This window comes from Bacillus sp. 196mf (assembly GCF_003217275.1).
In the GTDB taxonomy this organism is placed as follows: Bacteria; Bacillota; Bacilli; order Bacillales; family Bacillaceae_G; genus Bacillus_A; species Bacillus_A thuringiensis_S.
Genome location: NZ_QJTG01000015.1, coordinates 1 through 57,671, shown reverse-complemented (window position 1 = coordinate 57,671; position 57,671 = coordinate 1). Strand labels below are relative to the sequence as shown.

Below are 57,671 nucleotides of genomic sequence, written 5' to 3'. Positions count from 1 at the left end.
TTAAGTTTCTTTTTATTAAACGCTTTAAATGGATTATGTAGGTCGTTTTTTGAGCCAACATCAAGAGCATTATTATCAGATTTAACAAAGCCTGAGTATCGGTTACTCGTCTATAATTTACGATACGGTGCAATAAATGTTGGAGTTGCAATTGGACCAATTGTTGGATTACAGATTGGAAGTGCAAAATCAACAATTCCTTTTTTAGTAGCAGCTGGGGTATATATTCTATATACAGCTATATTAGCGTTCCAATTTAAGAAGTATCCAATGGAAAAAAAGAAATTGAGTAAAGAAAAACCTGTTACAATGCTAAATGCAATACGTATATTGCGAAAAGATATAGTATTTTTAGTTGCTTTAGTCGGTATTATTTTGAGTAATTGCGGTTTTTCACATTTAACGACGACAGTATCTCAATATTTTGCAAATGCACATATATTTGAGGATGGGGTGAAGCTATTCTCATATATGCTCGCTTTAAATGCAATTGTTGTAGTGATGATCCAATACCCTGTTATTCAAATGTGCAAAAAGTATACACCGTTAACATCAATTATGGTTGGGACTTTATTTGTGAGCGGGGGATTATTTGGCTTTGGAATAGTAGAATCTATGCTAGGTGCTGCCGTTTGTACAATTATTTTTACAATTGGAGAAGTCTTAATGTTTTCGATGACGGATGTATTTATTGATGATATTGCTGTTGCGCATCTAAAAGGAACATACTTCGGTGCGATGGGCTTTTCGGGAATTGGAGCAGTAATAGGTCCGTGGTTCGGAGGAGTACTTCTCGATTACTACGGGTACCAAAATGGGTTTGCGGTATTTTCAGCACTAGCTATATTTTCAACTGTGGCATTTCCTGTGCTTTTAGTTACAAAAGGTTTATCGAAAAAAAGATATGATAGAAATTCTAATATAGAAATGCATGCGAAATAACATAAGCCCCAGTAACCAACTGGGGCTTAGTTTGAATTATATTAACTCTTAATTTGAAAAAAGAACTTTTTTTTCATGCTTATCAGCAACTTCATTTTTGGAAATATGAATGGCTAAAAATCCGTTTTCTAAGCAGGCTAGCATCTTTTTATAAATGATAGTAGTAGGTAAAGGGATTGTTCGTTGTAAGGAAATGTTTTTATGAAGTATGCATATAGCTAGGCCTGTCTCTAACTTTTTAATGAGTACATTTTGTTCCGTGACATTTTGTACATCTGTTTCCAAAATATATTCTTCTTCGGTTTCGCAAAGATCGATGTGAATTTGATTTGGAAAGCTAAAGTTACTATAAGAATCGGAACAAAATTGATCCATCCATTCTTCGAAACCATCAACATGAAAAAGACAATTCTTCTTTTTCTTGCCCATGTAAGACACCCTCCGTAAAATATCAATTCATATCATGTTATGCATGAATGAATTAGGGGTGAAGAATAAATGGAAAAATATAAACATTGTATGTGGAAAAGATAGCTAGTGTGCACTTTTTGTTTTACATATCATGATGCGCATGATGTTTTTGGCGTGAATGGTTACGGTTTTTTACTTTATGAGATCCGCTTAATGGTTCAGGTTGTCCTTTTTTTTCTTTCGCTTCACGATTGTTTTTTCCCATTGTATATGACACCTCCTCTTTCTTTTTAGAATGAGAGAAGTTGACGATTTTATACGAGAATGTTTTTAGAAAAAAAGGTAAAGATAAAGGGGACTAACAATTATAGAAAGGGGATTATATAATGCCATATCATAAAGATAAGCAACAAGCCTTTCAAGCGGCACAGCAAGGAGTTACACAAGCAGAAAATGCATTTAATAATATTGTGAAAAATGACCCTAACTACGGTCATGATTTAAAAGAGTTACGCCAAGAGGTCCAGGAAGCATATGAACAAATTCAAAATGCACTAGAGGTAGCTTCAGAAACACAACGTCCACAACTTGAGCAATATGAAAATAATCTCCAAAATATAATGCGAAATGTAGATCAATTAGAAAAGTAAATGAGGTTGTTGTTTATTCGACAACCTTGCTGCTTTAGTGAACGTTATGCTAAAACAGAAAATTTTTCTATTAGTTTTTTCTTTGCTATGTGCAGTACATATATTTCAAGTGGAAAAAGTGGAAGCGAAAATGTTGCTCAGAAAAGAGTTAGAACCAACTGGTTATGTAACATGGGAAGTACCTAATAATGAAAAAATTATTGCAATTACATTTGATGATGGGCCAGATCCAACGTATACACCACAAGTTTTAGATTTATTACGTCAATATAAGGCGGAAGCGACATTTTTTATGATTGGATTTCGAGTTCAGCGTAATCCATATTTAGTGAAGCAAGTGTTAAAAGAGGGACATGAAATTGGAAATCATACGATGAATCATTTGTACGCAAGTAATTCGTCAGATGAAAAATTAGAAAATGATATTTTAGATGGAAAGAAATTTTTTGAAAAATGGGTGAAAGAACCTTTGCTATTCCGTCCTCCTGGCGGATATATTAACGATGCTGTATTTAAAACAGCGAAAGAGGCTGGCTATCAAACCGTTCTATGGTCGTGGCATCAAGACCCGCGTGATTGGGCAAATCCAGGGGTTGAATCCATTGTAAATCATGTAGTGAAAAATGCTAAAAGTGGCGATATTGTATTGTTACATGATGGAGGGAATGATCGTAGTCAAACGGTAGCAGCGCTAGCAAAAATTTTACCTGAGCTGAAAAAACAGGGCTATCGATTTGTAACGGTTTCGGAATTACTACGTTATAAACATTAGAAGAAATCCCAAAAGGAAAATAGACCTTTTGGGATTTTTCTTTACTGGTTCTTTTTACGTTTCTTATTATTTTGTCGCTCTGCTGGAGTTAAAGGCTCGTTTGCAAATTCTTCATTGTAACCAGTTCCTTGTCCTTGTGCAGATGCAGCATTCATTCCTGAAATAGTATGATTTGCTTTTCTTTTACCCATTTTATTTCACCCCTATAACATTTTTTGTATGTTGAATGATGAGCAGTTCATAGTATGTATGAACTGTAAGTAAACCGCTGATAGAGCACTTTACTTTATGATAATAGTATTCATAAGGAGCATGAAAGCTATTCAAATTTAGAAACATAAAGAAAACTTATGATAATCTATAAGTTTCTTATTATTTACTTATTTAGAAAGTTGTAATAAGATATTATCGTAAGGTATTGAAAAGTTTGTCTACATTTTATATTCAGACAACTTAGTCACGTTTAACAGGGGGGAAACATAATGGTCAAACATAATCCATTTCAATCACGTGCAACTTTTGAAGTAGATGGAAAAACGTATCATTATTATGATTTGAAAGCGCTTGAAAATGCAGGGGTTGGCAACGTATCTCAATTACCATATTCCGTGAAAGTTTTACTTGAATCAGTACTTCGTCAAGTAGACGGACGTGTAATCACAGAAGAGCATGTTACAAATTTAGCGAAATGGGGAACGAAAGATGTGCAAGATATCGATGTTCCATTTAAACCATCTCGTGTAATTTTACAAGATTTCACTGGTGTTCCAGCTGTTGTTGATTTGGCTTCGCTTCGTAAAGCAATGGCAGACATGGGTGGGGATCCTGACAAAATTAATCCTGAAATTACTGTAGACCTTGTAATTGACCACTCTGTACAGGTTGATAGAGCGGGTACGGCAGACGCGCTTGCATTCAACATGGACTTAGAGTTTAAACGTAATGAAGAACGTTATAAATTTTTAAGCTGGGCACAAAAATCATTTGATAACTACCGTGCAGTTCCACCAGCTACAGGCATTGTACACCAAGTAAACCTTGAATATTTAGCACCAGTTGTTCATGCTGTGAAAAATGCTGAAGGTGACTTAGTTGCATACCCAGATTCATTAGTTGGAACAGACTCGCATACAACAATGATTAACGGTATCGGCGTTCTTGGATGGGGCGTTGGTGGTATTGAAGCAGAAGCAGGAATGCTTGGACAGCCTTCATACTTCCCAGTACCTGAAGTAATCGGTGTGAAATTAACTGGCACACTTCCAAGTGGTACTACAGCAACAGACGTTGCATTAAAAGTAACACAAGTATTACGTCAAAAAGGTGTAGTTGGTAAATTTGTTGAGTTCTTCGGTAATGGACTAAAGAGCATGCCTTTAGCTGACCGTGCAACAATTTCAAATATGGCACCAGAATACGGCGCAACTTGTGGATTCTTCCCAATCGATGATATTTCATTAGAATACTTACGTTTAACAGGTAGAGATGAAGAGCAAATTCGTATTGTTGAAGAATACTGTAAAGCGAACGGTTTATTCTATACAGCAGACAGTAAAGATCCAATCTACACTGATCTTGTTGAAATTGATTTAAATACAATCGAATCTAACCTTTCTGGACCGAAACGCCCACAAGATTTAATTCCACTTTCAGATATGAAAGATGCGTTCCACAAAGCTGTTTTAGCACCAGTTGGAACACAAGGACTTGGATTTAATGAGCAAGAGTTCGATAAAGAAGTGAAGGTTACATTAGAAGATAAAGAAGTAACGATGAAAACAGGTGCAATTGCAATCGCTGCAATTACAAGCTGTACAAATACATCAAACCCATACGTATTAATCGGGGCAGGTCTAGTTGCGAAGAAAGCAATTGAAAAAGGACTTGTAGTACCTGAGTACGTAAAAACATCATTAGCACCAGGATCTAAAGTTGTTACTGAGTACTTAGATAAATCAGGTTTAACAACATATTTAGACCAATTAGGTTTCCAAACAGTTGGTTACGGCTGTACGACTTGTATCGGTAACTCTGGTCCATTAGCGCCAGAATTAGAAGAAGCAATCGCAGCAAACGACTTACTAGTAACATCTGTTTTATCTGGTAACCGTAACTTTGAAGGTCGTATTCATCCTCTTGTAAAAGCAAACTACTTAGCATCACCACCACTTGTTGTGGCATATGCACTTGCAGGTACTGTTGATATTGACCTGAAAAATGATGAAATCGGTAAAGATGCAAATGGCAATGCTGTTTACTTCAACGATATTTGGCCATCAGCTAAAGAAATTGAAGATGTAGTTCAAAGTGTTGTTACATCTGAACTGTTCAAGAAAGAATATGCACAAGTATTTAACAGCAATGAGCGTTGGAATGAAATCCAAACTTCAAACGAAGCTTTATATACTTGGGATAATGATTCAACATACATTCAAAACCCACCATTCTTTGAAGGTTTATCTAAAGAGCCAGGTGAAGTTGAAACGTTATCAGGTTTACGCATAGTTGGTAAATTTGGTGATTCTGTAACGACAGACCACATTTCACCAGCAGGTTCAATTGGTAAGCACACACCAGCTGGACGCTACTTATTAGAAAACGGCGTACAACCAGTTGACTTTAACTCTTACGGTTCTCGTCGTGGTAACCATGAAGTTATGATGCGTGGTACATTTGCAAACATCCGTATTAAAAACCAAATCGCACCAGGAACAGAAGGTGGATATACAACATATTGGCCAACTGGTGAAGTAACATCAATCTATGATGCTGCTATGAAATATAAAGAAGATGGAACAGGTCTTCTAGTTGTTGCTGGTAAAGATTACGGTATGGGAAGTTCTCGTGACTGGGCTGCGAAAGGTACTAACTTATTAGGTATTAAAGCAGTAATCGCAGAAAGCTTCGAACGTATTCACCGCAGTAACTTAGTGTTAATGGGTGTATTACCACTTCAATTTAAAGATGGCGAAAGTGCTGAAACGTTAGGTCTTGTTGGTAACGAGTCATTTGAAATTCAAATTGACAAAACAGTTAGACCGCGCGATCTTGTAAAAGTAGTTGCAACTGATTTAGATGGCAACGAAAAACAATTTGAAGTAGTAGCTCGTTTCGATAGTGAAGTAGAAATTGACTACTACCGTCACGGTGGTATTCTGCAAATGGTTCTTCGTGAGAAAATCGAAGAGTCAAAAGTGTCAAACTAAATAATTGAAATGAAAAATAAGGAAGCTAACAATAGTTAGCTTCCTTATTTTATGGAAAGGGATGAAACCATATGGTTTCATCCCTTTCTTTTTACTACGAAAAGTGGAGGGAACGTCATGAAAGAATATAAAAGAATATTGTGGCCGTTACGAAAAGAGAAAATATTAGTAATGGCAGCTGTATGTAGTGGGATAATTGCTGCTATTTTAAATTTATCACGCCTAATTTTCATGGGATTAATTGTAGACAATCTTATTCAAAGGGAGCTAAAAGGTGCGTATTTATATATAGCTTTGTTTGCGGGTATTCGCTTTTTAATGTGGACGAACAATCTTTTATTTGATTATATAAGCTCAAAAGCCAGTCAACGTATATTACAAACGAAACGTATAGAATTATTGCGTCACTATTTCTCATTACCGTTTGAAGAGAGTGAGAAGATTAAGCAAGGGGAGTTAGAAACTTTGGTCGTATCTGATATTCCGAACTGGGTCAGATTATATGGTTCTATATTAATAGAGTATATACACGCTATTGCCCAATTTATTGGAGCTTTCATAGCACTACAACATATAGATATACAGTTTATATTGTGGGTAACTCCGTTTTTATTTTTCAGTGCAATTGTTCCAATACTGATGGGAGAAAAGGTAAGGGATATTGCAAGCATTGCTCAAAAAAATCAATCGAGTGTTGTAGAGATGGTGTCACAGTTTGTAAAGGGTATACAAGATTTACGTAGTGTACAAAAAGAAAAATGGGCCATTCGCTTATTTAAAGGAGTAACGGCACAATCTTATAAATCGGAAGTAAAGAAGACGATGATGCAACATTGCATTGGAGTAGTTGGAACAGTGATTGAAACAGGAGCATATATCGTTGTTCTCATTGTAGGCGCACAAAAAATAATGAAAGGGGAAATGGAAGTTGGTTCACTTGTTGCAGTGTTAGCTACAATTGAAATGCTCTTTTTCCCAGTCCGTTACGTGGGCGATTTATTAATGATGACACAAGTTGCAGTCGCTTCGGCAAATAGAGTTTTTTCCTTTTTAGATAAAAGAGTGGCAGATAGTAATGTAGAAAGAGCGATGGGGATGATAATAACAAATGTTTCATTTCAGGAGAGTGAAGAAGAGAAATGTAGAATTAATAATATTGATTTGCAAATTAATCCTGGTGAATTCGTTATCATTGTCGGAGAAAGTGGTGCAGGAAAAACAACACTTTTAAAATTAATGACAGGTTTGTATAAACCATCTAACGGTAGTGTTGTTTATTATGGTCAAAAGGCTCGAATGACTACAGTGTGGCAAGAACCTCGTTTCTTTCGGACGACAGTAAAAGAGAATATGTATTTCCGGGAGGAGTATTTAGAAAACGAATTAGAAAAAAATATTGACCTTATAAATATGAAGCCGATAATTAGAGATTTACCTAAGGGGATTCAAACTGTACTACATAAAAGTGGAGAAGAGCTTTCGGGAGGAGAAAGAAAACGTCTTGCATTATTACGAGCGATTGGTTCAAATCCGAATCTTATTATTTTAGATGAACCGACTGCGGGGTTAGATCCGAGTAATCAAGAAACTGTTTGGAATATGATTGAAGGACTAGGAAGAGATGTAACGAGAATTGTGGCAACACATGATGTAGAGAAAGTGATACTAGCGGATCATGTTGTCATAATGAGAGAAGGAAGTATTGTTGCATGTGGAAGTCCTGAAAAATTAATAAATAGTCATTCATTTTGAAAGAGATGTGAATAAAGATAAGAGCAGTGCCCTTATCTTTATTCAATATCATTTATTTGATATTGGATAGATTCTGAATGATTTAGATCTACGTTAAAAGTAGCAGTCATAAGGAAAGTTGCAATTCCAAGGATTAAGAAAAGGACGAATGAGACTAGAGAAATGTAAAGACAAATACGCCCTACTTTCTTTTTTTCAAGATCGTTACTAAAGAGTGAAATGATCCATGTAATAATACCGATTGGGTATAAAAGAAAACTAAGAATATATAATGTTATTTTTTCGAATGAATTCATAAAAAATCCCCCTTTTGTTGAAGTTTATATAACTACGAAAGTAAAAAGGTGAATGGGCCCATAAGAAGATAAACAACACTTCATCTGTTTTTCTAATTATATGATAAAAAGGAAAAGATTACACTTCAAATGAGAATATTCTAATTATTTCGACTCTGAATATTTCCAAGCTTGTCCGTATAAGCTAAAATAAGGTATATAGTATTTGAGTAATTAAGTTATAAGAAGATAAATACGTTAGGGTGATATAACATGTGGCGGAAGCTTACGATTATTGTAGTGTTACTTTGTTTAGCGGGATATGCAGCTTATGAACAGTTTGGTAAAAAAGAGCAGATGGTACAAGGGGAGCAAGAACAAAGTGAAGCTGCTATGAAAGAGATGATTGCAAGTAATGGTATTGAAATAGGGAAGAGTGCGCCAGACTTCGAATTAACGAAGTTAGATGGAACGAATGTAAAGCTATCAGATTTAAAAGGAAAGAAAGTGATTTTAAACTTTTGGGCAACGTGGTGTGGACCTTGCCAACAAGAAATGCCGGATATGGAGGCTTTCTATAAAGAACATAAAGAAAACGTAGAAATTTTAGCAATCAACTATACGCCTTCAGAAAAAGGTGGGGGGGAAGAAAAGGTAAGCAATTTTGCTAAAGAAAAAGGAATTACTTTTCCTATTTTATTGGACAAGAACATTGATGTGACAACAGCGTATAAAGTAATTACGATTCCAACTTCGTATTTTATAGATACAAAAGGTGTCATTCAAGATAAGTTTATTGGGCCGATGACGCAAAAAGAGATGGAGAAAAGGGTTGCTAAATTAAAATAATGGTGAAAAGGTAGAGGTGGAGAGTTCCCATTTCTGCCTTTTCTTTTTCAAGTAGTAATAACTTCATGATATGATGTAAGAAATATAATCGTTTAGAGATAAAGGAGTGTATGGAGTGGGGAATGTATCCTTACCGTTAGATTATGTTGTAATTGATTTTGAAACAACAGGATTTAACCCTTATAATGATAAAATTATTCAAGTTGCAGCGGTGAAATATCGTAATCATGAACTCGTAGATCAATTTGTTTCATACGTGAATCCAGAGCGACCAATTCCGGACCGAATAACGAGTTTAACCGGTATTACCAATTATCGTGTTTCAGATGCACCGACGATTGAAGAGGTATTACCTTTATTTTTAGCATTTTTACATACAAATGTTATTGTGGCCCATAATGCTTCTTTTGATATGCGCTTTTTGAAAAGTAATGTAAATATGCTAGGGCTACCTGAACCTAAAAATAAAGTAATTGATACTGTATTTTTAGCGAAGAAATACATGAAGCATGCGCCTAATCATAAACTTGAAACGTTAAAGCGAATGCTTGGAATTCGTTTAAGCTCTCATAATGCATTTGACGATTGCATTACGTGTGCTGCTGTTTATCAAAAGTGTGCAGCTATTGAAGAAGAAGGACAGAGAAAAGTAAATAAGGTCTCACTTGATGAAATCGTAGTATACGAAGCGGTGAAAGAAATGCTTGCACGTAATAAACGTAATGTAGAATGGCTACGTTGTATGAACGTAGGAAGTTATTTAGATATAAAAGCTTTTTATCCAGTTATGAGAGTAAAGGTAAAAGGGCGAAAGAAATATGTATTAACAGAGATATTAGAAGAAGATGTGAAAGAAATATGTACAAGTTTAAAATGTGAACCGGCGTTAAAAAGTGAAGTTGGTAATACGAGAATTATGCTTAATAGCTTAGAGGATGTTATGAAATTAGAAAGTTATATTTTAGAGCAGTATGATTTTGTATTACAGGCGCTTCATGATTATAAAGAAAATGAAATGAATGCAGATGAAAAGTTGAAAGAGTATTTAAATATTATGGTATGAAAAACTCCGTGTGCAATATATTGTACACGGAGTTTTTTTAGGAGTACCAAAACATAAAATTTTCTTACAAATCTGATTAAAGAGTTTTTCGTTTGCTCATACTATGTAATAAGAAAGTGAAGGAGAGAGGGTGAACAACATGAGAAGAAGTCGCCGTAAATCGTTTGAAGAACTTGTAAATGAAAATAAACAACAATTATTAAGCGATCGTGATGCAATTGATCGCATTGAAGAGCGCATCGAAAAACGTTATGAAATGAAACTTTTTAAGCAAGCTGAATAATTCTTAACGCTAGTACGATACTAGTGTTAAGGAGGCGATAGTAATGGGTAATCCGAAAAAAAATTCAAAAGACTTTGCACCAAATCATATTGGAACACAATCGAAAAAAGCTGGTGGAAATAAAGGAAAGCAAATGCAAGATCAAACAGGTAAACAACCGATTGTTGATAACGGTTAAAAAGGAGAATGTTATCATTCTTCTTTTTTGTGAGGAAATGAAAGATGAGTTTTTAGCAGTAATATGAAAAAAAGGGCTGACTTTTGTCAGCCTTTTTTCGTAATCGTAAAATTTTCAACGAGTAAACGCCAATTTTGCGGGAATGGTAAACCGATTTTCCAGTAACTAATACCGCCTATACCTTGTTCTTTCATTAAATTGAATTTACTTTGAACAGACCGTGAATCTTCAAACCAAACTTCGTGTTGCACGCCGTTTTCATCAAAGTAATTAAAATGAGGAGCTTGGGCTGTGAAATCATAACGAATAGGAACATTATATTTACGAGCTAGTGCAACAGCTGCGACAGAGCTAATTGCTTTTGCGGGTGGATTTCCTTGTTTAAATGGAAGCTTCCAATCAAACCCGTATAAATTTTGCCCCATCATAATTTTTTGTGGAGGCATTTGAGATTTTGCATATTGAAGTACTTCTTTCACTGGACCGATAGGAGAAATCGCCATCGGTGGACCGCCTTGCCATCCCCAGTCATATGTCATAATGACGACGAAATCAACAATTTGCCCTTGCGCTTTATAATCGTGAGCTTCGAAAAATTTTCCCTTTTGATTTGAACTTGTTTTCGGTACGAGAGTTGTGCTCAATGTGTACCCGCTAGGTAAGCGTGTTTTTACATTTCGTAAAAAGCGATTATACGCCTCGCGGTCTTCAGGTGCTACACTCTCGAAATCGAAATGAATGTCTCGCATGCCATATTTTTGAGCTGTTTGCAAAATGTTAGTAATGAATTTGTTTTGAATCGTTGCGTCGCGTAAAATAACTGATGTTAGATCGGCACTGAAATTACCATTTTCAATATTTGTAATAACGAGCATAGGGATTGTTTTACCTTGCGTTGCAATATTAGCAATTTTAGCTGTTTCAGTAGGTTCTTTTAATGTGCCATCTCTTTTTGCCTCAAAACTAAAATAGGCTAAGTATGTTAAAAATGGATTGATGGCGCGTGTCGCATTAACTAAACTCTCTTTAATCGGTATAGTTGAAGGTTGTAAATAAGCGATGGATTCTACAGCTCGTTTTGTGCCTTTTGGTACATATAATTGTTGTCCGACATGGAGAATAGATTTTAAAGATAAATTATTAACTTTAGCTAAACTAGCGAGGGGGACATTATATGTTTGAGAAATTCGATATAGGCTGTCACCAGGCTGTACATAATAATTATTTCCTTTCGTATTAACGATAAGTGCCTGACCAACAACGAGCGTTTCAGCTGGATTTAGTCCATTGTCTTTTACTATTTCGTCAGGTGTTGATCCATATTTTGATGCCAAGCTATATACGCTATCACCACTACGAACAGTTACAATTTGAATCATATGCTGGCTCCTTTCAGTAAAAGATTCACTGTTTTTATTTTATTTTTGATGTCACTGTATTATGATTAAATGTATGCAAGGTAGCAGAAGTGAAAGAAGGCGAATACATATGTTTGTAGCAGAACATGAAGTTGAAATCCGTTATGCGGAAACAGATCAAATGGGTGTTGTTTACCATTCAAACTACTTAGTGTGGCTTGAGTTAGGTCGCACGAAACTTATACAAGATTTAGGTTTTTCATATGTTGAAATGGAGAAAGAAGGAATTATTTCTCCTGTGTTAGATTTACAAATTTCATATCGTAAAGCGATGCGTTATGGAGAAAAGGCAATCGTAAAAACATGGGTAGATACTGTGAGCCCGCTTCGCGTTGTATATGGATATGAAATATATAATGGTGATGGTGATCTTTGTATTACTGCAAGTACGACGAATATTTGTGCGAAAAAAGAAGGATTCCGCCCTGTATCATTTAAAAAGTTATATCCTGAGTGGTATGCGAAATATGAGGAAATTAAGAAAAAATAAAAAAGCGTGGCAGAAGCCGCGCTTTTTTATTTTTCATAATTAAATTGTGGGAAGTCGTCACCTTCATTAAGTGTAACAGATAAATTATGTCCATCGAAGAACCATTCATCATCGCCTTCAATAAAGAAGTTAATACCTTCTTCTTGAATTTGAACAGCAGGGTGTGCAGGATCATCTTTACGAATACCTAAAGAAAGTCCTTTTTGCACAGTACTGCAACCACCGTATTGTACGAAAAAGCGTAGTGTTTCATTTGATTGTAAGTTTAATTCAGTTTTATACCATTGTGCTGCTTCTTTTGTTACGGAAAGATTCATGTATAGTTCCTCCAAGTTATGTTGCTTTTTCTTTAGTATAAAAAATAACGCAAAAAGACGCTATTAATATGCTTCACGTTTTCTTTTTGCGTTATGTGGGTTACGATCTTATTTTTGCTTTTTTGAAAAGTTTGCTTTTGGTTCAGTTTTATTTATAATTCGTCCGATATTTGCACGGTGTTTATAAATAACCATACCTGCTAATAAACACATCGCAATAATGAAGATTTTATCCCCGCTAACAATGGATGCAATAACAGCAACAACTGCTGTTACCATAGAAGAAAGTGATACGTATCTTGTTGTAAATAAAAGGGTGAAAAATACAACAGCCAATATTGCAAAAACAACTGGTGAATAGCATAATAGCACCCCAGCAGAAGTTGCAACTGCTTTACCACCACGGAATTTCGCGAAGATCGGGTAGACATGTCCAAGAACAGCCGCTAACCCGAACCATAGTGGGTGAATATCTAATCCGAAAATCATTGGTAGACTTGTTGCTAATGTCCCTTTTAAAATGTCAGCAATTGTAACGGTAAAACCTGCTTTTTTCCCTAATGTACGGAATGTGTTTGTTCCGCCTAGATTACCGCTCCCGTGCTCACGAATATCGATTCCGTAGCCAATTTTTCCAACAACTAGTGCAAATGGAATCGAGCCAAGCAAGTAGGCAACGATAAATAAAAGATATGTAGTAACCATAAGTTCAGTCTCCTTTATTCAAATGTGTTGATAAAGGGTAAAAAGAGTTTTTCCCGTATATTGTACCATACATTTGTAAAGAGCACATTTCTTTTTTGTAAATGAAAAATTCATTATTTCGTGAAAAAAATTTCACAGTAATGTTACATTTCTCACAGAAACAGCAAGACTATATGTAGTAACATTTTAATCAAAAGACAACAACATATTGGTGGAGGGTTATAAATGTTACAAAATAATACACGTGGAGAAGAATTAATGAAAGTGTTCGAGACGATAGTCTACGGCAATGAACAAGATTTAATGCAAGAAAATGCAAATGTAGACGGCCGCTCTCCAATGGGTGTAATGGGAACGTTCGCATCTGAGAGTGCAAAATATTATGCTGTTGAGAATTTATTGTCAGATCAAGTGAAAAAAGCGATAAATGAAAATATATTATATCCACATGATTTAGATTTTTATGCGACAGGAACGACGACTTGTTCGCAAATTCCGTTAGCGCAAATGCTTGCTAACGGTTTTCATACTGGACATGGACATATGAGACAACCACAAGACATTAAAAGTGCATTGGCTCTTTCGTCTATTATTTTTCAAGCGAATCAAAATATGCAGCATGGCGGTCAATCGTTTGCACTCTTTGATATTGATTTAGCACCTTATGTACGAAAAACAATTGAGAGACATAAAAAACGATTACAATCATATCCGCTTACGAAAGAACAAATAGAAGAATTTGCATGGAAAGAAACGGAAAATGATACGTATCAAGCGTGTGAGGCTTTCGTTCATAATTCGAATAGTATGCATAGTAGGGGCGGAGGACAAGTCCCGTTTATTTCTATTAATTACGGAACAGATACATCAAAAGAAGGAAGAATGTTAATTAAACAACTATTAAAAGCAACACAAGCTGGACTTGGTAAAGGAGAGACACCAATTTTTCCGATTCAAATTTTCAAGATGAAAAAAGGTGTGAATTTTGAAGAAAGTGATCCGAATTACGATTTATTTGAATTAGCATTAGAGACAACTGCAGAGCGATTATTCCCTAACTTTTCATTTTTAGATGCTCCGTTTAATGCAGTGCATTATGATGGAAGACCAGAAAGTGAAGTATGTTACATGGGATGTCGTACCCGTGTTATGTCTAATATACATGGAGAAGAAACAGCGATTGGTAGAGGGAATTTATCATTTACGTCTATCAATTTAGTGAAATTAGCGTTAATTAGTGGTTCAAAAGAAGCATTTTTTGAAGCGCTAAACTACTATTTAGATTTAGGAATTAAGCAGTTATTAGAAAGATTTGCGTATCAATGTACGAAGCGAGCAAGAGATTTTCAGTTTTTATATTCACAAGGTGTATGGCGTGGTGGAGAAGCATTGCAGCCTGAAGACTCCGTAGCTTCGATTTTAAAACAAGGGACGTTAAGTGTTGGTTTTATCGGTCTTGCGGAATGTTTAGTAGCTTTAACAGGAAAGCATCATGGGGAAGATGAAGAATCATGGAAACTTGGGTATGAAATTATTTCCTTTATGAGAGATAGAATGGATAAAGCGACAGAAGAACATCAACTGAATTTCTCGATAATTGCAACTCCAGCAGAAGGATTATCAGGAAAGTTTGTGAAAAAAGATAGAGAAGAATTTGGCGTAATTAGCGGTATAACGAACCATAATTACTATACGAATTCATTCCATATTCCAGTTTATTATAACATTCAAGCGATAAATAAAATCCGTTTAGAAGGCCCGTTCCATGCTCTCTGTAATGGAGGACACATTACGTATATTGAACTGGACGGAGCAGCGATGCATAACAAAAAGGCATTAAAACAAATTGTACAAGCCATGGCAGAACATGGCGTTGGATACGGTTCAATTAATCATCCTGTTGACCGTTGTAAGTGCTGTAGTTATCACGGGGTTATTGGAAATGAATGTCCAAGTTGCGGGAATGAAGATGAGGCTAATATAGAAAGAATTCGCCGCATAACAGGCTATCTTGTAGGGGATATGTCGAAGTGGAATAGTGCGAAACGTAGTGAAGAGATAGATCGGGTGAAACATAAATGAAAGTGATGAATATTATTCATGATAGTGTAGTAGATGGAGAAGGATTGCGGACAGTCGTGTTTTTTGCGGGCTGTCCGCATCGTTGTGTCGGTTGCCACAATCCGAAATCGTGGAATATTTGCAACGGAACGGAAATGACAGTAGAAGAAATTGTGAAAGAGATTGCAAGTAATCCATTAACTGATGTAACATTTTCAGGTGGAGATCCATTTTTTCAAGCTGCTGAAGTGAAAAAGGTAGCAAAAATCGTGAAAGATTTGAAAAAAAACCTATGGATGTATACAGGTTATACGTTAGAAGAGATACAGAGTTCTCAAAATAATGATATGATAGAGTTGTTACATTATGGGGATGTTTTAGTCGATGGAAGGTTTGAAATTGAGAAAAAAGATTTAACACTTCCATTTCGCGGAAGCTCCAATCAACGTATTATTCGATTGAAAGAGTAAAAAGGCGGGATAGATTATATGAATAAAACAGTATTGCTTGTTGAAGATGAAAGAAGATTACGTGAAATTGTTAGTGATTATTTTCGTAATGAAGGCTTTGAAGTAATCGAAGCAGAAGATGGGAAAAAAGCGTTAGAGTTATTTGCAGAGCATGAAATTGATTTAATTATGTTAGATATTATGTTACCGGAAATAGATGGATGGTCTGTTTGTAGACGAATTAGAAAAGAATCAGCAGTACCAATTATTATGTTGACAGCGCGTTCGGATGAGGATGATACATTGCTAGGTTTCGAATTAGGTGCAGACGAGTATGTAACGAAACCATTTAGCCCGAAAGTATTAGTAGCTCGTGCAAAGACGTTATTGAAACGTGCGGATGGTGCGGTAGGAGTAGCGGAAGAAAATGCTATGTCTTTAGCTGGAATAGAAGTGAATCGTCTATCTAGAACTGTTTTAGTAGATGGAGAAGAAATTATATTGACACATAAAGAATTTGAACTTCTTGTGTATTTAATGGAGAACAAAGGAATTGTGTTATCACGTCAACATTTATTAGACCAGTTATGGGGATATGACTATTACGGTGATGACCGAACGGTTGATACCCATATTAAAAAACTTCGAAATAAGTTAGGAGATAAAGCGAAGCATATCGGTACTGTTATTCGAGTTGGTTATAAATTTGAAGAATAATCTAGAACGATTTGTGTAATTTAGCCTAGGAAAATGGCGATTTTATACTCTCTTTTGAAGGTAGAATGTACAAAAAATACTTTTCTTGTCTACAATGTTAGATAGGAGTATTTTTTTAATTGGATTTCACGATGAGTTCACAAGAAGGACACAAAACGTGACTATACTGAAAATACGAATTCACCAGAGAGGGGAAATAAAACATGGGATATTACGACGGACCAAATTTAAATGAAGAGCATAGTGAAACGAGAGAAGTGAGAAAATCAGGTAGTAAAAAAGGCTATTTCTTCACAGGTTTAGTGGGAGCTGTAGTCGGAGCGGTTTCGATTAGTTTTGCAGCACCATATATGCCATGGGCTCAAAATAATGGAGCACCAGTATCATCATTTAGTTCGGATTCAAAAGTAGAAGGTACTGTAGTTCCTGTTGTAAATAAAGCGAAAAATGAAACTGATTTACCTGGTATGATTGAAGGAGCGAAAGACGTTGTTGTAGGTGTTATTAATATGCAGCAAAGTGTTGATCCATTTGCAATGCAACCGACAGGTCAAGAACAACAAGCTGGTTCAGGATCAGGTGTTATTTATAAAAAAGCAGGAAATAAAGCATATATTGTAACAAACAACCACGTAGTAGATGGTGCAAATAAACTTGCTGTAAAACTAAGTGATGGTAAAAAGGTAGATGCAAAGTTAGTAGGGAAAGATCCTTGGTTAGATTTAGCTGTTGTTGAAATTGACGGCTCTAATGTGAATAAAGTTGCAACTTTAGGTGACTCAAGTAAAATCCGTGCGGGTGAAAAAGCAATTGCAATCGGTAACCCACTAGGATTTGATGGAAGTGTAACGGAAGGCATTATTAGTAGTAAAGAACGTGAAATTCCAGTTGATATTGATGGCGATAAACGACCAGATTGGCAAGCACAAGTTATTCAAACAGATGCAGCGATTAACCCAGGTAATAGCGGTGGTGCATTATTTAACCAAAATGGTGAAATAATTGGGATTAATTCAAGTAAAATTGCACAGCAAGAAGTTGAAGGAATTGGATTTGCTATTCCAATTAATATCGCAAAGCCAGTTATTGAATCACTTGAAAAAGACGGAGTAGTAAAACGTCCAGCTCTTGGAGTAGGTGTCGTTTCGTTAGAAGATGTGCAAGCTTATGCAGTCAATCAATTGAAAGTACCGAAAGAAGTAACAAACGGTGTTGTATTAGGTAAAATTTACCCAATATCACCGGCAGAAAAAGCTGGTTTAGAGCAATATGATATTGTAGTAGCATTAGATGATCAAAAAGTAGAAAACTCACTTCAATTCCGTAAATATTTATATGAAAAGAAAAAAGTAGGCGAGAAAGTAGAAGTTACATTCTACCGTAACGGTCAAAAAATGACGAAATCGGCTACTTTAGCAGATAATTCAGCTACAAAGAATCAATAATCGAAATAAAAGAAAGTCTCTTTCATATTGAAAGAGACTTTCTTTATCGGCTATACTAAAGGAATAGGAGGGATTAATTATGACAATTGAAAACCCAACTCGTACGGAAATTGGTGAAGTGTTAAAGAGAAGCAAAACAATTGCGGTTGTTGGATTATCAGATAAGCCAGAACGTACATCGTATATGGTTTCAAAAGCAATGCAAGATGCTGGATACCGTATTATTCCAGTTAATCCAACAGTAGATGAGGTGCTTGGAGAAAAGGCAGTTTCTTCACTAAAGGATATTAAGGAACACGTTGACATAGTAAATGTATTTCGTCGCTCAGAGTTTTTAATGGATGTTGCAAAAGAATTTGTAGAGATTGATGCAGATGTTTTTTGGGCACAATTAGGAGTACAAGATGAAGATACATATAAACTTTTAAAAGAAAAAGACTATACTGTAATAATGGATCGTTGTATTAAAGTAGAACATGCGATGACAAAATAGTATAGATTTAAAAGTAGAAAGATTGATTCAGCTCTCATTATAGATAAGTAGGGCCGATGAACGAGGTGTTCATCATGAGATTTTTTAAAGGCTGTTTTTGGGGATTGTTATTTGTAATCCCATTTTGGATCTTGATCATTTGGATCATAATAAAGGTTTGGAATGTGTAATCTTGGAATACATATCCATTTCTCGTTGACAAACGATTATTTTTCTGAAATAGTAGCCTAGAGGAATCCTTGTGAGAAAACAAGGATTTTTCTATTGAAGATGGTATATAAAAGAGATAAGATAACTTGCCAAAACTATAGTCGAGGCGTTATTCTATAATAGAAACATATGTTCTGATTTTGGATTAGGAAAGGGGCAAGGAGTTTGGCGAAGCATCAGTTCCAATATAATGAAGATGCGATTCAAGTGTTAGAAGGACTTGAAGCCGTTCGAAAACGCCCGGGTATGTATATCGGGAGTACGGATAGCCGTGGATTGCATCATTTAGTATATGAAATAGTAGATAACTCCGTTGACGAAGCGTTAGCGGGATTTGGCGACGAAATTTCAGTCGTAATACATAAAGATAATAGTATTAGCGTTATAGATAAAGGGCGAGGAATGCCTACGGGAATGCATAAACTTGGGAAACCTACACCTGAAGTTATTTTAACTGTACTTCATGCAGGTGGTAAGTTTGGTCAAGGTGGCTATAAAACGAGTGGTGGTTTACACGGTGTTGGGGCATCAGTTGTAAACGCTTTGTCAGAATGGTTAGTAGTAACAATTAAACGTGATGGTAACATTTATGAACAACGCTTTGAAAATGGTGGCGTTCCTGCAACGACGTTAGAGAAAATCGGGAAAACAAAAGAGTCTGGTACGACAATGCACTTCAAACCAGATACAACGATTTTCAGCACGACAAATTACAATTATGAAACATTATGTGAGAGATTACGTGAATCTGCATTCTTATTAAAAGGAATGAAAATCTCGATAAAAGACGAACGTAATGATTTAGAAGATATATTTCATTATGAAACAGGAATCGAAGCTTTCGTTTCATATTTAAACGAAGAAAAAGATTCAATTCACCCGGTTGTATATTTCACTGGTGAACAAAACGGGATTGAAGCAGAACTAGCATTCCAGTTTAATGATGGTTACTCAGAAAATATTCTTTCGTTTGTAAATAACGTACGTACAAAAGATGGTGGAACACACGAAGCTGGATTTAAAACAGCAATGACGCGTGTGTTCAATGAGTATGCTCGTAAAGTTTCATTATTAAAAGAAAAAGATAAAAATTTAGAAGGTACAGATATTCGTGAAGGTGTAGCGGCTATCGTTTCTGTACGTGTACCAGAAGAAGTACTTCAGTTTGAAGGACAAACGAAGGGGAAACTTGGTACAAGTGAAGCTCGTTCTTCTATTGATGCCATTGTATCAGAGCATTTAGCTTACTTTTTAGAGGAAAACCCGGATGTAGCTACACTTCTTGTGAGAAAGGCAGTTAAAGCAGCGCAAGCACGTGAGGCTGCTCGTAAAGCGAGAGAAGAAGCACGTAGTGGTAAGAAGAAGAAAAAATCAGAAGGTACGTTAAGCGGGAAGTTAACACCTGCACAATCACGTAATCCTCAGAAAAACGAATTGTATTTAGTAGAGGGTGACTCTGCTGGTGGTTCAGCGAAACAAGGACGAGACCGTCGTTTCCAGGCCGTATTACCATTACGTGGTAAAGTAATTAATACAGAGAAAGCAAAGCTTGCTGATATCTTTAAAAATGAAGAGATTAATACAATCATTTATGCGATTGGCGGCGGTGTAGGAAATGAATTTGATGTTGAAGATATTAACTACGATAAAGTTGTAATTATGACCGATGCCGATACGGATGGAGCTCATATTCAAGTATTGTTATTAACGTTCTTCTACAGATATATGAAGCCACTTATCGAAGCGGGTAAAGTGTTTATCGCACTCCCTCCTTTATACAAAGTAAGTAAAGGAAAAGGTAAGAGTGAAGTAATTGAATACGCTTGGTCAGATGAGGAATTAGACGGTGTAACGAAAAAAGTTGGAAAAGGCTATATGTTACAACGTTATAAAGGGCTTGGTGAAATGAATGCGGATCAATTATGGGAAACAACAATGAATCCTGAAACGCGTACATTAATTCGCGTGAAAATTGATGATGCAGCAAGAGCAGAGCGTCGCGTTACAACATTAATGGGCGATAAAGTAGAACCGCGCCGTAAATGGATTGAACGTAATGTACAGTTTGGTATGCAAGAAGAAGGAAATATTTTAGAAAATGAAATGATTATGGAGACGGAGGTGGAATAACATGCAAGCAGAGAAGTTTCATGACCTCCCGCTTGAAGACGTGTTAGGTGATCGCTTTGCACGTTATAGTAAATATATTATTCAAGATCGTGCACTTCCAGATGCACGTGATGGCTTAAAGCCAGTACAAAGACGTATTTTATATTCTATGTATGTAGAAGGTAATGTACATGATAAAGCGTTTCGTAAATCAGCTAAAACAGTAGGTAATGTTATCGGTAATTATCATCCACATGGAGATTCCTCTGTATATGAAGCAATGGTACGCTTAAGCCAAACTTGGAAAGTACGTAATGTTTTAGTTGAAATGCATGGTAATAACGGTAGTGTTGATGGGGACCCAGCGGCAGCAATGCGTTATACGGAAGCTCGTTTATCACCAATCGCATCTGAATTATTACGTGATCTTGATAAAGAAACAGTTGAATTCGTGTCAAACTTTGATGATACGAGTGAAGAACCAGTTGTATTACCAGCAGCGTTCCCGAATTTATTAGTGAACGGATCTACAGGGATTTCCGCTGGTTATGCAACAGAAATTCCTCCGCATCATCTTGGAGAAGTTATTGATGCTACAATGATGCGTATTGATAAGCCAAATAGTACTGTTGATGATTTATTAACAGTTATGAAAGGACCAGATTTCCCAACAGGCGGTATTATTCAAGGGATTGATGGTATTAAAAAGGCGTATGAAACAGGTAAAGGTAAAATTATTATTCGTGGAAAAGCAGAAGTTGAAACAGTGCGCGGTGGGAAACAACAAATTGTAATCACTGAAATTCCTTACGAAGTGAATAAGGCAAACCTTGTAAAGAAAATGGATGAATTACGTCTAGATAAAAAGTTAGATGGTATTGCTGAAGTGCGTGATGAGACAGATCGTACTGGTTTACGAATTGTTGTTGAATTAAAGAAAGAAGCAAACGCCGAAGGTATTTTAAATTATTTATATAAAAATACAGATTTACAAATTCCATATAACTTTAATATGGTAGCGATTAATAATCGTCGTCCAACACTTATGACATTACCAAAAATTTTGGATGCTTATATTGGACATCAAAAAGAGGTTATTACGAGACGTTCGCAATATGAATTAAGAAAAGCAGAAAATCGTCAACATATTGTAGAAGGTTTAAAGAAAGCATTATCGATTTTAGATCAAGTAATCGAGACAATTCGAGCTTCAAAAGATAAACGTAATGCGAAAGATAATTTAAGTGCAAAATTTGGCTTTACAGAAGCACAGGCGGAAGCAATTGTTTCCTTGCAATTATATCGCTTAACGAATACAGACATTACGGCGTTACAAGAAGAAGCAGATGAGCTTAATAAGAAAATTCTAGAGCTACAGTCAATTTTACAAAGTGAAAAAAGATTACTTCAAGTCATTAAAACTGATTTGAAGAGAGTTAAGAAAACATATAGTGATGATCGCCGTGCTATTATTGAAGAACAAATTGAAGAAATTAAAATAGACGTAGAAGTGATGATTCCACAAGAAGATGTCATCGTTACTGTAACGAAAGAAGGATATGTGAAACGTACTGGATGGCGCTCACATAATGCATCAAACGGCAAAGACTTCGGTATGAAAGAGGGTGACATCTTACTTGAACGATTCGATACGAATACGACTGAAACAGTTCTTTTATTCACAAGTAAAGGGAACTATATATATCTTCCAGTATACGAAATGCCAGATATTCGTTGGAAAGATTTAGGTCAGCACGTTGCAAATATCGTTTCACTCGACCGAGATGAAACGATCATTTGGGCAACGGTTGTACCGAACTTTGAGGAAGAAAAACGATTTATCGTATTTGTAACACGAAATGGTATGATAAAGAAAACAGAATTAAATCAATATAAAGTTCAGCGTTATTCAAGGGCATTCGTTGCTGTAAACTTGAAAAAAGATGATGAAGTTGTCGATATATTTGCGACAGATGGAACGAGTGATATCGTTCTTGCTACACATGGTGCATATGCACTTATTTTCCATGAAGATGAAGTAAGTCCAGTCGGTGTAAGAGCTGCTGGTGTGAAAGCAATTAATTTAAAAGAAGATGACTATGTCGCTTCTGGTAAACCGTTAAATGGTGATAAAGATCAACTTATTCTCGTAACGCAGCGTGGTGCTGTAAAACGTCTAAAAGCATCAGAAATTGAAAAATCAACGAGGGCGAAGCGAGGCCTTGTTATTTTCAAAGAGTTAAAACGTAATCCGTACCGCATTGTCGGTATTGAAATTGTTCGGGACGATGAATTAGTTTACATGAAGACAGAGAAAAACATTGTAGAAGAGATTGATCCGAAAGCGTATCGAAATAAAGACCGGTATAGTAATGGTAGCCTAGTGCTAGATGTAAATGATACTGGTGAAGTAGTAGAAACGTGGACGAAGAAAAGACCAGAATAAAGAGGGCATCTTGCTATGAATAGTAGCAAGATGCTTTTTTCTAGGCAATTTATTATGTAAATAATAATAATCTTGTTATAATAACTGAATGAAATCGTTCTCATAAAGTTCAACTAATCGGGCTTTAACAAGCAGTTGATTCCTCACCTAATTCCTTAGCTTTCACTGAATTTTGGGTTAGGAATCTTACTGCTCGTTAAAGCGGCACAAATGGAGGGGCAACATGAAAAAAATAGGTGTAGGGATTGTAGGATTTGGTTTTTCTAGTACGACATTTCATATCCCACTATTACAAACAATAGAAGAATATGATATTCGTGCTGTATTATCCTCAAAAGAAGAGGTAGTAAAAGAAACATTACCAAACGCTAATGTTGTTAGTACAATTGATGAATTGGTGAAGCGAGCTGATGTTGACTTAGTTGTTATTACATCACCTAATACAACTCATTTTCCATATGTAAAAGAAGCAATTTTAAACGGTAAGCATGTTGTTGTAGAAAAACCATTTGTTGTCTCAATTGAAGAGGGGGAAGAGCTTATTTCATTAGCAGAGCAGCATAATGTAATGTTAAGCGTATATCATAATCGTCGTTTTGATAATGATTTCTTAACAATTAAGAAATTGTTAGGAGAAAACAGAGTAGGGAATGTATACGCATATGAATCAAATTTTGATCGTTTCCGTCCACATGTACGTGATCGATGGAGAGAAAAAAATCTACCAGGTTCCGGTATATTATACGATTTAGGATCGCATTTAATTGACCAAGCGTTATCAATATTCGGGAAACCAGATGCGATAAGTGCAGATGTAATAAAACAACGACCAGGTGCAGAGGTGGATGATTATTTCCATATAGTACTTCATTACGGAGTTAAACGTGTCATTTTACGTAGCAGCAGTTATGTGAAAAAAGCTGGACCGCATTTTATAGTGCATGGAGAGAAAGGTTCTATCGTGAAGTACGGTATGGATTCGCAGGAAGAGCAATTAAAAAATGGAATGAAGCCAGGCGATAACGGTTATGGGGTAGACGATGAAGAGAATTTTGCTACGTTAGAAACAGAAGAAAGCCTAGAGCGTATTCCAACAGAAGTCGGTTGTTATGACAATTATTATAAAGGTGTACGAGATAGTATATTAAATGGTGAGAAACTACCTGTAACAGCAAAAGAAGGTTTAGATGTTATTAAATTGATTCAATTAGCGATTGAAAGTAGTGAAAAGGGTAGAGTCATTTCTATAAAATAAAAAAGACACGAAATTCGTGTCTTTTTTATTAGGAATATGTGAATATGATTAATTATTTAGTTTAGTCGTTTATCATACATTAATTGGATTTGTATGCCATAAGGATCTTCAATAATACCATATGCTTCACTAAATATATTTTTTTCTAGCGGAGAGATTATTTTCACATGCTCATCGGAAATTAAATTATTATAAAACGTTTGTATCTCTTCTAAATTAGCGCTTTGAATGCAAAGTGACATGTTATTTCCAACGTTATAAAGTTCATTAAGCTTCATTGTATCTTCCGCTATCATTAGCTTTGTATTCCCAATTTGTAAAACAGAGTGAGCAATATGATCTTTATTTTCACTTGTAATTTTAAAAGAACTATCTCTTTTCGCCAGTTCTTCATACGTAACAATCATTAACTTTTTGGCTTCTAAATTACGTATATAAAAATTAATCGCCTCCTTTGCTTGCCCATTCATTGAAAGAAAAATAGCTATTTCTAATGTCATAAATATATAACTCCTTTATTAGTTGATAATTATAATATAGATTAAAAAGGTTTCAATACATGATACCTTTTTGGGAGGGAAATATGAAAAAAACTGAACGAATAAATGACATGCTTATTTTCTTAAATAATAAAAGATATTTTAATTTAAAAGATTTAATGGCTAGATATGATATTTCTAAAAGTACCGCGTTGCGAGATATTCAATCATTGGAAGAAATAGGTGTACCCATATATTCTGAACTAGGTAGAAATGGAAGTTATAAAATTATAGAAAATAGTGTGTTATCGCCAATTTATTTTAGTGTGGATGAAATGTATGCGCTATACTTTTCAATTCTTACGCTAAATGGATACAAGACAAAACCATTTAATGTAGAAAGTATTGCACTTGAAAATAAATTTAAACATGTATTACCTGATAATGTGAGTAAAAATATTTCAATCATGGAACGAACGCTTTCCTTTGAAGTAACAAATCATAGTAATTTTAGTCCATTCTTAAAAGAAATTTTACAGGGAATTTTTGCTGAGCGAGTTTATCATTTAACATATTTAAAAAAAGGTGAGGAGCAAGCATTGGTTGCCCAATTTATTCGATTAGAATCTAAATTTGGCCAGTGGTATGCTAAAATCTTTAATTTTGAGACAAATAATGTTCAAATAATTAGATGTGATAAAATTCTTTCTATTGTGGAAACGAGCAATATTAATCCAAAAAATCTTGAAGAATTATTAAGTTATCTTACTACTTTTCACAGAAAGCCTGATGCAATTGATTTTAGCGTAATTGTTAATCAAAAAGGAAAGGATATTTTTGATAAAGAGAATTATCCTTCCATGAGGATGCAAAAGGAAAATGAAAATTACATTATAACAGGCTATTTTAACAAGCAAGAATTTGATTTTATTTCAAATTACTTTCTGAATTTCGGTGAAACGATTATCTCAATTCAGCCTGTTATGCTAAAAGAGTTAATCTATAATAAGGTGTTATCTATAAAGCAGCATTTAACCTTTTTAAGATAAAGTTAGTTTTAGTCATTTTTTGATATGAAAAAGCCCTTGCGATTTAAATATCCAAAGGGCTTTTTGGTGATTCTATTTGTTCTTTAGAAAAATTATTTTTCTGGGACGGAGAGTCCATAAAAGAACATCGTAACGATATCTTGTATATGTTTTTCGCGATCTCCTTCAAGAAGTTGTGCCCCAAAATCATCACCTAATTTAGTAAACATTTGAATGTAAAGTAACATCATTTCTTTAGTAAGGTGTGGATTAATTTCGTTTTTGCGCTGAGCTTGTTCTAATATTTCTAAATACCAGGGCAGGATTTTTTCATTTTGATAACTATAAATAAACTTACGGAGTTCTTCGTCCCTTTGCATCATTTGTAGTAACATATCAGGTTGAAATAACCCGCCAGTATTCATTTTTCTTACAATCATTTTTTGCATCATATCATGAAAAGGTAATTTTTCTTCTGCAAGCTCTTTATAATATTGAAATTCAGATATGATAAATTCTTGTATAAGCTCCCTAAATAACGCATCTTTACTTCCGAAATGATTATAAATTGTAACTTGAGAAACGTTTGCTTCTTTTGCGATATGTTCTATTTTCACTTCATTAAATCCACGTTCTGAAAATAATACGAATGCTGCTTCTTTAATGGCACGCTTTTTCTTTTCTTTTACTCTTTCAAAGCCGTTCAATGCAATCACCTCACTTAAAATATACAAGAAAAAATAATGGAAAACAATAATTTTGAAATATGGACTAATAAATATTTCAAAAAGTTGTTGCGAATATGGAAGATGAGGAGTACAATAATTTTGAAATATCACATATTCAATATTTCAAAAAAATGAGGTGGAATTATGATTTCAGTTCAAGATGTCACAAAACAGTTTTCGAATGGAAAAGGTTTGTTTCATATTACATTTGATGTAAAAGAGGGAGAAGTATTTGGTTATTTAGGACCGAATGGTGCCGGAAAATCAACGACGATTCGTAATTTAATGGGATTTATAAAACCGACAGCTGGTAAAGCGACAATTTTTGGATTAGATTGTTGGAATGAAGCAGCGAAAATTCAAAGGGAAGTTGGTTATCTACCGGGTGAAATTTCTTTTATTGAAGGAATGAACGGATTAGAGTTTTTAAAATTAATGCAGGGAATGCGTGGATTAATGGATACGAAAAGACGAGATGAACTGATAGAGCGTCTGCAATTTGATGTGAAAACACCGATTCGCAAAATGTCTAAAGGAATGAAGCAAAAAGTAGGGATAGTCGCTGCATTTATGCACGATCCAGAGGTGTTAATTTTAGATGAACCAACATCTGGACTTGATCCACTTATGCAACAAGTGTTTATAGATTTAATATTAGAGGAAAAGCAAAGAGGAAAAACAATCCTAATGTCATCACATATTTTTACTGAAATTGAGAGAACTTGTGACAGAGTAGCTATTATTAAAGATGGTCGACTCGTAACGGTTGAAAATATTCACGATTTACAAAGTATGAGAAGACAGGTGATAGATGTAACAGTATCATCACAAGAAGAGATTGAGTCCCTTATAAAGTGTAATTTGCAATTTGAAGCGGTAAAAGGTAGAGAGGCATCTATCATTGTACAAGGAAACTATCAAACTGTTTTACAAACACTTTCAAACTATAATGTAACGGCACTTCAAACGAGAGCGATGGATTTAGAACATTTATTTATGCATTATTACGATAAGAAAGAAGGGGTAACGCATGAATAAGCAATTGTTTTTAGCTAGTTTGAAAGAAACACAAAAAAGTATTTTGAGTTATGCGTGTGGTGCGGCTTTATATTTGTGGTTATTAATTTGGATATTCCCGTCAATGGTATCAGCGAAAGGGCTAAATGAATTAATAGCTGCCATGCCTGATAGTGTGAAAAAAATCGTTGGTATGGAAAGTCCGATTCAAAACGTAATGGATTTTCTAGCGGGCGAATACTATAGTCTATTGTTTATTATCATTTTAACAATTTTTTGCGTAACAGTTGCGACACATTTAATTGCTCGTCATGTAGATAAAGGAGCAATGGCATACTTGCTAGCAACACCTGTATCTAGAGTGCAAATTGCTATTACACAAGCTGCTGTTCTCATATTGGGACTTCTGATTATTGTATCTGTTACGTATGTAGCTGGGTTAGTAGGTGCAGAATGGTTTTTACAAGATAATAACTTAAATAAAGAATTATTTTTGAAGATAAATGTAGTCGGAGGGCTCATATTTTTAGTCGTTAGTGCGTATTCATTTTTCTTTTCTTGTATATGTAATGACGAAAGAAAAGCACTAAGTTATTCAGCGAGTTTAACTATCTTATTTTTCGTATTGGATATGGTAGGGAAGTTAAGTGATAAGTTAGAGTGGATGAGAAATATATCATTATTTACGCTATTTCGTCCGAAAGAAATTGCTGAAGGAACGTATAATATATGGCCTGTAAGTATAGGGTTAACTGCCGGAGCACTTTGTATTTTCATAGTAGCAATTGTAGTGTTTAAGAAGAGGGATTTACCGTTATAAAGTAGAAAGTCCACTAGAAAGTGGGCTTTTTTTATTTGTAAATTAAAACTAGTATGTTTATCGCATAACACTTATAAAGGATATTTATCTTTTTAATTAAGAAAATATTCAAAAAAATGAACCTTTTTCTAGGTTCATACGTCTAATACATGTAAAGTTAAATTGGAAGTGATAAAGTGAGGATGAAACAGGAGGAGCAATTGTGAAAGTAATCCCTTTATATAAAATGATTATAAAAGAAGAAACGGATGTTTCTTTGGCGAAAAAAGGTAATCATGAAGCCTTTATAGCGCTTATGCATACAGAAAAAGTGAAGATGTATCGAATAGCAAAGGCGATGTTACGTGATGAGACAAATATAGAGGATGCGATACAGACAACAATTTTAAAGGCCTATGAAAATATAAAAAAATTAAAAAAAGAAGAATTTTTTCAAACTTGGTTAATTCGAATACTAATAAATGAGTGTAACAATATTATTAGAGCGTATAAAAATGTAATTGTGACAGAAGAGAATGATTACAATATGAGTGCGTGTGATCAGTATGAAGATATAGATTTGTGTAATGCGATTCAATCGTTACATGAAGAATTAAGAGCTGTTACGGTGCTTTATTATTATGAAGATATGAATCAAGAGAGTATAGCAAAGCTGTTAGAAATACCGAAAGGAACAGTGAAATCAAGATTGTCACGCGCGAGGGAACAACTACAAAAACGATTAAAGATGGAATAGGGGGTGTAAAGGATGGATAATGAAAAATTATTTGATGAGAAATTAAAAAAGAGAATAAAAGATGAAAATGTTATAGTACCTCCAGAGTTAAATGAAAAAATTAATGGCACGCTACATAATCTTAAGGTAAAAAAGAAGAGTTACAAAATTCATATGATGATAATTAGTGCAGCGGTTTGTATACTTTCAGTGGTATCTATGTCTGAGTTTTCTATACAAAGTTTTGCGCAAAATGGTGGAGTATTTGAATATGTAAAGAAAAAAGCGTTTTCTGATTTTGAAAATGAAGAAGAAATAAAATCGAATGTACATTATCCAGATAAAGAAAAGATTCATCAAAAAATGCTAGATTCTATTGATTATTTTAAAAATATTTCAGGACAATTTGAGGAATATTCTAGCTCATCAAGAATTGCTACAACATATAAGTATGCGATTGATACGGAGAAACAAAGAGGTATCTCTTCGAAAGAAGATAAACTAGCCAAAAAACGAACAATTATATATAACGAGGGGAAGAAAAAAGAGTTTGATGATGAGAAGTATACCTATAAAGAGACAAAATGGAACCCGAAAGAAAGAAACAATGAACTATTAAAATTAAATCCTACGGAAAGGTTAGTGAGAAAATCAGATGAGAAAAAGCGATATGATGATGAATATATAGGGCTAGCTAAATATAGTATTCAATCAGAATTCGCAGATTTGTTAATTCGATATAAAGATTGGAATTATAAAGAAACGAAATATCTTGGATTAGATTGTTACAAAATTGAAGGAGTCATCAACATAGAGATGCCTGTTAGCACCTCTGAAGATTTAAGAGGGAAATTCGAAATGGTTGTGGAGAAAAATACAGGGATTATGTTGAAATTTCTTAGTTTTCAAGAAGGCTTGATTCAATATTCAGTTACGACTGAATGGATACAAATAGATAAGGGATTGAAAGAAAGTATGTTTCAAAAGGATAGCGCTAAATATGAAAGAATGAAAAACATATTGGATGAATAGAAACAGGAGGAGAGTAAATGGAGAATCATTCATCTTTAAGAGAAGAGAAAAATAAGCAAAAATATAAAAAGAAAACGATAATAAGTTTACTACTGGCGGTATTACTATTTGGTGGAATTGGCTATGGAGCCTATGTATATATGAAAACTTCTAGTCTCGTACAAAAATCTAATTTGAATTTAGCACGAGGTGAAAAATCCAATTTACGTGAGAAATCTGTAAAGCCAATTGCAAATCATGTTTCACTTTTAATTATGGGAATTGATGAAAATCAAGAACGACAAAAGGAATATAATGGTGCATTTCATACAGATGCATTATTGTTAGCGACTTTTAATAAAGACGATAAAACAGTGAAATTAACGAGCATACCGCGTGATACATATACATATGTTCCAGTTGAAAAGAAAAAAGATAAAATAACCCATGCATATGGAAGTGGTTTCGTTAAAAATGGTAGAGATGGAGGACCGCAAGCTTGTGTGGAAGCGGTAGAAAAATTGTTACAGGTGCCCGTTGATTATTTTGTGAAATTTAATTTTGGTTCCTTTACTAAAATTGTTGATGGGTTAGATGGTATTGAAGTGGATGTCCCGGTTGAATTTACGGAGCAAAATAGTAAAGATGAACCTGATGCGATTCATTTGATAAAAGGATTACAAAAATTAAATGGGGAAGAAGCACTTGCACTAGCAAGAACGCGCCATATTGATAGTGATGCAATGAGAGGACAGCGCCAACAACTTGTTATTGAAGCGATTTTAAGTAAATTAAAAAGTGTAGGATCGATTACGAAGCTAGAAAAAATAGTTGAGGCGGTTGATAGTGATTTTAAAACAAATTTAGTAATGGATGATATTTTATCTTTTTATAAATACGGTTTAAACGGTTCAGTTGAAAAAATACAATTAGCTGGTGATGATTTATACTTACCTAATGGCCCAAACGGGCAACGTGTATATTATTATAACCCTAATAAAAAAGATCTACAGAGTTTGAGTAATACTCTTAGAACACATCTAGGGTTAAGTGAAAAGCAAATTGAGGAGAATTAAAGCAGACGAAATGTCTGCTTTTTTATTTTTGTAGAAAAGAGGTTTGTTACGATATACATTATTTATTAACAATAATTTACAAGTTTGTTTATAGTGAAGGGATATAAAGACTATTAAATCAATACATAGAATTCCATGAGGTATAGTGTTTCGAAAGGTTAAGGAATTTTTATGAATATTACTGTAAAAAAATAATTTTTTAAAAATTTTCAATAATAACACTTTACAAAACTCAAAAAATTAGTAGAATAATAGTTAATAAGAATCTTCTGATAAATATATAAAGAGAAACAGAATTATCAGAAAATTCTTAAGTGAGAGCGTTAAGAATTAGGGAGGGTACAGAAAGTGAAAAAGAAAAAAATGAAAAAACTAACAGCGGTTGTAGTACCAGTTTTAGCAATGAGTATGGCATTAACAGCATGTTCTACATCAGGTGGAGATAAGAAGACAAGCACAAATTCTAGCTCTGGTGGAGATAGTAAATCAGAAGGAAAATTAGCAGCAAAACAAGTACTAAATCGTACTGAAACAAATGAGATTCCAACAATGGATACTTCTAAAAATACAGATACATTAGGTTCTCAAATTTTAGGGAACACAATGGAAGGTTTATATCGATTAGATAAAGATAACAAACCAATCCCAGCTGCTGCAGAATCAAGCACGAAGAGTGAGGATGGTAAAAAATATACATTTAAATTACGTAAAGATGCAAAATGGTCAAATGGTGATCCTGTAACAGCGAAAGATTTCGTATATGCATGGCAACGCCTATTAGATCCAAAAACAGCTGCTGAGTATGCATTTATCGCATTCCCAATTAAAAATGCAGAAGCGGTGAATAAAGGTGAAAAACCTGTAACAGAACTAGGAGTAAAGGCAGTAGATGATACTACTTTAGAAGTTGAATTAGAACAAGCAGTACCATACTTCTTAAACTTAGTAGCATTCCCATCGTACTATCCGTTAAATGAGAAGTTTGTAAAAGAAAAAGGGGATAAATACGGTTTAGAGTCTGATACAACAGTATATAATGGACCGTTTGTTCTAACTGATTGGAAGCATGAGCAAGGCTGGAAATTAAAGAAAAATGATCAATATTGGGATAAAAAGACTGTAAAACTAGATGAGATTAATTATAGTGTTGTAAAAGAACCAGCAACACGTGTGAATTTATATGATAGTGGTCAAATTGATGTTGCTTTATTAACGGGAGAGTTTGTTGATAAGTATAGAAATAATAAGGAAGAGTTTGGGACTTATTCACAAGTAAGTACTTACTTTATTCGTATGAACCAAAAACGTGGTGGACAAGATACACCATTAAAGAGTCAAAAATTACGTGAAGCAATTGCCTACTCTATTGATAAGAAAAATTTAGCAAATGTTATTTTAAATGATGGATCTAAACCAGCAGACTTCTTAGTACCGAAAGGATTAGCAACTGGACCAGACGGTAAAGACTTCCAAGAAACATTTAAAAACGGTATCAAACCAGATGCGAAAAAAGCAGCTGCTGCATGGGAAGCAGCGAAAAAAGAACTTGGAAAAGATCAAGTTACAATTGAGCTATTAAACTATGATACTGGTAATGCGAAAAAAGTTGGGGAATATGTAAAAGATCAAATCGAGAAGAATTTAAAAGGTGTAACAGTTAATATTAAACTTCAGCCGTTCAAGCAAAAACTAAAATTAGAAACAGAGCAAGATTATGATATTTCATATGGCGGTTGGAATCCAGATTATGCGGATCCAATGACATTCTTAGATATGTTTGAGTCTAAACATTCTCATAACCAAATGAGCTTCTCTGATCAGAAATATGATGAAATGATTAAAAAAGCTGGTGGAGAATTAATGGGCGATGCGAAGAAACGTTGGGAAGAGCTAGGACAAGCTGAGAAATTACTTCTTGAGAAAGATGTAGCAATTGTGCCTTTATACCAACGTGGTGATGCATATGTTCAAAAACCAAATGCAAAAGGCATCGTTCACCATAACATTAGCCCAGAGTATAGCTTCAAGTGGACATATATGACTGAAAAAGATGGAAAATAATTTTTAAACAGTGATGCTATATTTAAGTGGATGTATACAAGTTTCTTAGCTTATTTTGTAGTGAGAATCTCGTTAGCCACAATAGAAAGATAAAATGATAGAGCATTCCAAAAGTAGATTATTTACTTTTGGAATGCTCTTTTTATTATGAGATTACATGTAAATAAATCGATAGATGTAAGGAAGAATTTGTATCATGACAATTGTAAAAAATACGTTTTACTATAATAAAAAAATAATTTTTAGAATATTTTAAAAATAACTTTACAAAAGCGGAAAAATTAGTAGAATATTAATTAATAAGAATTTTCTGATAACTAGTTATTAGAAAGTCTATCAAAAATGGTTTCGTACATATAATTGGGGAGGGTACAAAAATGAAGAAAAAGATGAAAAAGTTCACGGCGGTTGTAGCGCCAGTTTTAGCAATGAGTATGGCGTTGACAGCGTGTTCTGGATCTGGTGGGGAGAAGAAATCAACTACGACGTCTAGTGGTGGTGGGGAAGAGAAAAAAGCTGAAATTAAATATGCAGCGAAACAAGTATTAAATCGTACAGAAAATCAAGAAATTCCGACGATGGATGTTTCAAAATCTACTGATACATTAGGTTCTCAAATTTTAGGGAACACAATGGAAGGTTTATATCGATTAGATAAAGATAATAAGCCAATCCCAGCTGTGGCAGAATCTAGTACGAAAAGCGAGGATGGCAAAAAATATACATTTAAACTACGTAAAGATGCAAAATGGTCAAACGGTGATCCTGTAACAGCGAAAGATTTCGTATACGGATGGCAGCGCTTACTCGATAAAAATACAGCTGCAGAATATGCGTTTATCGCTTTCTATATTAAAAATGCAGAAGCAATTAATAAAGGTGAAAAACCTCTAACAGATTTAGGAGCAAAAGCGGTAGATGATTATACACTAGAAGTAGAATTAGAAAAGCCAGTACCGTATTTCTTGAATTTAATGGCATTCCCATCGTACTATCCTTTAAATGAAAAGTTCGTAAAAGAAAAAGGAGATAAGTTCGGTTTAGAAGCAGATACAACGTTGTATAACGGACCGTTCGTTATGGCGTCATGGAAACATGAACAAGGATGGCAATTAAAGAAAAATGATCAGTATTGGGATAAAAAGACTGTGAAATTAGAAGAAATTAACTATAGTGTAGTAAAAGAAGTTGCGACGAAAGTAAACTTATATGATACAGGATCAATTGATTTTACACTATTATCAGGAGAATTTGTTGATAAATATAAATCGAACAAAGAGGAGTACGGTGAGTATTCAGAAGCAAGTACATTCTTCTTACGTTTAAATCAAAAGCGTAACGGACAAGATACACCGTTAAAGAGCAAAAAACTACGTGAAGCAATCGCATTATCAATTGATAAAAAAGGTTTAGCGAACGTTATTTTAAATAACGGTTCAAAAGCAACAGATCAATTAGTACCAAAAGGGCTTGCGACAGGGCCTGACGGTAAAGATTACCAAGATACATTTAAAAATGGTCTAAAATATGATCCGAAAAAAGGTGCAGCAGCTTGGGAAGCAGCGAAAAAAGAACTTGGAAAAGATCAAGTGACAATTGAACTACTAAGCTATGATGATGGAACTGCGAAAAAAATTGCTGACTATTTTAAAGATCAAATTGAGAAAAACTTAAAAGGTGTAACGGTTAACACGAAAATTCAGCCGTTCAAACAAAAACTGAAATTAGAGTCAGCGCAAGATTATGAAGTTTCATTTGCAGGTTGGAGCCCAGATTATTCGGATCCAATGACGTTTATTGATATGTTTGAATCGAAGAGCCCATATAACCAAATGAGTTATTCGAATCCAAAATATGATGAAATGGTAGCGAAAGCAGGTAATGAATTATTGTCTGATCCGAAGAAGCGTTGGGAAACGTTAGGAAAAGCAGAGAAATTGTTCCTTGAAGAAGATGCAGGATTAATTCCTTTATATCAAACAGGTAGAGCGTATGTAATGAAACCGAATGTTAAAGGAATTGTGAAACATAACATCAGTCCAGAATATAGCTTTAAGTGGGCTTATGTAACGGAAGGGAAATAATAAAAAAGAGCGTTTTAAAGGTAGATAAATGACTTTTAGAACGCTCTTTTACTATTAAATTAAATAGAGAAGAATAAGAAAAGTGGTACTTACATATAGTAGATGTGGGAGAATTCGTATAGTAGTAATAGATTGTTATTGAAGTAAATAAATTAATTATTATGAATGTTTTTAAAAATACTTTACAATTCGAGAAAAATTAGTAGAATGATAATTAGTAATAATTTTCTGATAATTTAAATTAGAAATCTCTCAAAGTTAGTTTCGTACATATAATTGGGGAGGGTACAAGAATGAAGAAAAAGATGAAAAAGTTTACGGCGGTTGTAGCGCCAGTATTAGCAATGAGTGTGGCGTTAACAGCATGTTCTGGATCTTCTGGTGGGGAGAAGAAAACGACTACGACGTCTAATAGTGGCGGGGAAGAGAAAAAATCCGATATTAAATATGCGGCACAGCAAGTAATGAATCGTACAGAAACGAATGAAATTCCGACGATGGATACTTCTAAAAATACAGATACGTTAGGTTCTCAAATTTTAGGAAACACGATGGAAGGGTTATATCGTCTAGATAAAGATAACAAGCCAATTCCAGCGGCGGCAGAATCTAGTACGAAAAGCGAGGATGGCAAAAAATATACATTCAAATTACGAAAAGATGCAAAATGGTCAAACGGTGATCCTGTAACAGCGAAAGATTTCGTATTTGCATGGCAACGTCTAGTAGATCCAAAAACAGCTGCTGAGTATGCGTTTATTGCTTACTATCTTAAAAATGCAGAGGCAATAAATCAAGGGAAAGCAGAAGTTTCTACATTAGGTGTAAAAGCGGTAGATGATTATACGCTGGAAGTTGAACTAGAGAGACCAGTACCATATTTCTTAAATTTAATGGCATTCGCGTCATACTATCCATTAAATGAAAAGTTCGTAAAAGAAAAAGGAGATAAATACGGTTTAGAGTCTGATACGACAGTTTATAATGGACCGTTTGTACTTACTGATTGGAAGCATGAACAAGGTTGGAAATTAAAGAAAAATGATCAGTATTGGGATAAAAAGACTGTAAAACTAGAAGAAATCAACTATAGTGTAGTAAAAGAACCAGCTACAAGAGTAAATTTATATGATACAGGTGCGATTGATTTTACACTTTTATCAGGTGAATTTGTTGATAAGTATAGAAATAATAAAGAAGAGTTTGGTGCATATTCAGAAACAAGTACGTTTTACTTGCGTCTAAATCAAAAACGTGGTGGGCAAGATACACCGTTAAAGAGTAAAAAATTACGTGAAGCAATTGCATTATCAATCGATAAGAAAGCTTTAACGAATGTCATTTTAAATGATGGTTCAAAACCAGTGGATTATTTAGTACCAAAAGGTTTAGCAGCTGGACCAGATGGTAAAGATTTCGCAGAAACGTTTAAAAATGGTTTAAAACAAGACTCTAAAAAGGCAGCAGCAGCCTGGGAAGCTGCGAAAAAAGAACTTGGAAAAGATCAAGTGACAATAGAGCTATTAAATTATGATACTGGTAATGCGAAAAAGGTTGGGGAGTATGTAAAAGATCAAATTGAAAAGAATTTAAAGGGTGTAACAGTAAATATTAAACTTCAGCCATTTAAGCAAAAACTAAAATTAGAATCAGACCAAGATTATGATTTCTCATATGGCGGCTGGAATCCAGATTATGCGGATCCAATGACATATCTTGATATGTTTGAAACGAAAAATTCACAGAATCAGATGAGCTATTCAAATTCAAAATATGATGACATTATTAATAAAAGTAAGACGGAATGGATGGCTGATGCAAAAAAACGTTGGACAGAGCTAGGGAAAGCAGAAAAACTGTTACTTGAAGAAGATGTAGCGCTCGTACCTTTATATCAAAGTGGTAGATCGTATGTTATGAAACCAAATGTAAAGGGAATTGTAAAACATAATATTAGTCCGGAATATAGTTTCAAATGGGCGTATGTAGAAGAGAAATAATAAAGTGAAATTTTAACCAGTGTGGATTTTTCCTCATTCCCCTGTGAAAGAAAAGAGCATTTTCAAGTTGCGGTATCGCACTTGAAAATGCTTTTTTTCTATGCACGATTTTTTTCTGGATGAATATATGTATTATAGAAAACTTGAAGGAGAGTCCTATGAAACGAAACACATACATCGATTTCCTAGCTTATTACGGAATAGGAAGTGCTCATCCTGGTGGTTTTACGTTAACAAAACAATTGTTAGCACAACTGCCTTTTAAATATGGAGCGAATGTCCTTGAGATAGGTTGCGGTACGGGGAAAACAGCGGCATATATGACAAGGGAATTTGGTTATAAAGTAACAACTGTTGAAAAGAATGAAATTATGATTCAAAAGGCAAAAGATAGATGGTTGTTTGAAGGGTTAGATATACAATTAATTGAAGGAAGTGTAGAGCAATTACCTTGTTTGAATAACTCATTTGAGTTCGTACTTGGAGAATCAATCATCGCTTTTACAGAGAAAGAAAGGGTTATCTCGGAGTGTTACCGTGTATTACAGCAGGACGGTAAGCTTGTTGTCATTGAAATGATTATTGATAGGCACATTGATAAGGATGAGGAAGAAAAAATCGCCCAATTATATGGCATGAAAGAACTATTAACTGAGAATGAGTGGGTACAATTATTTCAGAAAGCAAATTTTAAAAGAATTACAATTGCTGGCGGTGGCACGATTGCAGAAACGATCTCTGGTTATGTAGAAGAGCCAGAGTGGAATGTATCCTCACATATTCCGAATGAGTTATATGAGGCGTGGGTACAGCATGAAAATGTACGGCTTATGTACCAACACATTTTAGGGCATCGTATTTTTATATGTGAAAAATAAAGAGAAAGAGTTGGCTAAAGGTAGTCAACTCTTTACTATGTTAAATGAAAAATAATGCAGCTAATGTAATTCCGAAGATGAAACCAAATCCGAGTTCAACACCCCAGCCACAACCGCCGCCACCCCAGCCGCCGCCACCACAACTACCGCAACCACGGCCACCACATCCGCAACTGCTGAATCCACCACCGCATCCAAATCCGCAACTATCACATCTGCTAAGGCCGCCGCAAAGGTCACAACCACCGTTTGCATAAGCATCATAGTATCCGAATCCTGAATCAAAAGATGAGCGCTGTTGCACCGGTTCGATCCATACAGAGTTTTTTGTCAAATCGATTATTTTACCTAAATGTATACGGCCATCACGGTCTTCAATCCGAACAACCTTTCCGAAATAACGTCGGCATGTATCATAACATTTTTGTCTATGCATGTTCTTTCCTCCTTCCGCATTACAGTAATACGATATGTAAGGGGGACAAGTGCGGCTTGTACGAATGTCCTATCTATCATAATTGTTATAGGAAAGGGGAAATATAAGAAGAGGATATATAAGGAGGAAAAGGCATGAAATCTACAGATCAGTTTCAGACATACGAAGTACCGTGGGAAGAATTTATTGAAGCGTTGCGAGAGGAAATGAAGAAGCAAGTAGGGGCAGATATTATTGATACAGTAGTTTGCAATTTAGAAGATGGTTTTGAAGTGTATACATATGTGCAGGGGGATTTAGATTTTGAATATAAAGAAGGGCTTGAGAGAAAATACGGAAGTGATGCGAAGATACCTAATGTGTTAACGATAATGTTATTAGCTAGTATTTATAATACAAGTGAAGCGAATATACGCTTGCATGCGGACAATAAAGAAAATCCGATTGTTGAAGTGTATGTAAAGCAATGAAACACGCTGTGAAAAGCGTGTTTTTTATTTATATGATAAAATGTTAGAAAATTGAGAAAGAAGGTGAAGGATTGGGAATTAAACATCTTAATTTAACAGTTACAGATGTAACAGCATCTAGAGCGTTTTTAGAGAGGTATTTTGGTTTGATTTGTAGTGGAACAAGGAGGAATGCCTTTGCAGTTATGCGTGATAATGATGGATTTATACTAACTTTAATGAAAGGAAAAGAAGTTCAGTATCCAAAAACATTTCATGTAGGATTTCCACAAGAAAATGAAGAACAAGTAGATAAGATAAATCAAAGATTGAAGGAAGATGGATTTTTGGTGGAGCCTCCTAAGCATGTCCATGCGTATACGTTTTACGTTGAAGCACCTGGTGGATTTACAATAGAAGTGATGTGTTAAGTCAAAAATCAAACTTTTTGTTATGTGTTTTTAAAATAAAAAGTAGGAAAAGTCTGTTTTAAGCGTGGAGCTTAAACAGGCTTTTTTACTTATATAATTGGATAGAGAGTGCTAGAAGGAATATTACCAAGTGTATGATCTGTTTACATAATAAAGTTATGGTGGGTTAGTTGTCCTAAAATACAAGTCATATATCTTGTTTCCTCTCATAAATTTAAACATAGGAATTTGTCTACAAAGGTGGCGAAGCCTCATCATGAAAATTCGAATTTGTGCCACGTTCATGTTGTTTCTATTTATATGTTTACCTTTATCAGCTTTTGCAAAAGGAGAGGAGGCAAAGGAAAGGGTCGTTTCACTTGTATATGACGATTCGGGCAGCATGAGAAATAACGATCGCTGGAAATATGCCAATTATGCTTTGCAAAGTTTAGTTGCGCTATTAGATGAAAAAGATAAATTTTCTTACGTTCCAATGAGTAAGCCGAATGATCCATTAAACATTTCGTTAACGAAGGATAAAAGGCAAACAGAAATTGAGGGAATTGGAGCGTGGAAAACGTATTTAAATACTCCATTTAGCGCGGTAGAAACGGCGATGCAATCTATAAAAAAGGAAGCAGATATAGATGGAAAACGTGAATTTTGGCTTATTGTATTAACTGACGGGGCATTTAATGATTTAGAGAAAGATAAGGTTGGCGGAAAAGAACAAATTTTGCAGAAATTAGCCCAGTTTAAGAAAGAAATGGATGCAAAAAAGATATCGTTACACCCAGTCTTAATTACGATGGAAGAAGATTTAGGACAACAAGAAAAAGAACAATTAAACACGTTCAAAGAAATATGGAAGAAAGAGATAAATGGTGTTACTATGCCGTCAAGCGGAGAAGATGGCATTGTAAAAAGTGTAAATCAAGTGGCAGCATTAGTTGCAAATCGTGATCCATTCTCCTCTGTTGAATCGATTGTAAAAACGAAAGTAGTGGGGAAAAGAGTAGAGATTACAACACCGTTTCCATTAAAGCGTATGACGCTTGTACGACAATCGCCTTCTCTGCCCGATTATCAGGTCACACAAATTTCTAAACCATTACAATTACAATCTTCTTTTTCCATACATGCACCAGGAGAAGCAAAATTGTTCGGAAATATAGTTCATATAAGTACGGAAAATCAGGAAGTTATTAAACCAGGAACTTATACGATAGAAGTGGACCAGGACATTGAGAAAGAAGGACTACAAGTACTAGTTGAACCAGCGCTTAATTATACGGTTTCTACTTATGACAAAGATGATAGTAGTCAAAAAAATGTAGAGGAAATGTACGAAGGTGTTACTGCTGTTATTGAAGCAAAGCCTACGGAGTTGCCAGTTCAGTCTTCTTACTTTCAGGCAGAAGTAGAAATAGACGGAAAACAATATCCGATGAAGTGGGACGATAAGAGGCATGTGTTTTATTACGAAACTAAGCTTGGTAAAGGGTTAGTACGCGGGAAAGTTCATATGAATATAAAGGGGTTTTATAGACAGACGAAAGAATTTAAAATTGAAACAGCTGAGAAACCAAAATTATCACTTCAAACTGTTACAAAAGATTATGAAGAAAAAGTGACAAATTTAGAGAATAGTAAACCATTTGTTTTGCAGCCACAGTTAGATGGTAAGCCGATGACAGAAGAAGCTGTAAAAAAACTATTAAAATCTACTGGTGTCACATCTAAACAATCAATCAATTATGAAATAAAGCAACATGGAAATCAGATCTATGTTTATCCTCGTCCCTATTACTCCGACACATTTAATTTTACAGATACCGGCACCGTAGAAGCTACCATCGTAATGCAGGATTCAAAATTACAAGAAGTAAAGAAGAACATAACATTCCATATTCAAGATGCTCCGTTGTATGAAAAATATGCGCTTATTTTTAAGTTTGTCATTCCTATCACTTTATTACTGCTAGTAGTAGGAATCATTGTTTTAGGATGGATTGTTCGGCCAAGATTTCACCGGAAAGCACTACTGTATTATGAATGGGATCAAGAGGTAGCGAAAGATTGGCTATATCAATCTGAGCCAGAATTACTTCGAAATAAATGGTGGAACCATTATTTTGGTATCCCATTTAGAGCAGAAAGAAAAACTGTGCAATCCGTTACATTTATAGCGAAGAAAGGTTCGAAATCTGTCTTTGTAGCGAAAGAATCACAAGTAGTTGGAATGATTATTGATGGGATGTTTATAACAAAAGATGAAGTAGGAATGGAACATAAGACACTATATCCAAATGAACTTTTACTAATTGATAGAGGATATGGTAAGGAGATTTACAAGTACGAATGTGAATAGTAGGTATGGATAAGAAGGGGATGGAGTATTGATTCTCTTTCCCTTTTTTCAAACAAGCAAGAATAGGAAGGTGGTTCACATGACATTACAAGTTCCAACAATATTAATTGGTTTAGGTGGAATCGGTAGTACTGTGACGCATCAAATATATGAAAAACTGCCTGAAGAGCGCCGAAAAAAGGTAGCAATGCACGTATTTGATACAGATGTGAATACATTAAGTAAATTTGATCATATTCGAAAGTTTAAGACACAAACAAGTTCTAGTAAAACGCCTAGGGAGTATATTGCGGGAGATCCAACGATCCCAGAGTGGTTTCCGATGGATCCGACTATACTTGATAAGCCATTAACAGAAGGAGCAGGACAGTTACGCGTCATTTCACGTTTAGCGTTACGTGCTGCGATGAAAGAAGATAAATTGACGTCTTTTTGGCAAGAAATCGAGAAAATTTTTCCGGTTACAAGTGATCAAACGGAATATGGTGTGCGTGTCATTATAGTAACATCACTAGCAGGCGGAACAGGTTCAGGGATGTTTCTGCAAATTGCATTATATTTACGTGAAATGCTTCGGAAGAAATTGCAGCATCATAACATTTTAATACGCGGTGCGTTTTTAATGCCGGATGTTTTAGTAAAGACGAGAACGGTTAGTGCGAAAGAATTTGAAACGGTGCAAGCAAATGGCTATGCATCGTTAAAAGAATTACATGCTATTACGCTCGGTTCTACTGGAGAATTATCAAAACGCGGTGGTGTAACAATTGAATTAGAGTATCGCCCTGATCAAGTAGATGAAGACGGAAGAACGAATCATACAATTAAACAACATCATTTACCGTACAATTATTGTTTCTTATACGATTACGAAAATCTACATGGACACCATTTACACAATTTATCAGACTATATGGAACAGATGGCAAATACAATTTATTTACAGTTATTTAGCCCGATGTCTACAAGTCATTTTGCACAAGAAGACAATCAAATTCAGCAATTAGCAGAATCAAGTGGAAAAGGACGATATTGCGGGGCAGGAACGGCAAAACTCATTTATCCATATGAGCATGTGTTAAAATATTGTGCTTTAAAATGGGCGGTGCAAGGTTTAGATGAATCGTGGCTGCATTTAGATCAACTGTTTCAAGAGAAGAAGCAAAGATACGACCAAGATGTAAAACGTGGGATGCAGCGTGAAAAGCCGGAGAGAGGTAAAAGTTATTTAGAGGACTTGGAGCATCTTGCTACCCGTCCAGAGCAAGCTCATATTTTCTATAGACAAATGTACAATGAAACACGTGAAGGAGCAGAGGGTGGTAAGCTCGGAGTTGCGAAATCAAAACTGTTTTTAGAAGCTGTAGAAAGTTATGTACAACGAACGGTGCAAAAAGATGAGGAATTAAATCGTCTGCAACATGAGTGTAAAATTTCAGCTGCGAAACTGAAAATGATGGAACAAATGAAAGGTGAAGTAGCAAGAGTGGATCACGCGGTTCGTTTATATGCGTATGCGATTCCGAGCCGTGTACATGAACATGTAACGACACTTTTATATGACATGATTGAATCAGACCGCTTTTCACCAAGTGGTTCTGAAGGGCAGTCCTATCAATTAAATACATGGTTTTTAAAGAAAACAGATCCAGTTCACCCAGTAGCAGCACGTTTTATGTTATATGAAATTCGAAAGCAGTTAGTAGAAAAAATGAATCGACTACATGAAAATAATGAACAAAAGCGTAATGTAATTCAAAACTACGATAAAAAATTTAATGTGGGTAATATCGATGGAACGGTAACGGCTGTACGCCGAGTAGAAATTGCTCAACAACAAGGCTGGTTCGGAAAAATGATTAATAATCAGCAACGTTCATTCAAAAGAGAATTTGAAGACATCGTAACGCAATATGTACACAAATTAAATGAATATCGAAAAGAAATGCTATTAGAACTTGTGTATCAATCGCTATATCAGGCAGTTAATAAAATGATTCAATATTGGGAAAGATTTTTTGATAATTTACATGAAACACGTGAAAATTTATTGTTTGAAATCCAAAAGCGCAGTAAGGAATTTGAAGGGAAAACAAACCCGACGAATGTTTATGTATTAGCAGAGGAACAGCTGCAAGAAAAGATATGGCAAGATATGCAGCAACATTTAAATTTAGGTGTACTACCGAAAGATATATCAGCGGAAATTTATATGAGTTTGTATGGGGAATATTGTCGTGATGCGAAAACAGAAGAGATTCAGTCGAAAAAGGTAGAGGATTTCTATCGCGAACATATACTGAGCTATTGTTATGACGAACTGCAAGTACGCTATCGTGATAAATTAGAATTGAATATTATTGAAGCGTTGCGAAAAGAAGCAGATTATAAGAAACGTGATCGCGATGAATACGTGCGTGAAAAAATTGAAGACCTGTTCCATTTAGCAAGTCCATTCATTCCGAAAGTTGCTCATCATAGGGAATTACAATATTGGGGTATACATCCTTCTTTAAAGAAAGAGCTACAAGAGGAATTGATTCAAGAAATGTTTAAAGAAAAAGATACAGTACACGAAGCCTTTTCGCCATTTGAAGTGATCTGTTATCGAGCACATTATGGCTTATCGCTGCAAGATTTTCCTAAATTATCATCAGGACATATTTCAAACGGATTTATGAATGATAAAGGGGACTATTTCCAATCGTATTATCGCCGTGTAAACAAATTAAATAGTAAAAAATCTAGTTTAACGCCGCATTTAGATAAGTATTGGCACTTACCAGCCTTTATGCCAGATTTGAATGTGACTCAAACAAAATTAGATTATGATAAATGTAATCGTGCATTACTATACGCATATATGTATCGCTGGATTAGTTTAGTTGCTGTTGATGGACAGTTTGTGTATCAATATAACGGTGTGGGACGTAGCTTTTTAATTCAGTCGATGGGAAAAAATATTTCAAGCGAAAGTTATAAATTACACAGAGCATTGCTTCATAATCCGTTTATTTATGAAAACATCTTGTCACGATTTGAAGAAGAGCAAGAAAAGGCGATGATACAAGGTGGACATTTATATACACATCCGTTCGTATTAGGAGCCCAAGATGTAAGATGGCTTAGAAAAGAACATGTCCACAATCTTTTAGACATGATTTTAATGTATGACCGTGAAGCGAAGTATGATCCGACGTTAGAAGAAACATCAGATGAATTATTAAGACTATTCCTTGATGAAATCGAGTTGTATTTCCAGAACTATTACGGTACAGGTGCTGATATGGTTGCAAAGAAAGAGAAAGAAATGTTTATTAAACAATTGTGGGATCGCTCGCATGCGAAAGGATATGTAGATCCAAATAGCGCTCCGTATAAAAAATGGCAAAATTTATTAAGTATTCAAGATGAAGAAGAAACGCCAAAAACGAATGTATAGTGAATGAAAAGGGAATCCTTAAAAGTGGCAATACAACTTTAGAAAAGAGGGATTCTGATGCCGTTTTTAGGAAGTGTATATCAAATATTTGGGTTATATCCGGAACTTTATTATGGGATGATTTCAGCAGAGTTGCAAGAGGAAGCTCAGAAGGAGCATCTTGAAAATAGTAGTGCAGAAGCTGAAGTGGAAGAATAAAAAAAGTGCAGATGAAAATCTGCACTTTTTTGTTAGTATTAAAATGGTGAAATAACCTCAAATCAATTATTATTTTTGAATAATAATTAATTTGAGGTTATTATGATTTTCATTACATTGTATGTAATGAAAATCAATGTAATAAAATGAATATGAATATTAAGGTGGAAAACAACAATGTTTTTTAAGAAAATAATTATGTATAAAAATAACATTTGATACATAATCAACCGATTATTTTTGAGTGATTTATTATTGACAATATAATTAATTGTATGATAAATTCAATCAGCATTCTTAATGGTTTTTTGGTATGATTAATATTTTGAAAATTCAATATGGTATAAGAGATTGAATTTTCTGTTTTTTATGAGGTGGGTTACTAAGTCTATAGGGGAAGTGAACTATGTATATTTTTATTTTTAAAATAGAACAGTAATAAAGAATGTAACAAGTAAGAGATAAACTTGAAAAAGAGGTTTCAAAGAATGAGTCTTTTCATAAAGAAAGCAATGGATGAAGAAAAGAAAAAAGTATTGAATCAAACTTTAGGAGCGATTGATTTAACTCTTTTAGGTATTGGAGCAATTATTGGTACAGGTATTTTCGTATTAACTGGTATTGTAGCAGCGAAACATGCTGGTCCGGCGATTGTATTATCTTTTGTATTAGCGGCAATTATATGTGCATGTGTAGCTTTCTGTTATGCTGAATTTGCATCTACAGTTCCAGTTTCGGGAAGTGTATATTCATATACATATATGACACTAGGTGAGATTTTTGCATTTATAGTTGGCTGGTGTGTTATGCTGGAGTATTTATTAGCGACTTCTGCGGTTGCAGCAGGCTGGTCAGCATATTTTCAGTCACTGCTACTAGGTTTTAATATTCACATTCCTACGGTTTTTGCTTCGGCACCAGGAATGGGGAAGGGTGGAATCATTGATTTACCAGCAGTTCTTATTATTTTAGTTGTTACATTTTTATTAAGCCGTGGTGCAAAAGAAAGTGCACGAATTAATAATATAATGGTTATTATTAAACTGGCTGTTATTGTAGGATTTATTGTTATAGGGACACAATATGTAAGACCAGAGAATTGGCAACCATTTCTACCGTTTGGTTTTCACGGTGTGGTAGGGGGCGCTGCTACTGTATTTTTTGCTTTTTTAGGATTTGATGCAGTTGCAACAGCCGCAGAGGAAGTGAAGCGTCCACAACGTAACGTGCCAATTGGGCTACTTGTTTCCTTGTTCATTTGTACCGTTCTATATGTAGGTGTTTCATTCGTGCTAACTGGAATGGTTCCGTTTACGGAATTAAATGTTGCTGATCCGGTTGCATATGCGTTGCGCACTGTAGGAGAAGATAGAATTGCTGGGTTGTTATCGGTGGGAGCGATAGCAGGGCTAACAACAGTTCTGTTAGTAGCTATGTTTGCATTTGTTCGTGTATCTTATTCGATGAGTCGAGATGGACTGTTACCAAAAAGACTTTCAAGTGTCCATAAACGTTTACAAACTCCATTTTTTAATACGTGGGTTACAGGTATACTAGCAGCTTTATTAGCGGGATTAGTGGATTTGAATTTATTAGCTAATTTAGTGAATATGGGAACGATAACAGCATTTGTGTTTGTATCTATAGCTGTCATTGTATTAAGAAAGACACATCCTGATATGAAGAGGCCATTCCGTGCCCCTCTAGTACCTTTTTTACCTATCGTTTCAATAGTAAGTTGTATATATTTGGCTTTGAACCTTTCTAAGCTTACTTTAATTAGTTTTGTGGCATGGATTATAATAGGCGTTTTCATATATTTTGTATATGCTAAAAAACATAGTAATGTTAGAAATGGAAATAGAGTATAGTCCATTGAAATAATACTTGTAATGGAAATGAAAACACGCTACTTATTCATATAAGAACAAGTAGCGTGTTTTTTCTATTTAATAATCCCATTTTCTAAAATTTTAATAGTTGGTGCCACTTTCACATTAGCTTTTGAAAAGGCACTTGGCCAATCATCTTCAACTTGTTTCCATTCTTCATATTGAAACGCTCTCGCATAATCACCAAATCCGAATGGATCAAGTTGCTGTTTTTGAATTTTGTGGATTAAATCGTTTAAATCATTGTTTAGTTGTTTTGTAATAAGAGAAGTTAATTTTTTTCTATCATTATCTATATCCATGTTGAATGTAAGTTCAGATACGGCAATTTTTAAATCCATTTTAATATTAAATTTGAAGCGGTTATCGCTATAGTCTGTACCGATATCATGATTCATACTAAGAACATTTATTGTTATAAAATCGTCGCCTTTTGTATCTTTTAGATGGCTATTACTTTCAACTAAATTAGAGGGGATTTTCATTGTAAGTGAAACGGGTATATTAGCTTTCTTTTGCACCATAAGAAGAAGGGCACTTTCGTAACGATTTAAAGACATCTTATAAGTTCCACGAGAGGTTAATAGTGCCGAACCGGTAACAATAATATCTTTCTTCCCTTTTTTTATTTCTGAAATAGCAGGAGTTACGCCTTTATTAAAAGTTTGTCTATGAAATTCATGGAATGTCGTAAACACGGTCCGATTGTATAGTTTGTTCGTATTAATTAAATCTGTTAAATATTCAGGAAGAGCAGGCTTATCTTTGAAATTATTATATATAACAGAAGAAATGGGTCCATCTACTGCAACCATGCGCATATTCCCTGTATTTTTAGGGTCGCGATACCAAACATCCAGATAAGGCATAGCTCCTTCTTGTTTTAAAAAATTCGTGCTAAACAATATAAGCTGTAACTTTTCTGTGGACACTAAACCGCTGCTTGAACTGTTAAACGTATCTTTTGCTTCTCGGGGTGTATGTACTTTCGCTTCATGAATTTCGTACTTTTTCTCTACATCTTCATTGAAAATAGGATTTACGTGATACACAATTAATTTTCCTTTTGCTTTTGCGTCAAAACCGTAAATTAATGAGATGGATTGTTTTTCTAAATCAAGCCGATCTTCACAACCTGCTAAAAAAATTATGAGAAAACAAAATATAATAAAATGAATAAAGCGTCTCATTTAAACTTTTCTCCTTTTCCAATGCTGATAAAGTGTCATGTATAAGAGAAATACAACTGGGAATAGAAAAACGATAAAATAACTAGCGGTTCCCCAAAATTCCCGCAACGCACTTATCTGATAAGAAGAAGGGATATAAAATAATAAGATGAAAATACACCCGAATAATAAAAAATAAATAGGTAATGAACTGCCTTTTTTGTTAAGTAATTGATTAATGCCATCTGAAGCAGTAAAAATATAAGGAATACAGGAATCAAAAATAATAAAGAGATAAAATGACAAAAAGATAATTTCAAACCGCTCAAGAAATGAGAAGTGAAACGGTGTAACAAGAGAAAGAGTCGGCCATAAAAACTTTGTTATACCATCTGGACTAAAATAAATAAAAGAAACGAACGTGATTTGAAGATAAATAAATAACGTAATCAAATTTGCAATAACAATTCCTTTTTTTGCAGATGCTTTGTTAGTTAAATAAGGATAAAGGACAAACGCAAACTCGAATCCGAGAAACGCAATGATAGTTGATTTTACGGTGTTTATAATTGGTAGCCATCCTTCCTTGATAAGAGGAAGAAGATATATAAAATGCCCATCTTTAAGAGGAATAAATAATAATAATGGCATCCAAAGTGTAAAGATGACAGTGAAAACAGCAAAACGACTAATAATAAGTGCTCCTTTACATGCAAGCATAAGCATTGGAATAGATAGCAAAATCATAATTAAAGACATAGGAGATCTAGGTAAAATCCAAATATGAATAACGTATAAGAGGGAAAAAATTAAGGAAACAGCTGCGAGTACAGCATATAAAATCCAAAAAATCATTACTACTCTTCCTAGCCATTTTCCAAGATAGCGTATCAGCACATCAAGTAAAGTATATCCTGGATGTTTTTCCATGATTTTTACAATACATAGACTGACTAAAGTAGTAATGACACATCCGATAATAATAGACATCCAGCCATCTGTATTCGCTCCTTGTGCAACTTCACGCGGAAGTGTAAGTACGCCGAATCCGACTTGAACACCACTAATAGTTAAAATGTATTGAAATAAAGTGATCTCCCTCTTTGCACGTTTTGTCACTAATTCTCCTCCTTTTCTTCAACATCTCTTTGCCGGTTATCTTGTTTTAATTGTAGAGATAGTGGCCGTTTCTTCATAATTTTCCATGGGAAACGTATAAGGGTATCTTTTAAATCCGAAGCATATGACGGAGAAAAAGGACTACCATATGGTACACCAAGTGATTCCATAGAAAGAATATGGATGATAATGATTGCCATTCCAACCATAATTCCAATGACGCCAAATAAAGAGGCGGCTATCATCATTGGGAATCGAAGAAGCCGAATTCCTGCTGACATTTCTAAGTTAGGAATAATGAAGGAGGCAACCGCAGTAATTGATACGACGATAACCATAACGTTACTCACAATCCCAGCTTGAACCGCAGCTTGTCCAATTACAATTCCTCCTACGACGCCGATTGTTTGTCCAACAGGACCAGGAAGCCGAATCGCTGCTTCTCGGAGCATTTCGAGAACTAATTCCATTAATAAAGCTTCTAATATGGGAGGAAAAGGAATTTTGGCTCGAGATTCTCCAATCGTTAACAACAATTTGAGCGGAATCACTTCATAATGGAAGGAAATCATAGCAATATAAAGAGCAGGAGCAAATATTGCAATAAATAGCCCAGTGAAACGAAGGAGTCGTATAAAAGATGGAATCATAGGTCTGAAGCTGTAATCATCTATCGTCTGAAAGAAGGATGAAAAGGTCATAGGTCCTATTAATACGCCTGGTGAGCGATCTACAACAACGGCAATTCGCCCATTCAAAATATGATGTGCTGTTGTGTCAGGACGTTCAGTGATAGACAATTGTGGGAAGAGAGTATAGGAATTATCTTCAACAAATCCTTCTAATTCACCGGTAGTAAGAATAGCATCTACTTTGATTGATTCAATGCGGCATGCCATATCTTGTACAACATCTTCGTTTGCAACATCTGCAAGATAAAGTAAAAAAACTTTAGAGGTTGCTCGTTCGCCAACAGTGAATTCCTTCACTTTTAATTCGCGATTTGGAATATAGCGACGAATAAGTGCGATACTATCACTTGCCACTTCATTAAATCCTTCGTGTGAGCTTTTTATGGAAGTCTCTGTTGTAGGTTCTTCAATACTCCTTTTTGGCGCCGCTTGCGTATCTAGTTCTAAAGCTGATAATTGCCCGTTTATAAATAAAATACTTTTGCCGTGTAAGAGAGATTGCTCAATGTCTATCCACTTCTGAACTTTTTTAATATTCCCTATAGAAACAGAAGATTCCCAAAAATCATCTTCATTCCATTCTTTAAATAAGAGAGGACGAAGAATATCTACATTAATAACAGTTTTATCTACAAGTCCTTCCATATATATAAGAGCAGCTTCTTTTCCGTTTTTTAACGGGAAAGTGCGTGTAATTAATTCTGGAATACCACTAAATAATTTGGATAAGTGTTTAAGATTAAGCGGCATGGAGGAAGAAATTTCTTTATTTAATACAGTTTCAGATTGCTCATGTGTAGAGAAAGATTTTTCGCCCCTTATCCATTTTCGAAAAGATCCCATATATTCACCTTATTCCTCGTTGAACTTTATATGGGTTATTATGGATAGTTACATACAGACATATGCGCAGTTTAAAATTTATATTGTATATTTGTACATTTAACGCTATAATTATAGTGTTAAAGATGGAATCGTGATATGACCTGTTATGAATCTATCGTTTTATTTATGAATAAATGGATTGGTATTTTAGCAAGATGTGCTAATAAACTACTCCACCATGATGATAGCGTGCCCAAAATGTGGTGCGTATATTTTCGTGGTGGAGTTTTTTTATTCTCAAAAAGGGGGAAAGACCATGAATGACAACATGGTTCATATTACAATTGACGGAAAAAAGTATACAGCGGAGCCTGGTTCAACGATATTGGGTGTTATTAATGAGAACGGGATTGAACATCCGCAAATTTGTTACGTGCCGGAAGTAGATCCTATTCAAACATGTGACACTTGTATTGTAGAAGTTGACGGAAAGTTAATGCGTTCTTGTTCGACGATAGCAACGGAAGGTATGAACGTTGAGCGTGCTTCTGTTCGCGCAAAAGAAGCACAAACAGAGGCGATGGATCGGTTACTAGAAAATCATTTATTATACTGTACAGTATGTGACAACAACAATGGGAACTGTAAACTGCATAATACAGCAGAATTAATGGAAATTGAACATCAAAAATATCCTTATGAACCGAAAGTAGATGTAAGTGAAGTTGATATGACGCATCCGTTTTATCGCTATGACCCTAATCAATGTATTGCATGCGGTCAATGCGTTGAGGTGTGTCAAAACTTACAAGTAAATGAAACGTTATCGATAGACTGGGAAGCGGAACGTCCACGAGTTATTTGGGATGAAGGAGTAAATATTAATGATTCTTCATGCGTTAGCTGTGGTCAATGTGTAACGATTTGCCCTTGTAACGCTTTAATGGAGAAAACGATGCTCGGTGAAGCTGGATTTATGACGGGATTAAATACGGCTTCATATATACCAAGGGTTTTAGAGCCCTTGGTGACACTTTGGTAACTTTTTTGCTAAATCGTCTTCTATAAAGGCGAGTGCTTCTGCTTGTTTTGACGGATATAAGTGACTATAAGTATTCAGAGTTGTTGCTACATCAGAATGACCTAGTCGTTGTGCTACTACAAGTGGACTTACACCTTTATTAATTAAATAAGATGCATGTGAATGTCTAAATTCATGAAGTAAAATTTTTTTTACTCTAGCAGTAGCCACATATTTCTTGTATCGTTCATCTAGCGTGGAGGTAGCAATACTATTATAAAACTCACCGAAAACAACATAATTATTTTTTACTGGTGCTGTTAATGTAGCATGTTCTCTTAATTTCTTCAATAAATTAATGATAAGTGTAGGCAATAAGATGATTCTATTTGATGATTTTGTCTTTGGTTTGGTAACTTGACGATTGTATTCAGTTTTATTGATGTTAATCGTTTTTCCTACAAAATCAACATCCGCCCATGTTAAAGCTAATAATTCACCTTTCCTAGCGCCGCTATAATAAAGTGTCGAAAAAAATGCATTGTAAAGTAGATCATCTACAGTATCGATGAACCTTTGAAATTCATCGAATTCCCAATAACTCATTCGTTTGTTTGATTCTAATTCAAAGTTTCCTGCAATACGTGCTGGATTGCTAGTCAATCCATAAAATTTTATCGCAAAATTGAATATAGCGGATAGTATAGTATGAATTTGCTTTAGAGTATCAGCGGAGTAGTTATTTAAGAGTTTATTTTGATAGTTCATTACATGTTTTGCGGTAATGGTATCAATTTTCATTTTACCAAATTCTTTTAGTAAATGATTATAAATTGCATTTTTTATGGCGTTAATCGAAGACTGTTTCCTCCTTTGGCAATACCAATCAAAATAACTATCCGCAACTTGAGCAAACGTCAAGCTAGAGTTCGTCTCTTTTTCAACTAACATTTTCGCTTCGGCTTCGCGTGCTTCCTTTTTAGTTTTAAACCCACGACGTTTTACTTGTTTTTGCGTGCCATCAAACTGACGGACTCTGACAACGAAGAAATAGGTTCCTCGTTCTTTATCTTTGTAAATTACCATCGGGAATCCCTCCTGCATATGTAAAGATTGATAATTCTATTTATTATGTGAATTATAACATTGTGTACGATAAAAAAGAAAGACGCTCAATATAAATAGAACGTCTTTCGTCGACTTGAATTATCTTCATTTGCATAACATCATGCCTGATATCACAAACTTTATAGCTGTCATGATACTATAATTCAACTATATCCAATGATACTTGAGCAAGTTTTTTCAGGAGTTTAAGAATGGCTGGGTACATATTGTTGGGAATTGGCTGGTTTTTACATGAATTTGTGTCAAATATAATGAAAATGAATCATTATTCAGTAAGTTATATTGAGAAATAGATGAAACCTTAAAATAGAATGTAATTTCATGCTAAAATTGGTTTCGTATACAGTACTTAGGTTTCTGTCGGATTAATAGACAGAATAATCTTAAAAATAAAATAAAGCATAAAAACTCGCAGAGCGTGTGTAAGAGGTGATTCTGACAAAACCACTTATACCGTTCATCCTACTACCTTAGGACAAACACTTGCATCATACGAGTTCCTCCTTAGTTTAACAGATATTCATCATTCGTAGTGCAGTTTAGAGGTTGAGAAAATAGGATGGTGGATTTTTTATGTTTTAGGGAGAAGTGAAGGGGGAATAGGAACGATTATGGAAAAAATTATGAATGAATTATTGACAAAAATTGAATCAGCTGGATTTTCGCGAAGGCAATTTGCTATAAGGCTTGAAGTGAGTCGAGAAACATTTCGTAGAGGCATAAATTGTGAAAGTGAAATGGATGTAGAAATGTTTTTTAAAGCGACGAATTTTTTATATGATAACCCGGAGAAAAAACGAGAGATTACAAAGAAATATTTCCTTGCTTGTACGTTACCATCTCACTTAGAAATTGGGTTGATATATTTTCAGGTACAAGCGGACTACAACTCCATGAATAAATTAATTGAAAAACATAGGGAGAATTCAAATTTATCAATATTTTTTACAATTTATAAGTTATTTAATAAGCGTAATAATAATGAATTGAGAGGACAAGCGCTGTATGAGGAAATTAGAAGCACACGTTTTTCTGCAAATCCACATGTGCAAGTAATGGTCAATATTTTATATATGCTGGCTTTAGCAGATAAACCGAATAATAATGCGAGTATTCAATATGTTGATGAAGTTGAAGCCAATCTTAAGCTAATTAAAAACGGGCGAATAAAAGATTATCTTCGCATATTTGCAGATGAGCGTATTGCATTTATGCATTTGTGGAGAATTGAGTTGGAAGAGTGTAGAAAAATAGCTTATAAAATTATAAATTCAGACATAGACGTACCAATGATTCGAATAACTGGGATTTCATGTTTGGCAGAAAGTTTTCAAATAGAGGATCCAATAAAAGCCGAGGCACTTTTAGTACAATCAGGAGAAATGTTAAAGGAAATTAAAGTATCTCAGCAATCTCAAAAATATTTAGCAGTACAAACGACTTTAGCACACGTACGAATATACAATAATATAAATGTTGATAAGATTGATGTATCTACACTTCACCCAACAGAGCGAGCTACATTTGAATATCACTTTGGTGATCGAGAACTTGCAATTTCCATCTTTGAAAAGTTAAAAGAAGCTGGGCATACTCCTTTTTCGCGTATTGCATATTCGATGTGCATTAATGATATGGAGGGTATTAAGCGGGCACTATTGGATTTTGAATTAATGGGGTTGAGTTTTTATGGGCGAATGTATAAAATGATTCTTAATAGGGAAGGGGTTGTGCTGATATGAAAATGAAGATAGTGGCAGTATTAACGGTTTTGGGGATTATAGGTCTGTGGGGAGGGAATATAAGTAGTTTTGAACATGAAGCAATTCAGCAGAAACAAACAGAAATCAAATATATGTTTAACGATCCGGGAACTAGTTGAATAGAAATTTAAAAAAAGTCACTACTTAGTAGTGACTTTTCGTGCTTTTATAGGTGACCCATTTCAAAGGGGGATATTCTAAAAATGAGTCATCTATAAATTAACAATTTCTGAAGGAGAGATTTTTTTATGACTCCAAATATGAGTAGAATGGAATTAGGAGGATGCGAGATGAAAAAAGAACAATTAGCAAAAGAATTAATGGTAAATTGGTTTTTAGAAAATAAAAGAACAGATGTAGAGGAGGTGTTACAAGCTATGATTTTAGGTACATATAAAGAGAAAATAGAAATCAAAAAAGCTGACGATTAAGTTAGCTTTTTTGGTAGAAAATTATCTCTTATTTTTGAGTTTTAGTAAATTGCACATACATCAAAGCTTGTTTCCACGCATTTTCTTGCTCATTTTCTGGTAAATCGGATACCAATTCAGCAAAACGTGATGCCATTTCAGTTGTTTTTTTATCTTCAACCTCAGTTAAACGTGAATCTTGTGATCTTCCTAACAAGTAATCTGTAGTTACGCAATATAAATCAGCAATTGCATTTAGTAAATTCATGTTTGGTTCAATTCTATTCGTTTCTAAGTGGGAATAGGTAGGTCTAGATATGTCTAATAAGGCAGCTATTTCTCCTTGCGTGCGTTTGCCTCTTAATTGTTTTAATTTGGTTCCTAAGGTCACTGGAATAATCCCCTTTCATAATCGGAATGTCCTACTGCTTATTATAGATAAAATAATTATCAATTTAAACCCCTTCAAGAAAAAAATGTTCAAAAATTTATAAAAAACAATTGATGTTCAGAAATTTATCGTATATACTTGGTGTACCAACAACATCCAATATAATTGAGAAGGTGATGAAATGAGTATTATAGTGAAAAATGAAAGGCTTAAGCATAAAATGACACGAAAACAATTGGCTGAAAAACTAGATATATCAGCGGCGTATATAAGAAAAATCGAAGATGGGTATATGCCAAGGCCTTATATTATGGCTAGATATCAAACGGTGTTTAACAGGAGCGCTAGAGAGCTTTTTCCTGATTATTTTGCGGTGTTTAATGATAACAAATTTATCGTATGATAATTAAGTAGTTAGCTTATAAATAAAAAATCTCTTTTAACAGGAGCGATACCATGCACAAAAAACTATACATCGCCAGAAAAGAGCAACGCATGACGCAAGTGGCAGCGGCACATTTAATTCGCATTTCACCGAGGGCGTATTTTGCTAAGGAACACTGTAAAAGTGATTTCACCCTAAAAGAAGCTCAAAGACTAGCAAAATACTTTAAAACAACGGTGGACGAGCTGTTTGCCCCGGAAAATAGTGAGGCAACACCACTTACTATCTTGCCATATGAAGTGGAGTATCATGAGCCGGAAGTAAGTGAGAAAGGGCAGGTGAATACCTTAATCGCGAAATATGGAAATAACAATTTATCGGTAAGGGAAGGGGGTGTAACACTTAGTGTATGGCTCAACAGTAATGACTACTCATTAGATAAAATCCCACAATTGTTTAAGGCGTTTGCTACATGTCTGGAAGAGTTTCATGCAAAAAGTTAACTGAATTGGAACGTTTGTTGTAAAAAGGTGTAGTAGGCATAGGCAATGCTGTTACATCTTGAAAAGAAAAAGGAGAGAGTGTGTAGTATGAACCAAGCAGTTCTAAAAAAAGACCTACAAAAGAAACAAATACTAGATGAATTCTTACAACACTGCGAACAAAAACAAGTAGAAGCACTACAAAAGAATGATCCCTATCAGTTTTGCATCTGGATCAAAGAAGCCCGGTTAGCCCGAAGGGAGTTGGTAGCACTGTATCGTGCGAAAGAGAAACATGATGAGGAACGTGCGCGTATTCAAGGAATTGTTCACCGCTTGAGAAATATAGGCGTGAATGCCGATGTTGTGGAGAGGGTGCATTATATTACGCTTTCAGAGGAGGTTAGCTGAATGCTAGAAAACCCAAACACCATAGGCAACTTACACGATTCCCCTAGACAAGACTTTGAACACTATTGTAGCGATTGTGATGGTGAATTGTATTTCGGTATGACGTATTACGAATTTGAAGGGAGTCTCATTTGTGAGGAATGTAATGAGAAGTTTCTAGAGCGACATGGCACGCGTTTTGTCGCAGGGGAATAAAAAAGAACTCACGGGAATGAGTTCTCAATAAAAATTTAAGGTAAAGCCAGTATAACACAGAGGGTGAGTGAAAGAAACATGCAGGC

At 34.8% G+C, this 57,671-nt stretch carries 54 protein-coding genes and 2 pseudogenes (1 of these 56 running past the window's edge); 41 read left to right on the top strand and 15 right to left on the bottom strand.

The window, feature by feature from the left end:
- On the top strand, positions 1-942 hold the 3' portion of the coding sequence (locus ATL10_RS19695; RefSeq protein WP_090977385.1) for an MDR family MFS transporter. The gene continues 297 nt to the left of window position 1, outside the view; the window shows 942 of its 1,239 coding nt (coding positions 298-1,239); its start codon lies off the left edge, out of view; the stop codon is at positions 940-942.
- 48 nt (positions 943-990) lie between these two features.
- On the opposite strand, the gene ATL10_RS19690 is transcribed toward ATL10_RS19695, so the two are convergent.
- The gene (locus ATL10_RS19690) at positions 991-1,371 is read right to left on the bottom strand and encodes an Hsp20/alpha crystallin family protein (protein WP_000516758.1); all 381 of its coding nucleotides are present in this window, start codon (positions 1,369-1,371) and stop codon (positions 991-993) included.
- Between the two features lie 124 nt (positions 1,372-1,495).
- Positions 1,496-1,618 carry a small acid-soluble spore protein P gene (locus ATL10_RS19685; RefSeq protein ID WP_000517649.1) on the bottom strand — a complete coding sequence of 41 codons (123 nt, stop codon included), beginning with the start codon at positions 1,616-1,618 and terminating at the stop codon, positions 1,496-1,498.
- A 121-nt stretch (positions 1,619-1,739) separates the two neighbouring features.
- Between ATL10_RS19685 and ATL10_RS19680 the strand changes: the two genes are divergently transcribed.
- Positions 1,740-2,003: a hypothetical protein gene (locus ATL10_RS19680; RefSeq protein WP_001146295.1), complete on the top strand. Its 264-nt coding sequence runs from the start codon at positions 1,740-1,742 to the stop codon at positions 2,001-2,003.
- A 46-nt stretch (positions 2,004-2,049) separates the two neighbouring features.
- Positions 2,050-2,775, top strand: coding sequence for a polysaccharide deacetylase family sporulation protein PdaB (gene pdaB, locus ATL10_RS19675; protein ID WP_061665781.1), 726 nt, complete (start codon positions 2,050-2,052; stop codon positions 2,773-2,775).
- Positions 2,776-2,816: 41 nt separating this feature from the next.
- Here the strand turns inward: pdaB and sspO are convergent, their stop codons facing one another.
- A complete protein-coding gene (gene sspO, locus ATL10_RS19670) occupies positions 2,817-2,966 on the bottom strand; it encodes an acid-soluble spore protein SspO (protein ID WP_000518057.1) in 150 nt (49 codons plus the stop codon).
- A gap of 291 nt (positions 2,967-3,257) precedes the next feature.
- Between sspO and acnA the strand changes: the two genes are divergently transcribed.
- Both acnA and ATL10_RS19660 read left to right on the top strand, forming a co-directional pair.
- The gene (gene acnA, locus ATL10_RS19665; protein WP_023522726.1) at positions 3,258-5,981 is read left to right on the top strand and encodes an aconitate hydratase AcnA; all 2,724 of its coding nucleotides are present in this window, start codon (positions 3,258-3,260) and stop codon (positions 5,979-5,981) included.
- 117 nt (positions 5,982-6,098) lie between these two features.
- The gene (locus ATL10_RS19660; protein ID WP_098587970.1) at positions 6,099-7,733 is read left to right on the top strand and encodes an ABC transporter ATP-binding protein; all 1,635 of its coding nucleotides are present in this window, start codon (positions 6,099-6,101) and stop codon (positions 7,731-7,733) included.
- 38 nt (positions 7,734-7,771) lie between these two features.
- Here the strand turns inward: ATL10_RS19660 and ATL10_RS19655 are convergent, their stop codons facing one another.
- Positions 7,772-8,029 carry a hypothetical protein gene (locus ATL10_RS19655; RefSeq protein ID WP_001083875.1) on the bottom strand — a complete coding sequence of 86 codons (258 nt, stop codon included), beginning with the start codon at positions 8,027-8,029 and terminating at the stop codon, positions 7,772-7,774.
- A 252-nt stretch (positions 8,030-8,281) separates the two neighbouring features.
- Here ATL10_RS19655 and ATL10_RS19650 point away from each other — a divergent pair, with 252 nt between their 5' ends.
- The 4 genes from ATL10_RS19650 to sspN all read left to right on the top strand — a co-directional run bounded on the left by ATL10_RS19650 (position 8,282) and on the right by sspN (position 10,381).
- The gene (locus ATL10_RS19650; RefSeq protein WP_000269064.1) at positions 8,282-8,857 is read left to right on the top strand and encodes a TlpA family protein disulfide reductase; all 576 of its coding nucleotides are present in this window, start codon (positions 8,282-8,284) and stop codon (positions 8,855-8,857) included.
- A 115-nt stretch (positions 8,858-8,972) separates the two neighbouring features.
- Positions 8,973-9,920, top strand: a complete 948-nt coding sequence (locus ATL10_RS19645; RefSeq protein WP_098835892.1) for a 3'-5' exonuclease — start codon at positions 8,973-8,975, stop codon at positions 9,918-9,920.
- Positions 9,921-10,059: 139 nt separating this feature from the next.
- Positions 10,060-10,203: an FbpB family small basic protein gene (locus tag ATL10_RS19640; RefSeq protein ID WP_001254699.1), complete on the top strand. Its 144-nt coding sequence runs from the start codon at positions 10,060-10,062 to the stop codon at positions 10,201-10,203.
- Positions 10,204-10,246: 43 nt separating this feature from the next.
- On the top strand, positions 10,247-10,381 hold the full coding sequence (gene sspN, locus ATL10_RS19635; protein WP_000527987.1) for an acid-soluble spore protein SspN: 135 nt from the start codon (positions 10,247-10,249) through the stop codon (positions 10,379-10,381).
- A gap of 86 nt (positions 10,382-10,467) precedes the next feature.
- Here the strand turns inward: sspN and ATL10_RS19630 are convergent, their stop codons facing one another.
- The gene (locus tag ATL10_RS19630; RefSeq protein WP_000614858.1) at positions 10,468-11,760 is read right to left on the bottom strand and encodes a glycoside hydrolase family 18 protein; all 1,293 of its coding nucleotides are present in this window, start codon (positions 11,758-11,760) and stop codon (positions 10,468-10,470) included.
- Between the two features lie 109 nt (positions 11,761-11,869).
- Between ATL10_RS19630 and ATL10_RS19625 the strand changes: the two genes are divergently transcribed.
- Positions 11,870-12,289 carry an acyl-CoA thioesterase gene (locus ATL10_RS19625; protein WP_000495808.1) on the top strand — a complete coding sequence of 140 codons (420 nt, stop codon included), beginning with the start codon at positions 11,870-11,872 and terminating at the stop codon, positions 12,287-12,289.
- Between the two features lie 26 nt (positions 12,290-12,315).
- Here the strand turns inward: ATL10_RS19625 and ATL10_RS19620 are convergent, their stop codons facing one another.
- Together ATL10_RS19620 and plsY are read right to left on the bottom strand one after the other, a co-directional pair.
- Positions 12,316-12,606 carry a HesB/YadR/YfhF family protein gene (locus ATL10_RS19620; RefSeq protein ID WP_001054455.1) on the bottom strand — a complete coding sequence of 97 codons (291 nt, stop codon included), beginning with the start codon at positions 12,604-12,606 and terminating at the stop codon, positions 12,316-12,318.
- A 108-nt stretch (positions 12,607-12,714) separates the two neighbouring features.
- A complete protein-coding gene (plsY, locus tag ATL10_RS19615; RefSeq protein ID WP_000258974.1) occupies positions 12,715-13,311 on the bottom strand; it encodes a glycerol-3-phosphate 1-O-acyltransferase PlsY in 597 nt (198 codons plus the stop codon).
- 225 nt (positions 13,312-13,536) lie between these two features.
- Here plsY and ATL10_RS19610 point away from each other — a divergent pair, with 225 nt between their 5' ends.
- From ATL10_RS19610 to ATL10_RS19570, 8 genes are all read left to right on the top strand, one after another.
- Positions 13,537-15,393, top strand: a complete 1,857-nt coding sequence (locus ATL10_RS19610) for an anaerobic ribonucleoside triphosphate reductase (protein ID WP_110497361.1) — start codon at positions 13,537-13,539, stop codon at positions 15,391-15,393.
- The gene (gene nrdG, locus ATL10_RS19605) at positions 15,390-15,842 is read left to right on the top strand and encodes an anaerobic ribonucleoside-triphosphate reductase activating protein (protein WP_000867078.1); all 453 of its coding nucleotides are present in this window, start codon (positions 15,390-15,392) and stop codon (positions 15,840-15,842) included. Before ATL10_RS19610 ends, nrdG begins: the two co-directional genes overlap by 4 nt.
- An 18-nt stretch (positions 15,843-15,860) precedes the next feature.
- Entirely contained in the window at positions 15,861-16,538 is a 678-nt protein-coding gene (locus ATL10_RS19600) for a response regulator transcription factor (protein WP_001044679.1), read from the top strand.
- Between the two features lie 203 nt (positions 16,539-16,741).
- A complete protein-coding gene (locus tag ATL10_RS19595) occupies positions 16,742-17,983 on the top strand; it encodes a S1C family serine protease (protein WP_000542643.1) in 1,242 nt (413 codons plus the stop codon).
- Between the two features lie 79 nt (positions 17,984-18,062).
- Entirely contained in the window at positions 18,063-18,476 is a 414-nt protein-coding gene (locus ATL10_RS19590; protein ID WP_000151397.1) for a CoA-binding protein, read from the top strand.
- A 375-nt stretch (positions 18,477-18,851) separates the two neighbouring features.
- Entirely contained in the window at positions 18,852-20,816 is a 1,965-nt protein-coding gene (gene parE, locus ATL10_RS19580; protein ID WP_001062197.1) for a DNA topoisomerase IV subunit B, read from the top strand.
- 1 nt (position 20,817) lies between these two features.
- Entirely contained in the window at positions 20,818-23,241 is a 2,424-nt protein-coding gene (parC, locus tag ATL10_RS19575) for a DNA topoisomerase IV subunit A (RefSeq protein WP_001147467.1), read from the top strand.
- Positions 23,242-23,464: 223 nt separating this feature from the next.
- Entirely contained in the window at positions 23,465-24,496 is a 1,032-nt protein-coding gene (locus tag ATL10_RS19570) for an oxidoreductase (protein ID WP_090977393.1), read from the top strand.
- Positions 24,497-24,552: 56 nt separating this feature from the next.
- Here ATL10_RS19570 and ATL10_RS19565 read toward each other — a convergent pair whose 3' ends face one another.
- Positions 24,553-24,996, bottom strand: a complete 444-nt coding sequence (locus ATL10_RS19565) for a VOC family protein (protein ID WP_090977395.1) — start codon at positions 24,994-24,996, stop codon at positions 24,553-24,555.
- A gap of 59 nt (positions 24,997-25,055) precedes the next feature.
- On the opposite strand from ATL10_RS19565, the gene ATL10_RS19560 reads away from it, so the two are divergent.
- Positions 25,056-26,024 (top strand): helix-turn-helix transcriptional regulator, encoded by a 969-nt coding sequence (locus tag ATL10_RS19560; protein ID WP_089171584.1) that lies wholly within the window; start codon positions 25,056-25,058, stop codon positions 26,022-26,024.
- A 92-nt stretch (positions 26,025-26,116) separates the two neighbouring features.
- Here ATL10_RS19560 and ATL10_RS19555 read toward each other — a convergent pair whose 3' ends face one another.
- Entirely contained in the window at positions 26,117-26,719 is a 603-nt protein-coding gene (locus ATL10_RS19555; protein WP_003291871.1) for a TetR/AcrR family transcriptional regulator, read from the bottom strand.
- Between the two features lie 156 nt (positions 26,720-26,875).
- Between ATL10_RS19555 and ATL10_RS19550 the strand changes: the two genes are divergently transcribed.
- The 9 genes from ATL10_RS19550 (at position 26,876) to ATL10_RS19510 (ending at position 38,393) form a co-directional block, all read left to right on the top strand.
- On the top strand, positions 26,876-27,769 hold the full coding sequence (locus tag ATL10_RS19550) for an ABC transporter ATP-binding protein (protein WP_110497359.1): 894 nt from the start codon (positions 26,876-26,878) through the stop codon (positions 27,767-27,769).
- The gene (locus ATL10_RS19545; RefSeq protein ID WP_090977396.1) at positions 27,762-28,568 is read left to right on the top strand and encodes an ABC transporter permease subunit; all 807 of its coding nucleotides are present in this window, start codon (positions 27,762-27,764) and stop codon (positions 28,566-28,568) included. The genes ATL10_RS19550 and ATL10_RS19545 overlap by 8 nt, the downstream gene beginning before the upstream one ends.
- Positions 28,569-28,770: 202 nt before the next feature.
- A complete protein-coding gene (locus tag ATL10_RS19540; protein ID WP_023522718.1) occupies positions 28,771-29,304 on the top strand; it encodes an RNA polymerase sigma factor in 534 nt (177 codons plus the stop codon).
- Positions 29,305-29,316: 12 nt separating this feature from the next.
- Complete coding sequence (locus tag ATL10_RS19535) at positions 29,317-30,315, top strand: anti-sigma factor (RefSeq protein WP_090977398.1); 999 nt, start codon at positions 29,317-29,319, stop codon at positions 30,313-30,315.
- Positions 30,316-30,332: 17 nt separating this feature from the next.
- Entirely contained in the window at positions 30,333-31,370 is a 1,038-nt protein-coding gene (locus ATL10_RS19530; protein WP_090977400.1) for an LCP family protein, read from the top strand.
- 348 nt (positions 31,371-31,718) lie between these two features.
- Positions 31,719-33,431 (top strand): peptide ABC transporter substrate-binding protein, encoded by a 1,713-nt coding sequence (locus ATL10_RS19525; protein WP_110497357.1) that lies wholly within the window; start codon positions 31,719-31,721, stop codon positions 33,429-33,431.
- 377 nt (positions 33,432-33,808) lie between these two features.
- Complete coding sequence (locus ATL10_RS19520; RefSeq protein ID WP_000728442.1) at positions 33,809-35,515, top strand: peptide ABC transporter substrate-binding protein; 1,707 nt, start codon at positions 33,809-33,811, stop codon at positions 35,513-35,515.
- Positions 35,516-35,808: 293 nt separating this feature from the next.
- Positions 35,809-37,515, top strand: a complete 1,707-nt coding sequence (locus ATL10_RS19515; RefSeq protein ID WP_053563837.1) for a peptide ABC transporter substrate-binding protein — start codon at positions 35,809-35,811, stop codon at positions 37,513-37,515.
- Positions 37,516-37,673: 158 nt separating this feature from the next.
- Positions 37,674-38,393, top strand: a complete 720-nt coding sequence (locus tag ATL10_RS19510; RefSeq protein ID WP_090977402.1) for a class I SAM-dependent methyltransferase — start codon at positions 37,674-37,676, stop codon at positions 38,391-38,393.
- A gap of 40 nt (positions 38,394-38,433) precedes the next feature.
- Here ATL10_RS19510 and ATL10_RS19505 read toward each other — a convergent pair whose 3' ends face one another.
- The gene (locus tag ATL10_RS19505) at positions 38,434-38,829 is read right to left on the bottom strand and encodes a hypothetical protein (RefSeq protein ID WP_097924266.1); all 396 of its coding nucleotides are present in this window, start codon (positions 38,827-38,829) and stop codon (positions 38,434-38,436) included.
- A gap of 134 nt (positions 38,830-38,963) precedes the next feature.
- Here ATL10_RS19505 and ATL10_RS19500 point away from each other — a divergent pair, with 134 nt between their 5' ends.
- From ATL10_RS19500 to ATL10_RS19475, 6 genes are all read left to right on the top strand, one after another.
- A complete protein-coding gene (locus ATL10_RS19500) occupies positions 38,964-39,299 on the top strand; it encodes a hypothetical protein (protein WP_000842905.1) in 336 nt (111 codons plus the stop codon).
- 71 nt (positions 39,300-39,370) lie between these two features.
- Positions 39,371-39,709 (top strand): VOC family protein, encoded by a 339-nt coding sequence (locus tag ATL10_RS19495; protein WP_110497355.1) that lies wholly within the window; start codon positions 39,371-39,373, stop codon positions 39,707-39,709.
- 256 nt (positions 39,710-39,965) lie between these two features.
- Complete coding sequence (locus ATL10_RS19490; RefSeq protein WP_000702065.1) at positions 39,966-42,062, top strand: vWA domain-containing protein; 2,097 nt, start codon at positions 39,966-39,968, stop codon at positions 42,060-42,062.
- 79 nt (positions 42,063-42,141) lie between these two features.
- On the top strand, positions 42,142-45,504 hold the full coding sequence (locus ATL10_RS19485) for a tubulin-like doman-containing protein (protein WP_090977408.1): 3,363 nt from the start codon (positions 42,142-42,144) through the stop codon (positions 45,502-45,504).
- 57 nt (positions 45,505-45,561) lie between these two features.
- Positions 45,562-45,702 (top strand): hypothetical protein, encoded by a 141-nt coding sequence (locus tag ATL10_RS19480; protein WP_001116193.1) that lies wholly within the window; start codon positions 45,562-45,564, stop codon positions 45,700-45,702.
- A 488-nt stretch (positions 45,703-46,190) separates the two neighbouring features.
- A complete protein-coding gene (locus ATL10_RS19475; RefSeq protein ID WP_110497353.1) occupies positions 46,191-47,573 on the top strand; it encodes an APC family permease in 1,383 nt (460 codons plus the stop codon).
- Positions 47,574-47,647: 74 nt separating this feature from the next.
- Here the strand turns inward: ATL10_RS19475 and ATL10_RS19470 are convergent, their stop codons facing one another.
- From ATL10_RS19470 to ATL10_RS19460, 3 genes are read right to left on the bottom strand one after another with little or no spacing between them, the layout of a single operon-like run.
- On the bottom strand, positions 47,648-48,784 hold the full coding sequence (locus tag ATL10_RS19470; protein ID WP_097924263.1) for a Ger(x)C family spore germination protein: 1,137 nt from the start codon (positions 48,782-48,784) through the stop codon (positions 47,648-47,650).
- The gene (locus tag ATL10_RS19465) at positions 48,785-49,882 is read right to left on the bottom strand and encodes an endospore germination permease (protein ID WP_097924261.1); all 1,098 of its coding nucleotides are present in this window, start codon (positions 49,880-49,882) and stop codon (positions 48,785-48,787) included. It lies immediately after the preceding gene.
- Positions 49,882-51,417, bottom strand: a complete 1,536-nt coding sequence (locus ATL10_RS19460) for a spore germination protein (protein ID WP_090977412.1) — start codon at positions 51,415-51,417, stop codon at positions 49,882-49,884. Before ATL10_RS19460 ends, ATL10_RS19465 begins: the two co-directional genes overlap by 1 nt.
- A 298-nt stretch (positions 51,418-51,715) precedes the next feature.
- On the opposite strand from ATL10_RS19460, the pseudogene ATL10_RS19450 reads away from it, so the two are divergent.
- Positions 51,716-52,435, top strand: a pseudogene (locus ATL10_RS19450) (2Fe-2S iron-sulfur cluster-binding protein); the annotation flags it as partial.
- Here the strand turns inward: ATL10_RS19450 and ATL10_RS19445 are convergent.
- Positions 52,415-53,506: a site-specific integrase gene (locus ATL10_RS19445; RefSeq protein WP_110497349.1), complete on the bottom strand. Its 1,092-nt coding sequence runs from the start codon at positions 53,504-53,506 to the stop codon at positions 52,415-52,417. The pseudogene ATL10_RS19450 and the gene ATL10_RS19445 sit on opposite strands and share 21 nt — an antisense overlap.
- Positions 53,507-54,159: 653 nt before the next feature.
- Between ATL10_RS19445 and ATL10_RS19440 the strand changes: the two genes are divergently transcribed.
- From ATL10_RS19440 to ATL10_RS19435, 3 genes are all read left to right on the top strand, one after another.
- Positions 54,160-55,290: an AimR family lysis-lysogeny pheromone receptor gene (locus ATL10_RS19440; RefSeq protein ID WP_110497347.1), complete on the top strand. Its 1,131-nt coding sequence runs from the start codon at positions 54,160-54,162 to the stop codon at positions 55,288-55,290.
- A complete protein-coding gene (locus ATL10_RS31330; RefSeq protein WP_181419333.1) occupies positions 55,287-55,430 on the top strand; it encodes a hypothetical protein in 144 nt (47 codons plus the stop codon). Before ATL10_RS19440 ends, ATL10_RS31330 begins: the two co-directional genes overlap by 4 nt.
- A 129-nt stretch (positions 55,431-55,559) precedes the next feature.
- The gene (locus tag ATL10_RS19435; protein WP_110497345.1) at positions 55,560-55,742 is read left to right on the top strand and encodes a hypothetical protein; all 183 of its coding nucleotides are present in this window, start codon (positions 55,560-55,562) and stop codon (positions 55,740-55,742) included.
- 28 nt (positions 55,743-55,770) lie between these two features.
- On the opposite strand, the gene ATL10_RS19430 is transcribed toward ATL10_RS19435, so the two are convergent.
- On the bottom strand, positions 55,771-56,112 hold the full coding sequence (locus ATL10_RS19430) for a helix-turn-helix domain-containing protein (RefSeq protein ID WP_098424828.1): 342 nt from the start codon (positions 56,110-56,112) through the stop codon (positions 55,771-55,773).
- A gap of 181 nt (positions 56,113-56,293) precedes the next feature.
- Here ATL10_RS19430 and ATL10_RS19425 point away from each other — a divergent pair, with 181 nt between their 5' ends.
- The 3 genes and pseudogenes from ATL10_RS19425 to ATL10_RS19415 all read left to right on the top strand — a co-directional run bounded on the left by ATL10_RS19425 (position 56,294) and on the right by ATL10_RS19415 (position 57,390).
- Positions 56,294-56,515, top strand: coding sequence for a helix-turn-helix domain-containing protein (locus ATL10_RS19425; RefSeq protein WP_110497343.1), 222 nt, complete (start codon positions 56,294-56,296; stop codon positions 56,513-56,515).
- A gap of 53 nt (positions 56,516-56,568) precedes the next feature.
- Positions 56,569-56,748, top strand: a pseudogene (locus ATL10_RS19420) (helix-turn-helix transcriptional regulator); the annotation flags it as partial.
- 339 nt (positions 56,749-57,087) lie between these two features.
- Positions 57,088-57,390: a hypothetical protein gene (locus tag ATL10_RS19415; RefSeq protein WP_110496912.1), complete on the top strand. Its 303-nt coding sequence runs from the start codon at positions 57,088-57,090 to the stop codon at positions 57,388-57,390.
- Positions 57,391-57,671 lie beyond the last annotated feature (281 nt).

Excerpts from the sequence above, each read along its gene's own strand:
- ATL10_RS19475 (WP_110497353.1), top strand. The coding sequence starts at position 46,191 with ATGAGTCTTTTCATAAAGAAAGCAATGGATGAAGAAAAGAAAAAAGTA.
- sspN (WP_000527987.1), top strand. The coding sequence starts at position 10,247 with ATGGGTAATCCGAAAAAAAATTCAAAAGACTTTGCACCAAATCATATT.
- ATL10_RS19425 (WP_110497343.1), top strand. The coding sequence starts at position 56,294 with ATGAGTATTATAGTGAAAAATGAAAGGCTTAAGCATAAAATGACACGA.
- ATL10_RS19510 (WP_090977402.1), top strand. The coding sequence starts at position 37,674 with ATGAAACGAAACACATACATCGATTTCCTAGCTTATTACGGAATAGGA.
- ATL10_RS19660 (WP_098587970.1), top strand. The coding sequence starts at position 6,099 with ATGAAAGAATATAAAAGAATATTGTGGCCGTTACGAAAAGAGAAAATA.
- pdaB (WP_061665781.1), top strand. The coding sequence starts at position 2,050 with ATGCTAAAACAGAAAATTTTTCTATTAGTTTTTTCTTTGCTATGTGCA.
- ATL10_RS19505 (WP_097924266.1), bottom strand. The coding sequence starts at position 38,829 with ATGCATAGACAAAAATGTTATGATACATGCCGACGTTATTTCGGAAAG.
- ATL10_RS19440 (WP_110497347.1), top strand. The coding sequence starts at position 54,160 with ATGGAAAAAATTATGAATGAATTATTGACAAAAATTGAATCAGCTGGA.
- ATL10_RS19690 (WP_000516758.1), bottom strand. The coding sequence starts at position 1,371 with ATGGGCAAGAAAAAGAAGAATTGTCTTTTTCATGTTGATGGTTTCGAA.
- ATL10_RS19520 (WP_000728442.1), top strand. The coding sequence starts at position 33,809 with ATGAAGAAAAAGATGAAAAAGTTCACGGCGGTTGTAGCGCCAGTTTTA.
- ATL10_RS19630 (WP_000614858.1), bottom strand. The coding sequence starts at position 11,760 with ATGATTCAAATTGTAACTGTTCGTAGTGGTGATAGCGTATATAGCTTG.
- ATL10_RS19655 (WP_001083875.1), bottom strand. The coding sequence starts at position 8,029 with ATGAATTCATTCGAAAAAATAACATTATATATTCTTAGTTTTCTTTTA.
- ATL10_RS19515 (WP_053563837.1), top strand. The coding sequence starts at position 35,809 with ATGAAGAAAAAGATGAAAAAGTTTACGGCGGTTGTAGCGCCAGTATTA.
- ATL10_RS19415 (WP_110496912.1), top strand. The coding sequence starts at position 57,088 with ATGAACCAAGCAGTTCTAAAAAAAGACCTACAAAAGAAACAAATACTA.
- ATL10_RS19560 (WP_089171584.1), top strand. The coding sequence starts at position 25,056 with ATGATACCTTTTTGGGAGGGAAATATGAAAAAAACTGAACGAATAAAT.
- ATL10_RS19480 (WP_001116193.1), top strand. The coding sequence starts at position 45,562 with ATGCCGTTTTTAGGAAGTGTATATCAAATATTTGGGTTATATCCGGAA.
- ATL10_RS19640 (WP_001254699.1), top strand. The coding sequence starts at position 10,060 with ATGAGAAGAAGTCGCCGTAAATCGTTTGAAGAACTTGTAAATGAAAAT.
- ATL10_RS19620 (WP_001054455.1), bottom strand. The coding sequence starts at position 12,606 with ATGAATCTTTCCGTAACAAAAGAAGCAGCACAATGGTATAAAACTGAA.
- ATL10_RS19530 (WP_090977400.1), top strand. The coding sequence starts at position 30,333 with ATGGAGAATCATTCATCTTTAAGAGAAGAGAAAAATAAGCAAAAATAT.
- ATL10_RS19490 (WP_000702065.1), top strand. The coding sequence starts at position 39,966 with ATGAAAATTCGAATTTGTGCCACGTTCATGTTGTTTCTATTTATATGT.
- ATL10_RS19680 (WP_001146295.1), top strand. The coding sequence starts at position 1,740 with ATGCCATATCATAAAGATAAGCAACAAGCCTTTCAAGCGGCACAGCAA.
- ATL10_RS31330 (WP_181419333.1), top strand. The coding sequence starts at position 55,287 with ATGAAAATGAAGATAGTGGCAGTATTAACGGTTTTGGGGATTATAGGT.
- nrdG (WP_000867078.1), top strand. The coding sequence starts at position 15,390 with ATGAAAGTGATGAATATTATTCATGATAGTGTAGTAGATGGAGAAGGA.
- ATL10_RS19435 (WP_110497345.1), top strand. The coding sequence starts at position 55,560 with ATGACTCCAAATATGAGTAGAATGGAATTAGGAGGATGCGAGATGAAA.
- ATL10_RS19445 (WP_110497349.1), bottom strand. The coding sequence starts at position 53,506 with ATGGTAATTTACAAAGATAAAGAACGAGGAACCTATTTCTTCGTTGTC.
- ATL10_RS19590 (WP_000151397.1), top strand. The coding sequence starts at position 18,063 with ATGACAATTGAAAACCCAACTCGTACGGAAATTGGTGAAGTGTTAAAG.
- ATL10_RS19535 (WP_090977398.1), top strand. The coding sequence starts at position 29,317 with ATGGATAATGAAAAATTATTTGATGAGAAATTAAAAAAGAGAATAAAA.
- ATL10_RS19545 (WP_090977396.1), top strand. The coding sequence starts at position 27,762 with ATGAATAAGCAATTGTTTTTAGCTAGTTTGAAAGAAACACAAAAAAGT.
- ATL10_RS19570 (WP_090977393.1), top strand. The coding sequence starts at position 23,465 with ATGAAAAAAATAGGTGTAGGGATTGTAGGATTTGGTTTTTCTAGTACG.
- ATL10_RS19485 (WP_090977408.1), top strand. The coding sequence starts at position 42,142 with ATGACATTACAAGTTCCAACAATATTAATTGGTTTAGGTGGAATCGGT.
- acnA (WP_023522726.1), top strand. The coding sequence starts at position 3,258 with ATGGTCAAACATAATCCATTTCAATCACGTGCAACTTTTGAAGTAGAT.
- parC (WP_001147467.1), top strand. The coding sequence starts at position 20,818 with ATGCAAGCAGAGAAGTTTCATGACCTCCCGCTTGAAGACGTGTTAGGT.
- plsY (WP_000258974.1), bottom strand. The coding sequence starts at position 13,311 with ATGGTTACTACATATCTTTTATTTATCGTTGCCTACTTGCTTGGCTCG.
- ATL10_RS19685 (WP_000517649.1), bottom strand. The coding sequence starts at position 1,618 with ATGGGAAAAAACAATCGTGAAGCGAAAGAAAAAAAAGGACAACCTGAA.
- ATL10_RS19550 (WP_110497359.1), top strand. The coding sequence starts at position 26,876 with ATGATTTCAGTTCAAGATGTCACAAAACAGTTTTCGAATGGAAAAGGT.
- ATL10_RS19650 (WP_000269064.1), top strand. The coding sequence starts at position 8,282 with ATGTGGCGGAAGCTTACGATTATTGTAGTGTTACTTTGTTTAGCGGGA.
- ATL10_RS19610 (WP_110497361.1), top strand. The coding sequence starts at position 13,537 with ATGTTACAAAATAATACACGTGGAGAAGAATTAATGAAAGTGTTCGAG.
- sspO (WP_000518057.1), bottom strand. The coding sequence starts at position 2,966 with ATGGGTAAAAGAAAAGCAAATCATACTATTTCAGGAATGAATGCTGCA.
- ATL10_RS19625 (WP_000495808.1), top strand. The coding sequence starts at position 11,870 with ATGTTTGTAGCAGAACATGAAGTTGAAATCCGTTATGCGGAAACAGAT.
- ATL10_RS19600 (WP_001044679.1), top strand. The coding sequence starts at position 15,861 with ATGAATAAAACAGTATTGCTTGTTGAAGATGAAAGAAGATTACGTGAA.
- ATL10_RS19595 (WP_000542643.1), top strand. The coding sequence starts at position 16,742 with ATGGGATATTACGACGGACCAAATTTAAATGAAGAGCATAGTGAAACG.
- ATL10_RS19500 (WP_000842905.1), top strand. The coding sequence starts at position 38,964 with ATGAAATCTACAGATCAGTTTCAGACATACGAAGTACCGTGGGAAGAA.
- ATL10_RS19460 (WP_090977412.1), bottom strand. The coding sequence starts at position 51,417 with ATGGGATCTTTTCGAAAATGGATAAGGGGCGAAAAATCTTTCTCTACA.
- ATL10_RS19470 (WP_097924263.1), bottom strand. The coding sequence starts at position 48,784 with ATGAGACGCTTTATTCATTTTATTATATTTTGTTTTCTCATAATTTTT.
- ATL10_RS19565 (WP_090977395.1), bottom strand. The coding sequence starts at position 24,996 with ATGACATTAGAAATAGCTATTTTTCTTTCAATGAATGGGCAAGCAAAG.